This window comes from Roseovarius gaetbuli (genome assembly GCF_900172365.1).
Lineage (GTDB): Bacteria > Pseudomonadota > Alphaproteobacteria > Rhodobacterales > Rhodobacteraceae > Roseovarius > Roseovarius gaetbuli.
In genome coordinates this window covers 1-56271 of sequence record NZ_FWFJ01000024.1, presented here as the reverse complement: position 1 = coordinate 56271, position 56271 = coordinate 1, and the positions used below count along the sequence as shown (strand labels likewise).

The window sequence follows — 56271 nt, the reverse complement described above, 5'->3', positions numbered from 1 at the left end:
CCAAGCGCCTGTGCTGCGTCACGGGCCTGCGCCTTTTTCCATTCGTTCCAGGCCGCGCCGCCGACCAGCAGAAGGATCGCCAGAACGGCGATCCAGCCATAGCGGCGCATGTACCCGAACAGACGGTCGCGGCGGACCTCTTCTGTGACTTCTTCAATGAAACTGTCGCTGTCGCTCACGCCCCGGCCCCCCTGCATTTTTCCCCTCTTAACCCGAAGCCCCGGCCCTGCCAAGGGGCGGCGGGCCCTGCCGTGACAGAGCGGCTTGCGAGCGGTTGAAGAAAAGTTTAATCTGAACCGGTCAGTTTAGCGCATGACGGATGTAAGCCCCCGCATGCGCCGTTGACGTGCATAATGGTGGTCATGTGGTGCGCCGCGCCCGGTCGGAAAGTTGCAAGATGCGTATAGTCCCTATTTTGATTGCCATCCTGGTTTCGGCGCTGATCTATGCCTTTGTGTTCGAGCGCGAGCGCCTTGTCGCGCTGTTGCCCGCGCCTGCGCCCGTGGCGGATGAGACCGCAAGCGCCCCCCCCGAGACAGAGGCGCCGAGCACCGCGCCGGACAAGGTTGGCGTCGTCGCCATCCATAGCCAGGCGCGGGTGATCGACAGCGCGGTGATCCTGCGCGGGCGTACCGAGGCCGACCGGCTTGTCGAGTTGCGCGCCGAAACCTCCGGCCTCGTGATCTCGGAGCCGCTGCGCAAGGGCGCCTTTGTGGCCAAGGGCGATCTTCTGTGCCGCCTTGATCCGGCGGCGCGCAACGCCAATCTGGCCGAGGCCCGCGCCCGCCTTGCCGAAGCGATGACCCGCGTCCCCGAGGCCGAGGCCCGCGCAGCCGAGGCCCGCGCCCAGCTTGCAGAGGCCGAAATCAACGTCAACGCCGCCGAAAACCTTGAACGCGGCGGTTTCGCCTCGCAGACCCGCGTGGCCGCCACCCGCGCCGAACTCAGCTCGGCGCGCGCCTCGGTGCAATCGGCCAGTTCCGGGCTTGAGGCCGCGCGCGCAGGCATCGAATCGGCCCGCGCCACCATCAGTGCCGCCGAAAGCGAGATTGCCCGCCTTGAGATCACCGCGCCCTTCGAGGGCGTGCTGGAAACCGATACCGCCGAAATCGGCAGCCTTCTGCAACCCGGCGCGCTTTGCGCCACGGTGCTGCAACTTGATCCGGTCGCGCTTGTCGGCTTTGTGTCTGAAATGCAGGTTGCCCGCGTCGAGCGTGGCGCCATGGCCACTGCGCGGCTTGCCTCGGGTCAAACCGTCGAGGGGCGGGTGACCTTTCTGTCGCGCGCCGCCGACAATACCACCCGCACCTTTCGCGTAGAAATCGAGGTGCCCAACCCGGGCCTTACCCTGCGCGACGGTGAAACCGCCGAGATCATGATCAGCGCCGAGGGCAAGACCGCGCATCTGTTGCCGCAATCGGCGCTTACGCTTGATGATGAGGGCACGCTTGGGGTGCGGATCGTCGATGGTGAGAGCCGCGCGCTCTTCACGCCCATCACCCTCTTGCGCGACACGCCGCAGGGGGTCTGGATGACCGGCCTGCCCAACCGCGCCGACGTGATCGTGATCGGTCAGGAATATGTCACCGACGGCGTGCCCGTCCGCCCCGCCTATCAGGAGCTTGGCCAATGACCGGCATCGTCGATTGGGCCGCTGCGCGCGCGCGCATGGTGCTGGCCTTCGTCGTGCTGTCGATCCTGGCGGGCACGCTGGCCTATGTCGGCCTGCCCAAGGAGGGTGAGCCCGATATCGAGGTGCCGGCGCTCTTCGTTTCGGTCCCATTCCCCGGAATTTCTGCCGAGGACAGCGAGAAATTGCTGGTCAAGGTGATGGAAACCGAGCTGAGCGATCTGGACGGGCTCAAGACCATGACCGGCACGGCGGCGGAAAACTATGGCGGCGTGGCGCTTGAGTTCGAGTTTGGCTGGGACAAGACCAAGATTTTGGCCGATGTGCGCGACGCGATGGACACCGCCGAGGCCGAGTTTCCCGATGGCGCCGAAAAATACACCCTGCGCGAGGTGAACTTCAGCGAATTCCCGATCATCATCGTCAACCTCAGCGGCCCGGTGCCCGAACGCACCATGGCGCGGCTTGCCAAGGACCTTCAGGACACGCTTGAAGGCATGGAATCGGTGCTTGAGGCGGGCATCGCGGGGAACCGCGACGAGATGGTCGAGGTGGTGATCGACCCGCTGCGCCTTGAGGCCTATAACGTCACCGCGCTTGAGCTGATCAACGTGGTGCGCAACAACAATCAGCTTATTGCCGCAGGCGAAGTCGATAATGCGCAGGGCACGTTTTCGGTCAAGATTCCGTCGTCCTTCGAGGAAACCCGCGATATTTACCGCCTGCCGATCAAGACCAATGGCGACCGGGTGGTGCGGCTTGGCGATCTGGCGACGATCAACCTGACGTTTGAGGATCGCATCGGCACCGCGCGCTTCAACGGCGAGACCACGGTGGCCTTGCAGGTGGTCAAGCGCAAGGGCTTCAACATCATCGACACCGCCGATCTGGTGCGCGCCGAGGTCGCCCGCGCCGCCGCCCGCTGGCCCGACGAGGTGCGCGCGGCGGTGACCGTGGGCACCTCGAACGATCAGTCGCGCACCGTCGCCTCGATGGTAAGCCAGCTTGAAGGCTCGGTCCTCACGGCGATTGCGCTTGTGATGATCGTGATCCTGGCGACGCTTGGCATCCGCCCCGCCCTTTTGGTGGGCTTCGCGATCCCGACCTCGTTCTTGCTGTGCTTTGCCCTTTTGGCGATCATGGGCGTGTCGATTTCCAACATCGTGATGTTCGGCCTGATCCTTGCCGTAGGCATGCTGGTGGATGGCGCCATCGTGGTGGTCGAATATGCCGACAAGCGGATTGATGAGGGCGCCGGCCCGATGCATGCCTATGTGGCGGCCGCCAAGCGGATGTTCTGGCCGGTGGTCAGCTCGACCGCGACCACGCTTTGCGCATTCCTGCCGATGCTGTTCTGGCCGGGCATGCCGGGGCAGTTCATGGGCATGCTGCCGGTCACGCTGATCTTCGTGCTGAGTGCCTCGCTTTTGGTGGCGCTTGTCTATCTGCCGGTGCTGGGCGGCGTCACCGGGCGCACCGAGCGGTGGTTTGACACGCGGATCGGGCAGATTGCCGGGCTGTTCTGGCCCTGGCACCTTTTGTTGTTTCCGATTTCGGTCGGCGCGCTCATGCTTGCAGGCGCGGGTGCGCCGACCCTGCTGGAAAATGTCAGCGCCAGTTTCGCGGCAATGGACAGCGCCGAGATCCTTGGATCGGTGGTGCCGACCCTTGCCACGGTCTTTGCGCTTTTGCTTGGCGTGGTGGTTCTGGCCATCATCGGGATAAGCGGTGTCGTGACGCTGTTCATGGCGCTACTGGCCATCGGTCGCCGCTTTGGCAATCTGGGGCGCGCGATGATGCGTCGCGTGCTGCCCAATCGCCGCCCGCGCGTCAAAGCGGGCTATCGCCGCTCGCTCTTTGGCCGGGTGATCCATCTGATCACCGGCAATCCGGTCTCGCCGCTGCTGGCGTTTTGCGCTATCTTCGTGCTCGTCGGCTCGGTTCTGATCTATTACGTCAACAACAACAACGGCACCGAATTCTTCGTGGAATCAGAGCCGGAACAGGCCATCGTCTATGTGCGCGGGCGCGGAAACCTGTCGATTGATCAAAAGGACGATCTGGTCAAACAGGTCGAAGAGGTCGTGCTGGCGCATCCCGGCGTGCAGACCGCCTTTGCCTTTGCCGGGGATGGCGGGCTTAACAACAACACCGGCGGCGCACAGCCGCCCCGCGACACCATCGGTCAGGTCCAGCTTGAAACCATCCCCTGGGATGAGCGCCCGGTGAAGCGCGAAACCTGGTTCACCATTCCGCTCCTTGGCTATGAGGTTGGCCGTGCGGTCAAGGACGAGGCCTTTGACGGCGACACCATCATTGCAGAGCTGACCACGAAGCTTGAGAAAATCCCCGGCATCAAGATCGAGATCCTCGGCAAGGCCCGCGGCCCGGCTTCGGCCAAGCCGTTGCATCTGCGCCTCAAGAGCGATGACTGGGACGCGCTGATCGGATTTACCGAAACGGCACGCGGGCATTTCGATGAAACGACCGGTCTGCACAAGATTGAAGACACCCTGCCCCTGCCCGGCATCGACTGGCAGATTGATGTCGACGTCGAAAAGGCCGGCCGCTTTGGCGCCGATGTGGCGACCGTCGGCGCGATGGTGCAGCTTGTGACCCGCGGTATCCTGCTTGATACGATGCGGGTCGAAAGCAGCGATGAGGAGATCGAAATTCGCGTGCGCCTACCGGAAAAGGACCGGGTGCTCTCGACGCTTGATTCCCTCAAGGTGCGCACCGCGGACGGGCTTGTGCCGCTGAGCAATTTCACCACCCGCACGCCGGTGCAAAAGCTGGCCCAGATCGACCGCGTCGATCAGACCCGGTTTTTCGACATCAAGGCCGCCATTGTTGACGGGCTGAGCAAGACCACCACCGATGCGCAGGGCCATGACATCACCGTGCCGATCACCGCAAATGAGCGGATCGAAGAGCTGACCCAATGGCTTGAGAGCGGCGTCATGCCCGCCAATGTCACCTACGAATGGACCGGCGACGCCGAGGATCAAAAAGAATCCGGCGCCTTCCTGCAAAAGGCCTTCATGGGCGCTTTGGGTCTGATGTTCATCATCCTGCTGGCGCAGTTCAACAGCGTCTATAACGCGGTTCTGGTGCTTTTGGCGGTGGTGCTTTCGACCACAGGCGTTCTGATCGGGATGCTGGTGATGAACCAGCCGTTTTCGATCATCATGACCGGCACCGGCATTGTCGCGCTTGCCGGGATCGTGGTGAACAACAACATCGTGCTGATCGACACCTATCAGGAATTCAGCCGCTACATGCCCCGGATCGAGGCGATCACCCGCACCGCCGAGGCGCGCATCAGGCCGGTTTTGCTGACCACGATCACCACCATGGCGGGGCTTGCGCCGATGATGTTCGGCCTCAGCCTTGATTTCGTCGCCGGTGGTTATTCCTTCAACAGCCCGACCGCGCTCTGGTGGAAACAGCTGGCGACGGCGGTGGTGTTCGGCCTTGGCATTGCCACGGTGCTGACGTTGATCTTTACGCCGGCGATGCTGGCGATGCGGGTCTGGGCGGGCACCTATGTTCTCTGGGCGGCGCAATTGCTGGCGAAACTGTCGATGGGCCGCAGCAGCCGCGCCGCGCGCGATTGGGCGCTCAGCCGCGCCGCGCGCCGGGTGCATGCCCCCGAGCTTGTCTGGCCGGATGAGAGCGCGCCCGACATCGGCTATGTCGAAGAGGCCGACACGCCGCCCCCCGATCTGGAGGACCTCAAGCGCATTCTTCAGAGCCGCGACCCGAACAAACCCCTGCGCGCCGCCGAGTGACTCGGTCGCTCAAAGGCGGGGCCTCTGTCTGATTCTTCGACACAGCCCCCTTAACTTGATCGAAATCGGAAACAATCAAACACCCCGGCCCGTTTCGTTTCACTCAACGTGCCAGAAACGCCTCCGCCCTTGAAATGTGACCAATTCTTGGCAAATATGTGGCGGCATACAGAGCGAAAAGCATTCTGGGGAGACGGCATCATGTGGCATTGGTTCACCTATTATTACGGCGGAAGCACGAGCGGCTCCGGCGGTTCGACCACAACGGCATCTTCGGTGCCCGAAATGGATGCCGCAAGCGGCACGCTGGCGATTGCCGTGGTACTGGCCGCGCTTGTTCTGGCCTGGGAAATCAAGCGCCGCACACGGGCCTGATCAGGTCAGCGACCAGTCGCCCCGCCAAAGGGCGACACCTGCGATAACAGCATTGGCAACAGCATGGGCGGCAATGGCATCAGCCAACCGCCCTTTGCGCATGTAAAGCAGCGAAAAGACAAGCCCCGCAAGCCCGGCCTCGATCCAGCGACCATGCATCGCGGCGAAAAGCGTGGCCGAGACCAGCACCGCGATAACCCGCGAGGCCACCCCGCCCTGATCAAGGCGCGCCTGAATATAGCCGCGAAAAAACATCTCTTCGATCAGCGGCACAAGCATCACCGTGCCGAAAATCCGCAAACCCGCCCAAAGCGCCAGAGCCGCCCCGCCAAGCGGCATCAGGCCAGCATCCGGCGCAGGCGCGCTCGGCGCGCTTATCACCCAGAGCACGCCAACACTTAGCCCCGCCACAATCGCCAAGCCGCCCGGCCGGGCAAGATAGCGCATTGCGGTCGCGCGCGCCCATTAGAGCGCGCCCAGCATCATCGCCACCTGAAGCGGATAGCCAAGTGTCGGCGAGGACCAGAATGCCTGAACAACAAGTCCCGAGAGGGCGAATACGATAAAGGGCACAATCCGCCCGGCCACGTCATCCTGTGCCAGCGGGGCAGCAGGTTCTCGTTCGCGCTCCAGATCGCGCATCACAAAGCTGCTGCGGCTGACCAGAACCAGCACGCCAATCGAGAGGGTCGAGAACATTAGCCAGCCGGCAAAGCTGTGAAAGCCGTTGACCGCAAGTTCTGGCGACAGATGCGCGCCGATCAACAGAAGCGCGGTGATGCGCAGCACGTTGAACACCCAGCTTGTCAAAAGCGCCAGCGGCCAGATCACCAGCCAGAACCGCTTGAAGCGCAACTCGTCGCGAAACAACGCCGCAAACAGCGCAAGGAAGACGGTGATCAGGACAAAGCCCTCGATCCCCGAACAGCTATCGGCGACCCTGACCAGAAAATCATCCGCCCCGATCACATGCACGCTCGGGTCCGCCGTCACCCGGTCAGAGACCAGCGACAAGAGGACGACAACGGCGATAAAGGTGATGTCGGTCAGAACCTGCTGATACCAGAGCGGCCCGAGCAGAACCACGAGGCCCGGCAAGACCGCCGCAAGCCCGAACAGCGCCAGGAGCGACCGCGCCCGCCCGCGCAGCCAGTGCCGCCAAGCGCCCGGCCTTGCCAGCCAGAAAAGACCGCCAAATGCGGCCAAAGCCGCGCCAAGCACAAGCACCGGAAACACAAGGTGAAACGCCGCGTTCATATCCGCCGGGGCCACCACGCCAAGCGGCGCAAGGATCAGCGCAAAGCCAAGCCCATGCACCAGCCCGGACATCCGCCCCCCCGGTGCGGTGCGACAGATATCGGCAAAGTCTTGGCGCGCGCGCGGTCGCGCCCAAAGGTAGATGCCAAGCAGGAAACTGACGCACATGACCCCAAGCGCCAGCCCGCGCAGACCTCGGCAGGCGCCCTCAATCGCGGTCTGGCGGCATTCAATCTGGCTCAGAACCTGAAAGGCGAGGATCACCACGACCATCTCGGCCACGTATAACGCGCCGAGCCAAACCGCCCGGGAGGGCTGAAACCGGGTCTGTGTTGCCTCTGTCATGGCGTAAAGTCCTAATGCCGACAGATGATCGCAATAAGGCAGGCTTTGGGCAATTTGCGGAAGGCGGCGTTAAAGCCCGAGCTTGTCGCGCATAAAGGCAAGCGCAACGCTCAGGCCATCCGGCGCAATCCCGTGGGCGGTGCCCTTCATGATATGGGCATAGACATCCTGCCAGCCGGCCCCTTGAAGCGCCTCGGCCGCTGCGGGCAGAGATTGCACCGGCACCACGTCATCGGCGTCGCCATGCAGCAACAGGATCGGCGGGCGGCTCACGGTGTCGTCCTGCAACATCTCGGGCGACAGCAGGCGCCCGGAAAAAGCAACGATTCCCGCCACCGGGTCTTCACGGCGCGGCGCCACATAGAGTGACATCATCGTGCCCTGCGAAAAGCCGAACAGCACGACCTGTTCCGGCAAGAGATCCTCATCCACCATCAACGCATCGAGAAACGCGTTCAAATCCTCAGAGGCGGCCATCAAGCCGCGATGCGACTCTTCCTCGCTTGATCCGTCGATCCAGGGGATCGGAAACCATTGCAAGCCAAACGGCATGCCGGGAATGGATTCCGGCGCATCGGGGGCCACGAACAACGTGTCGGGAAGATGCTCGCCCAAAGGATCGGCCAGCCCCAAAAGGTCGGCGCCATTGGCCCCATAGCCGTGCAAAAACACCACAGCCGAGCGGGTTTCGCCCGAAATCGGTTCCTTGCGCTCTGCTTTCAATACACGTGTCATCTGATCCCTTCCCTGTCCTTCGCGACCCGGTAGTAGGCCCATAAAAGCCGCGCCGCAACCGATCGCCACGGGGCCCAGTCCTCGGCCATCTGCCGGAACGCACGCTCTTTCGGGCGATCGGACAGGTCATAAAGCAGGCGCGCGGCCTCTTGCAACGCAAGATCACCGGGGGCAAAGACATCGGCGCGCCCAAGGCTGAACATTGCGTAAATTTCAGCCGTCCAGACGCCGATACCGGGCACCTTGGTCAGCGTCGCGATCACCTCGGCGTCGGGCGCGCTGCGCAGCGCGGCATAGTCAATCTCGGCCTCGGCCAATGCGCGGGCATAACGCGCCTTCTGGCGGCTAAGACCCTCGGCGCGCAGGCTCTCCTCGGATGCGGCCAGAACCGCTTTCGGCTCGCTTAACCCTGCGGTCTTGAGCCGGGTCCAGATCGCATTGGCAGAGGCGACGCTGACCTGTTGGCTGACGATCGCGCTCAACAGCCGCTCAAACCCGTCCTCCGTGCGCCGGAGAGGCAGGGGGCCGGTCTGCGCATAGGCCATTCTCAAGCGCGGGCAGATGCCAGAGAGAAAGGCGGCACCCTCCTCTACATCGGCGTCGGTATCGATGATCCGCCCGGTCATAGAGCGTTGACCCAGGCCAAAGCCGCCTCGACGGTTTGCACGCGCGGCGCATCGGGTTGGGCGGGGCGGTTGATCACAACCACCCGAAGGCCAAGATCGCGCGCCGCCACGAGTTTCGACATCGGCGCACTGCCACCGGCATTCTTGACCACAAGCCAGTCGATGGCGAGGCGCTTGAACAGCTCGCGCTCATGCTCTTCGCTGAACGGCGGCCGCCCAATGAGGTATTCACCGTTTTCAAACGGGAACGCCGCCTCGGGCGGGTCGATCTGACGACAGATAAGATAGCACCCGGCGAGGTTCGCAAAGCGCTCAAGCGTTTGCCGCCCGGTGGCCAGAAACACCCGCGCACCCTCGGGGATATGGGCGGCGGCGTCTTCCTCGCGGTCGATGAACACCCAATTGTCGCCGGGGCCTGCCGTCCATTCGGGGCGCAACAGCTGGCAATAGGGAATGCCCTGCGCCGCGCAGACCGCTGCACTGCGGTTCGAGATATGCGCGGCAAAGGGGTGCGTCGCGTCAAGCACCGCCCGGATCCCCGCCTCTTGCAAGTAGCGCTGAAAGCCCTCTTCGCCGCCAAAGCCGCCAATCCGCATCGGCACACCAAGCGCGCGCGGCGCCCGCGTGGCCCCCGCGAGAGAGGCCACGACCGCATGCCCCTGCTCGCTCAAGGCACGGGCCAATGTTTGGGCCTCGCCGGTGCCTGCCAGCAACAGGATCGTCATGCGCCCGGCCCCGGCACACCTGCGCGCGCAAGGATAACGCCCTTACGGTCGATCACCACCGTATCAACACCGACCTCTTCGGGGAGCATCGCCCGCACCTTTTCAAGCGCGGTTTGCGCCACCCAGATGGCCATAGTTTCCCCAACCTCTTCATGGGCTTGCAAGGCAGTGTTCATGTACTTCAGGTCGGGCATGCCAAGCACGTCGGCCAAGGCGTCAAAATCCACCTGACTGCGCCCGGAATGCAGGTCGCGCGCGCCCTGCGCCAGTTTGACCATCTTGCCGATGCCGCCACCAATCGTGACATGCGGCAGCGGGTGCTTGGCCAGGTACTTCAACAATCCACCGGCAAAATCGCCCATATCCAGCATGGCATGATCCGGCAGGCCGTAAAGCTGTTGCACCACCGTCTCGCTGGTGGCCCCGGTACAACCCGCCACATGCCCCAGGTCGGCACCACGCGCCACGTCGATCCCGCGATGAATAGAGGCGATCCAGGCGGCACAGGAAAACGGCCGCACAATGCCGGTGGTGCCAAGGATCGACAGACCACCCTTGATGCCAAGGCGCGGATTCCAAGTCTGCTGCGCAAGCGCCGCGCCACCGGGCACCGAAATCGTGATCTCGATATCGGGGCGCTCGCCAAGCCGCTCGGCGGTGTCGGCAACGGTGGCCTGGATCATCTGGCGCGGTACCGGGTTGATGGCGGGTTCTCCGGGCGGGATCGGCAGGCCGGGCATGGTGACCACGCCCACGCCCTCGCCCGCGCGAAACACGACGCCCCCCTCGGAGTGCGCCACCCGTGCGATGATCATCGCGCCGTGGGTGACATCCGGGTCATCGCCCGCATCCTTGATCACCCCGGCCTCGGCCCAACCCTCGCCCTGATCGGCATGGGCGATGGCAAATTCCGGCGTTTCGCCCTTGGGAAGGGTTATCACCACCGATTTCGGGCAAGGCGCGCCCCATAGCATTTCAAGCGCCGCGCGCGTGGCAGCGGTGGCGCAGGCGCCCGTGGTCCAGCCGCGGCGCAGGGGGGTATCGGGTTTGCGTGCCATATCTAGCGCGGACTATAGGCGCGCCGCCGCACAAGGCCAATTGCCAAATCCACCGCGCCGCTCTTTCGCTACGCGCCCCTTCTTCTTGCCCTAAATATCCCCGCCGGAGGCTCCTCACCTGCCCGCATGCGGAGCGCGTGAAGTGTGAACATGTCGCTCTTCCCCCCACCTTGCGTCGCTTGCCACCTTTTCCCCCGGACAAACTCGCGGCATATAGGGGCATGACCGACTCGCATCCCTCTTTTCCCACCCGCCTTGCCGGGCATGACTGGCCCGAGCTGAAACCCGGCTGGGTCTGGCTTTGCGGCGCCGGCCCCGGTGATCCGGGGCTGTTGACGCTGCATGCGCTCAATGCGCTCAATCAGGCGGATGTGGTGATCTATGACGCCCTAGTGCAGCAGGATATTCTGGCCTGGGCGCCGCAGGCGCGCCACATCTATGCGGGCAAGCGCGGCGGCAAACCCTCGGCGAAACAGCGCGACATCTCTTTGCAACTCGTCGATCTGGCACGCGCCGGTCACAAGGTGCTGCGCCTCAAGGGCGGCGATCCGTTTGTCTTCGGGCGTGGCGGCGAAGAGGCGCAAACACTGGTGCAACATGGCGTGCCGGTGCGTATCATCCCCGGCATCAGCGCGGGCATCGGCGGGCTGGCCTATGCCGGCATCCCGGTGACGCATCGCGACGTCAACCAATCGGTAACCTTTGTCACCGGCCATGATCAATCCGGCGAAACCCCCTGTTCCCTCGACTGGCAGGCGATCGCCAAGGGCAGCCAGGTCCTTGTGATCTACATGGGCATGAAACACGCGGCCCAGATCACCGCCTCATTGCTCGCGGCGGGCCGCCCGGCGGATGAGCCTTGCGCCGTGGTATCCTCGGCCACCACCCCGGATCAAAAAGTGCTTGAAACCACCCTTGGCCAGATGGCCGCGGATATCGAGGCCAGCGGGATGGAGCCGCCGGCGATCCTCTGCGTCGGGCGGTCCGTGCTGATGCGTCAGGTGCTTGACTGGCAGGGCATGATGGCGGGCGATGCACCGCGCGATCTTGATCCGCTCGGGCGCGGCCTTCCGGCAGAGGTCTCATGCCCGGGCTGATTTTGGCCGCTCCCTCATCGGGCGCGGGCAAGACAACCGTGACGCTGGCGCTTTTGCGGCTCTTGTCGCGCGAGGGTCTCGCCGTGCGTGGTGCCAAATCCGGCCCCGATTACATCGACCCCCGTTTTCACGAAGCCGCCTGTGGCGCGCCCTGCCCCAATCTTGATGCCTGGGCGATGTCGCCTGAGCGGCTTGCCGATCTGGCATCCGGTGAGGGCCTTTTGATCATCGAGGGGGCAATGGGCCTGTTTGACGGGGCCCCGCCCGACGGGCGCGGCGCCGTGGCCGATCTTGCGCGCACGCTGGCGCTACCGGTGGTGCTTGTGGTGGATGCCGGACGCATGGCCGGTTCTGTCGCGCCGCTGGTGGCCGGTTTTGCCGGGTTTGATGCGTCGGTTCGGGTTGGCGGTGTCATTCTCAACAATGTCGGCTCCGAGCGCCACGAGGCAATGCTGCGCCGCGCGCTTGCGCCCCTCGGCCTGCCGGTTCTGGCCGCCCTGCGCCGCAACCCCGCCCTTGCACAGCCCTCGCGCCATCTTGGCCTGGTGCAGTCGTCAGAGCGCGCTGATCTAGAGACGTTCCTGAACACGGCGGCGGATGCGCTTGACACCACGCTTGATCGCGACGCGCTTTTGGCTCTGGCCAGCCCCTTGCCCGCCCCCGGAAAAGCCGCCCGCCTTGCACCACCAGCGCAGGTGATCGCCGTCGCTCAGGACCGCGCCTTTGGCTTTGCCTATCCGCATATGCTGGCCGATTGGCGCGCGGCAGGGGCAGAGGTCAGGTTGTTCTCGCCGCTCGAAGACGAGCCGGTGCCGGAGGCCGGATTCGTGTTTCTGCCCGGCGGCTATCCCGAGCTGCATGCCGGGCGGCTCAGCAACGCTCACACCTTCATGCAAAGCCTGAGACTCGCCGCGCAAAACGCTGATATTTATGGGGAATGCGGCGGATACATGACCCTGGGTGAGGGCCTGGTCGACGCGGAGGGCACGCGCCACGCCATGGCAGGCCTCTTGCCGCTTGAGACCAGTTTCGCCGCACGTAAACTGCACCTTGGCTACCGGCGGCTCACCGCCCCTGACGGGCCGTTTCGCGGCGCATGGGCCGGGCATGAATTTCATTATGCCAGCACCCTGCGCGCCGAAGGGCCGCCGCTGTTTGCCGCTGAGGACGCCGAGGGCGCCGCCCTGCCCGATATGGGATTGAAGCACAGCCGGGTCAGTGGCTCGTTCGCGCATCTGATCGACCGGCGCTAATTGCGCTTGCGGCGCCTGCGCGCGCGGTCTAGCACTTTGCCCATGACAGACACCGTCCTTATCCCCGACATCCCCGACGATAGCCGCGCCCGGCGCAATGTTGCCGTTCTGGTCGCCGCGCAGGCAGTGTTGGGCGCACAGATGCCGATGATCTTTGTCGTGGCAGGTCTCGCCGGGCAATCTCTGGCGAGCAATATCTGCTTTGCCACCCTGCCGATTTCGCTGATCGTGCTGGGCTCGATGCTTTCGGCGACGCCGGTTTCGCACCTGATGCAGACCTACGGGCGGCGCGCGGGGTTCATGCTTGGCGCAATGGCGGGCGCAGTCGGGGGCGCGATCGGGGCCTACGGGTTATATGTCGCCTCGTTTCCGCTGTTCCTTTTCGGAAGCCTGATCACCGGCACCTATATGTCGGCGCAGGGGTTTTACCGCTTTGCCGCCGCCGATACGGCCAGTGACGGCTTTCGCCCCAAGGCAATCTCTTACGTGATGGCAGGCGGTTTGCTGAGCGCCATTATCGGCCCGCAACTCGTCAAGCTCACGTCGCAGGCGATGGTGATCCCGTTTCTCGGCACCTATCTGGCGGTGATCGCGCTCAACCTTGGCGGCGCGTTTTTGTTCCTGCTGCTGGATATTCCCAAGCCGCCGGTTCCGTCGCTTGATGCGCCGCGCGGGCGGACGCGGATGGAGTTGCTGAAAACCCCGCGCATCGCGGTCGCCGTGATCTGTGCGATGGTCGCCTATGCCTTGATGAACCTGGTGATGACATCCACGCCGCTGGCGGTGGTCGGCTGTGGCTTTACCGCCAATCGCGCCGCAGATATTGTCACCGCCCATGTGCTGGCGATGTATATCCCATCGTTCTTTACCGGCCACCTGATTGCCCGGTTTGGCGTCGAGAAAATCGTGGCGACCGGCCTTTTGATCCTGGCCGCTGCGGGCGCGGTGGCTTTGCAGGGCATCGAGATCGGTAACTTCTTCGGTGCGTTGATCCTCCTTGGGTTTGGCTGGAACTTCGGCTTTATCGGCGCCACGACCATGCTCGCCGGGGCCCACGCCCCGCACGAGCGCGGCCGAATGCAGGGGCTGAACGACCTTCTGGTCTTTGGCGGCGTAACCTTCGCCTCGCTCGCCTCTGGCGGCTTGATGAACTGCTCCGGCGGCGATGCTCAGGCCGGCTGGACCGCGGTCAATCTCGCCATGGCGCCGTTCCTGGTACTGGCAGGCGGCGCGCTGATCTGGCTGATGCTGCGCCCGAAAGACGCGTGATCGCTTAGAGGTGGCTGTCGCGTTTGAGTATTTTCAGAACGGTGAAAGACATGTTGCGCTCTTTCATCGTTCCCTGAAATACTCATTTCCAAAGGGCCTGCCGCAAACGCCAACCGAATTGGGGATCACATGATTTTGGATATCTGGCAAAGCTATCGGCGCCTGCCCCTTTGGGTGCAGCTTTGGGTCGCGCTGGTCCTTGTGCCGGTGAATGCCGCCTCGCTGGTGTTTTGGGGGGCGCCGATGGGGGCCTGGCTGGCGGTCATGGCGGTTGGGGCGATGCTCTTGAATGGTGTCATCATGCTGGTGGAGCGCGGGTTTTCAAAGATGATGGCGCTGCCGCATGTGGTGATCTGGAGACCGCTTCTCGTGCTGATCCTGTGGCTTTTAATGCAGGGCGATCTCGCGCCGGGATATGGGCGTTATCTCATGATCCTGCTTGCGGTTGATCTGTTTTCACTGGCGCTGGATTATGCCGATACGGTGAAATGGCTGAGGGGCGAGCGCCACATTGCGTGACGCTGGCCCTAGGCGAGGCCGCCCAACCGGGCTGAAGAGCGGCCCCAATTTTTGTATCAGCCCAATTTGTTCAGGCGTTTGAACAGGCTTGAGGTATCCCAACGCCCGCCGCCCATGTTCTGCACATCCTTGTAGAACTGATCGACCAGCGCCGTGACCGGCAGGCTCGCGCCGGTTTCATCTGCCGTGCTCAGGCAGATACCCAGATCCTTACGCATCCAATCCACCGCAAATCCATGCTCGAACTTGTCGTCAAGCATCGTCTCATAGCGGTTTGACATTTGCCAGCTGCCGGCGGCGCCCTGGCTGATCACCTCGACCACGGCACGCCCGTCAAGACCGGCCTTGTCGGCAAAATGCAGCGCTTCGCTGAGCCCCTGCACCAGACCGGCAATGGCAATCTGATTGCACATCTTGGTCATCTGGCCGGCGCCACTCTCACCGATCCGACGGCAGAGCTTGGCATAGGTGTTCATCACCGGCTCGGAAGCGTCATAGGCGCCCTGATCGCCGCCACACATGATCGAGAGCTGGCCGTTTTCGGCCCCCGCCTGACCACCTGAAATCGGCGCATCGACAAAGTTCAGCCCCGCCGCCTTGGCCGCGGCGTAAAGCTCGGCCGTGACCTTGGCCGACACCGTGGTGTGATCGACGAATGTGGCCCCGGCCTTCATGCCCGCAAAGGCCCCGTCCGGCCCAAGGCAGACGCCGCGCAGATCGTCGTCATTGCCGACGCAGGCCATAACGAAATCCGCGCCCTCAGCCGCCTCACGCGGGGTGGCCGCATGCGTGCCGCCATGCTCACCCGCCCATTTTTCGGCCTTTGCCGCGGTGCGGTTATAGACACAGACATCATGGCCAGCCGCCTGCAAATGCCCAGCCATCGGATAGCCCATCACGCCGAGCCCAAGAAACGCCAGTTTTGTCATTGTCTTTCCTCTCCCATTGTCTCGCCCAGGATTTCTGACTATCCCCAAGGCCTGATGCAAGTGGAAAATAGGGCGGGCGACAGGCATGTCACAGGTTATGAAGTGGTTATTGCGCCTTGCAGGCGGGGCCGTTCTTCTTGCGGTTCTGGTTTTGAGCGGGGCCTATTTCCTGTTGTCGCGCTCACTGCCGGACTATGATGCGCGCCTGAGCGTGAGCGGGCTAAACGCCCCGGTCGAAATCGTGCGCAACAATGCCAATGTGCCACATATCTTCGGCACCACCGACCCGGACACGTTTTTCGGCCTCGGCTATGCCCATGCTCAGGATCGACTCTGGCAGATGATGATGATGCGCCGCACGGTTCAGGGCCGCCTGTCCGAAGTCTTCGGCGCGCGCACCCTTAACATCGACAAGGTGCTGCGCCGCTTTGATCTCTATACCTTGGCGCGCCAGTCGGTCGAGGTTCAGGACGAGGCCACCCTTGCCGCGCTCAGGGCCTATTCTGCGGGCGTCAATGCGCGGCTGGCCGAAATCAACGCCTCCGCCCTTGGACGCGGCGCGCCGGAACAGTTCCTGTTCAACGCGCCGATCGCCCCCTGGCAACCGGCCGATTCCATCGCCCTGGTCAAACTCATGGCCGTGCAACTGTCGTCGCATCTTGAAAACGAGGTGCTCTTCGCACGCTCCTCGCTGGCGCTTGAAGACGCGGCGCGGCTTGACGATATCATGCCGCTCGCCCCCGGAAGCGGGATCGCCGCCCTGCCCGGTTATGCCTCGCTTTTCCCGACCGAGAGCTGGCGACGCGTGGCGCGCGCCGAACCCGCGCCCAAAGACCCGCTGTCGCCGTTTCACAAACGCGCCTTTGCCGGGGCCTCGAACGCCTTTGCCGCCGCGCCTGCGCGTTCGGCCTCGGGGGGCACCTTGATGGCCAATGATCCGCATCTGGGGTTTTCCGCGCCGGGCATCTGGTATCTGGCCCGGCTTGAACTGCGCTCCGGTGGCGTGATCGGCGGCACCATTCCGGGCATTCCGGTGGTTCTGACCGGACGCAGCGCGCGCTTGGGCTGGGGCGTGACCTCGTCCTACATGGATGATCAGGACCTGTTCATCGAAGAGCTGAACCCGGCCAACCCGTCGGAATATCGCACCCCCGATGGGTTCAAGCCGTTCCGCACCTCGCGCTCGATCATCCAGATCAAGGACGAGGCCCCGGTCACACTCACCCTGCGCTGGTCCGACAACGGCCCGATCCTGCCCGGCACCCATTATGACCTCGCCGAGGTCACCCCCGCCGGTCATGTCGCCGCCCTGAGCTGGACCGCGCTGAGCGCGCAGGACACGACGATGACAGGCGCAATGGCGCTGATGCGGGCGCAATCGGTGGATCAGGGGATTGAGGCCGGGCGGCTTTTCGTGGCGCCCTCGCAGAACCTGACGCTTGTTGATCAAGAGGTGATCGCTCTTAAGACCATCGGCGCAATGCCGCGCCGCGATGCCCGCCACGAAAGCCAGGGCCGCATGCCAAGCCGTGGCTGGCTGCCGGAAAACCGCTGGCAGGGGATGCTGGCCTATGCCGCCAACCCCGAATTCATCGCGCCTCAGGGCGGTATCCTCGGCAATACCAACAACAAGGTCGTCGACCGCCCCTTCCCGCTTCACATGAGCTTTCTGTGGGGCGACACACAGCGCGTGCACCGCTGGCGCCGCCTGATGCAGAACCGCGAAGTCCACACCCGCGACAGCTTTATCGAGGCCCAGCTTGACACCGTAAGCTTTACCGCCCGCTCGCTTTTACCCCTGATCGGCGCCGATCTGTGGTTCACCGGCGAGGCGGCGACCGAGGACACGCCTGAGCGCCTGCGCCAACGCGCGCTCACGCTTTTGGCCGAGTGGAACGGCGAGATGAACGAACACCTGCCAGAGCCGCTGATTTACGCCGCATGGATGCGCGCACTTCAGGATCGCTTGATCCGTGATGATCTCGGGCCGCTGGCGCATGAGTTTGACCACCCCGACCCGGTCTTTATCGAACGCGTGTTCCGCGATGCCGATGGCGCTTCGGCCTGGTGCGATGTCAAGCAATCCTCGCCGATTGAAACCTGCACCGATATCGCGCGCATGGCGCTTGACGATGCCCTCATCTGGATATCAGAGCGCTATGGCACCTCGCTGGAAAGCCTGCGTTGGGGCGACGCCCATCAGGCCACCCATGACCATCAGGTCCTCGGCGAAGTGCCACTCCTGCGCTATTTCGTGAACATCCGCCAATCCACCTCGGGGGGCGACAACACCCTGCTGCGCGGGCGCACGCGCGGCGGCGACGGGCCCGATGCGTTCCAGAACGTGCACGGGGCCGGCTACCGTGGGGTCTATGACTTCGCCGATCCCGACAGCAGCGTGTTCGTCATCGCCACCGGCCAATCGGGCCATTTCCTCAGCCGCCATTACGATGACCTCTCGCAACTCTGGCGGCGCGGCGAATATATCCCGATGTCGCTCGACGAGGGCCTGGCGCGCGCCGCTGCCGTGGGCATCACCACGCTGACCCCGGCAGCCCCCTGACCCCCCTTCTTCTTGGCACAAATACTCCCGCCGGAGGCGTCCCGCAGCCAGCCAAGGGCGCGCCGTTGAGCATAAAAAATGGCAGGCCCGCAAAGGCCCGCCATTCCAATCACTTCACAGGACGCTCAGGATCAGTGCGCAGCCGCCACCGCGCGCCGGGTCATCACCGCCACAAGATGGGCGCGGTAATCGCCCGATCCGTGCAGATCGCTGATCATGCCCGATCCGTCAACGCTTAGCCCCTCAATCGCCTCGGGGGCGAAATTGGCGCTCAGCGCGGCCTCGGCTTCGCTCCAGCGGAACACGCCGCCCTCGGACGCCCCGGTCACCGCGACGCGCACGCCATCGGGGTATTTTGCGACAAACACCCCGACAAGCGCGAAACGCGAGGCGGGTTGCTCGAACTTCTGATAGCTGGCCTTTTCGGGCACAGGAAAGCGGACCTCGGTGATGATTTCGCCATCCTCAAGCGCCGTGGTGAACATGCCATCAAAGAAATCATCCGCCGCGATCTCGCGATTGCTGGTGATGACCGTCGCGCCAGAGCCAAGAACCGCCGACGGATAACAGGCCGAGGGGTCGTTATTGGCGAGGCTCCCGCCGATGGTGCCGCGGTTGCGCACCGCCGGATCGCCGATGTGACCGGCAAGATCGGCAAGTGCGGGATAGGCGCCCGCCCCGGCTGCGACATCGGCGTGGCATGTACCGCCGCCGATGCAAAGCTTGCCGTCATCGGCCGTGCAGATCCCCTTCATCTCGGAAATCCCGGTCAGGCTGACAAGTTTGGCCGGTGCCGCAAGGCGCTGTTTCAGCGTCGGGATAAGAGTCTGCCCGCCGCCAAGCGCCTGCGCCTCTTCATGGCCGAGGGCGCTCACCGCATCGCCGATGGTGGTCGGACGTTCGATATCAAATGCATACATGCTGTCTCTCCTTACCCTTGCATCGCTGCCCAGACCCGCGAGGGGCTGAGGGGCATGTCGATATGGGTTACGTTTTTACCACCAGATTGCAGCGCGTCGATCACCGCGTTGACCACCGCTGGCGGGCTGCCGATGGCACCCGCCTCGCCACAGCCCTTCACACCCAACGGATTGTGGGTACAGGGCGTCTGACAGGAATGATCGACCGTATAGAACGGCACATCATCGGCACGCGGCATCGCGTAATCCATGTAGGACCCGGTTTGCAGCTGGCCGTTCTCGTCATAGGCGCAGGCCTCAAGCAGGGCCTGTCCGATGCCCTGCCCGATGCCGCCATGCACCTGGCCGGACACGATCATCGGGTTGACGATATTGCCAAAATCATCGGCGGCGGCAAAGCGTTCGATGGTGACCTTGCCGGTCTCGGGATCAACCTCGACCTCGCAGGCATAGGCGCCCGAGGGGTAGGTAAAGTTCGACGGATCGTAAAACGCGGTTTCCTCAAGGCCCGGCTCGATATCCTCAAGCGGATAGTTATGCGGCACATAGGCCGCCAGCGTGACATCGCCCCAGGCCACGGATTTATCCGTGCCCGCAACGCTGAACGCGCCGTCCTTAAGCTCGATATCGGCCTCAGAGGCCTCCATCAAATGCGCCGCGATCTTCTTGGCCTTGTTGATGATCTTCTCGGTGGCCCGCACCATCGCGCTTCCGCCAACCGCCAGCGAGCGAGAGCCATAGGTGCCCATGCCCATCGGCCCGTTGTTGGTGTCGCCATGGATAATCTCGACCATGCTGGCATCAATCCCGATCATCTCGGCGATCACCTGCGGAAAAGCGGTTTCATGGCCCTGTCCGTGGCTGTGGCTTCCGGTCATCACCACAAGACCGCCGGTGGCATTCACCCGCACCGTGGCGGATTCATAAAGACCCGCGCGCGCCCCCAACTGGCCGACAAGGTTGCTGGGCGCAATGCCGCAGGCCTCGATGTAGCAGTTGATGCCAAGACCGCGCAGCTTTCCTTTGGCCTCGCTCGCCTTGCGGCGCGCCTCGAAACCGCTGACATCACCGATCTCTTGCAGCTTGTCCATAGTGGCATGGTAATCGCCGGTGTCATATTCCACCGCCACGGGCGTGGCATAGGGGAACTCGGTGATAAAGTTCTGACGCCGCAGGGCAATCGGGTCAACGCCCAACTCGCGCGCCGCCTTGTCGATCACGCGCTCAAGCTGATAGGTCGCCTCGGGGCGCCCGGCCCCGCGATAGGCATCGACCGGCACGGTGTTGGTAAACACCGCCTTGACGTTCACATAGATCAGCGGCGTCTTGTAATTGCCCGCCATCAGAGTGCCATGCAGCCATGTCGGAACCGAGGGCGCGAAGGTCGAAAGATAGGCGCCCATATTGGCATAGGTGTCGGTGCGCAGCGCGGTAAAGTTGTTGTCCTTGTCCAGCGCCAGCTCGATCTTGGTGACGTGATCGCGACCGTGCGCGTCGGACATGAACGCCTCGGAGCGCGTGCTTGTCCATTTCACCGGACGGTTGAGCGCCTTGGCGGCAAAGGTACAGAACGCCTCTTCGGCATAGTGAAAGATCTTGGTGCCAAAGCCGCCGCCCACATCGGGCGAGACCACGCGCAGCTTGTGTTCGGCAATGCCAAGCACAAAGGCGCCCATCAAGAGGCGGATCACATGCGGGTTCTGGCTGGTGGTATAGAGCGTGTGATCGCCGGTCGAGCGGTTGAAATCGCCCACCGCCACGCGCGGCTCCATCGGGTTGGCGATCAGCCGGTTGTTGACCAGTTCAAGCGTGGTGACATGCGCGGCCTTCTCGAAGGCCTCGTTCACCGCGGCCTTGTTCTCTTCGACAAAGCCCCAGTCATAGCAAAGGTTGCTTGTCAGATCGTCATGCACTTTCGGCGCGCCCTCCTTGAGGGCGTCCTTCATGTTCACGACGGCGGGCAATTCGTCGATGTCATATTCGATGGCTTCGGCCGCGTCGCGGGCCTGCATGTAGGTCTCGGCAACGATCGCGGCGATCGGATCGCCCACATGGCGCACCTTGCCCTGGGCCAGAACCGGATGGGCCGGCTCCTGCATCACTTCGCCGAAGCGGTCGGTGACCTGCCAGCCGCAGGGAATGCTGCCGACACCTTCAAAATCCGCGCCGGTAAAGATACGCAGCACGCCGGGCATGGCCGAGGCCGCCTCGGTGTCGACCTTGTTGATTAGCCCGTGCGCCACGTCCGAGCGCAGGAAATGCACATAGGCCTGACCGCGCAGGTTGATGTCATCGGTGTAATTGCCGTTTCCGGTCAGAAACCGGACGTCCTCGCGGCGCTTCGTGCTGGCGCCAATGCCTCCGTCTTTGGGCATGTCTTAATCCTCCCTTGGGGTCCGCTTAATGCAGGCAGCGTGGGTTTCACCCACCCTACGCATCATTCGGCAGCGATTGCGCTGACGTCCTGGCCGGATGCGGCCAGGATCGCCTTGACGATGTTGTGATAGCCGGTGCAGCGGCAGATATTGCCCTCAAGGTAATCACGCACCTCGGCCTCGGTCGGCTTGGGGTTCTCCTTGAGAAGGGCCGCCGCAGACATCACCATGCCCGGCGTACAAAACCCGCATTGCAATCCGTGATGATCCTGAAACGCCTGCTGAATGGTGTTCAGCGTGCCATCGGGGGCGGCCATGCTCTCGATTGTAAGAACCTCGGCGCCCTCGGCCTCGGCGGCGAACATGGTGCAGGCCTTGACCGCCTTGCCATCCACATGCACCACGCAGGCGCCACACTGGCTTGTGTCACAGCCGACATGCGTGCCGGTCAATCCAAGGGTTTCTCGCAGAAATTCGACAAGCAGCGTACGGCCTTCAATCTGGCCCGACGCGGACTTGCCATTCACGGTCATGTTGACCTGTGGCATTGGCACCTCCCGTTGGTATTTATCATTGGTCCAGATCAGACCTTAGTAGGATCGGCCTGACTGTCCAGTCCGACTAAAGCATGCCCCCCGCACCTTGAGAACCCAAATTCTTGAAATTCAGTCGCGCCCGGCACGCCGCGGTTGCGGACGGGTCGGGATTTCCTTGAGAAGCCCCCCCACCCCCATCGCCGCCATTTCCGCCGATCCCACCGGCAGGCCGCAGGCGACCCGCGACAGCACCCAATCGGCGCCATGCAACACCGAGCTGCGCGCGCTTCCCGGCAGGCCGATCACCGGCGTGCCGCGCAATTCGCCGAGGAAAAGCAGGTTTCCGGGATCGACCGGCATGCCAAAGCGCGTCACCTCTCCGCCCGCAAGTCGCAGCGCCTGCGGCGCGGTATCAAACGGATCAGAGGTGGCCGAGGCGGTCAGAATAAGCACGATATCGCCCGTGGCGGCGGTGATTTCCTGCGCCAGCGTTTCGGCGTCATGGGCGCAAGTCCGGGTCGCGATCAGCTCCATGCCAAGGCCGGTCACCCGCGCGGCAATCGCCTCGGCGCCCTTGGTGCCCGGGCCGCCGGGAATATCGGTGATGATCAGGCTGGCGGTTTTATGCTTGGCCTGCACCAAGCGCACCGCACCCCGCGCAAGATCAGCGGCGCGCGCCAGGGCACTCCCTGGCACCCCGTAAGCGATGATCTTGACCGTGGCGATCATGCCGCCGGTGCGGATTTGATGAAAGTCCGGCACGGTGGCGACTGTGATCATCGGGTCCACCGCATTGGCGGCGTTGATCTTGTCGGCGTCAAGGCGCACCACGCCGGGCCGCTCGGCACTAAGGTTCACGCGGCCGGTAAAGGGCGCGCTGAGGTGGATACCACGGCCCTGCCCCAGAAGCGCGCGCGCCAGCTCTGCGGCGGCGGCGTCTTCGTGCAGATCGCCCGGCTCAAGGCGCGCCACGGTGACCTCGTCAAACCCCGCCGCGCGCAGGGCTTTGACGTGATCGCCGTCAAGTACCACTCCCTTGCGCAACCGCCCCTCCGGCAATTGCTCGGAATGGGCAAGGATCGCGCCCTCTGCCTGATCAATTGGCAGGGCCCCGAACTTCACGCGCCAAGCCTTAAAACGCGGGTGATTTCCGCCAGCACCGCCACGGCGATCTCGGCCGGACCCGCCGCGCCGATATCAAGGCCGATGGGGCCATGAATGCGCGCGATTTCATGCTTGGAAAACCCGGCCTGTGCAAGCCGTTCCACCCGCTTGGCATGAGTGCGGGTCGAGCCAAGCGCGCCGATGTAGAACACATCCGAGCGCAGCGCCTCGGCAAGGGCCGGATCGTCAAGCTTGGGGTCATGGGTCAGCAAAACAAGGGCTGTGCGGCTATCAAGCCCATAGGCCTGCACCGCCTCGTCGGGCCAGTCATGCAGGATGGTTTCACCGGGAAAGCGCGCCTCCGAGGCAAAGCTTTCGCGCGGGTCGATCAACAGCGGATCATAGCCCGCAATCCGCGCCATCGGCACAAGGGCCTGGGCGATATGCACGGCGCCGACGATGATCAGGCGCAGCGGCGGGTTGTGAATGGCCACGAAGGTTTCGCCATCTTCCTCAAAGCCCGAGCGATCCATGCGAAAGCGTTCGCTGTGGCCCTCGCGCTCAAGCCTGCGGGTTGCGGTCATCCCGGTGACATAGGCCACCGGCACGCGCGCCTCGCGGGCGAGAACAAGATCGGCCAAAAGCGCTTCGGGCAGTGCCGAACCGATGGGTTCGACCAGCACCCGGATGGTGCCGCCACAGGCAAGTCCAACCGCAAAGGCGTCCCCATCCGAGACGCCATATTCAAGCATCACCGGCTTGCCCGCCTCAATCGCGTCCAGCGCCTCGGCGACGACTGCGCCCTCGACACAGCCGCCCGAGACCGAGCCTGCAATCTCGCCCGCACCGGAAATCGCAAGCTGGCTCCCGACACGGCGCGGGGCGCTGCCCCAGGTGTCAACCAAGGTTGCCAAGGCCGCGCCCTTGCCGGCGCGGTGCCAGGCAAGCGCGGTTTCGGGAATGTCGTCAAATCTGGTCATCGTCTTCTCCCTCAAGGGGCTATATTTAGCATAAACCTTGCTCCCATCCCCAAGATTTTTCGGCGAAAAATCTTGACCCTAGACCTCAAGCGCGGCCATCAGACGCGCCTTTTCGCCAGTATCATCGCGGCGCGAAATTGCCAGCGCCAGATCTTCCAGCGTTGCGATGGAATGGCCCGCCCGGAAGGCATCCACATGCGGCAGCATGGCACGTATGCCTTGCGCCTTGGGCGCGAAGCCTTCCCAACGCAACAACGGATTGAGCCAGATCAGCCGCCGCGACGACAGATGCAGGCGCTCCATCTCATGGCCCAGCGCCTCGGGTGCATCGCGATCAAGCCCATCGGTGATCAACAGCACCACCGCGCCCTGCCCCATCACCCGGCGCGACCAGTCCCGGTTGAATTCATGCAGGCAGGCGCCGATCTTGGTGCCTCCCTCCCAATCTTGCGCCTGTCGCCCGGCGGCGGCAAGTGCGGCATCGACGTCGCGCGTCGCCAGTTGCCGGGTGATATTTGTCAGCCGCGTGCCAAAGGTAAAGGCATGCACCTTGGCCCAGCCCGCGCCTTTCTGATTGGCGACCGCATGCAGGAAATGCAGGACCATACGGCTATATTGGCTCATCGAGCCGGAGATATCGCAAATCACCACCAGATTGGGCCAGCGTTCGCGCGACTTCTTGCGATGGATGCGCCGCATCTCGCCGCCGTGGCGCAGAGCGGCGCGCAGGGTGCGGCGGGCGTCGATCTGGCGGCCCTGCGGGCTGGCTTCGCCGCGCCGCGAGGCAAAGGGCGCCACCGGCAGGGTCAGCCGCGCCAGCATACGCTTGGCCGCGGTCATCTCTGCGTTGCTCATCTGCTCAAAATCGAGTTGGCGCAGGCGTTCTTCGCCCGACATGGTGGCGCTGGCGTCGATCTCGATTTGCACCTCGTCGCTTTCGTGCTCTTCTATCTCGGGGGCATCCCGACTGATCCCGTCAAGCAAGGCCTCGGCGGCGCGCTTTTCGGCTGCCTGCGCGCTACGGTCTTCCTGCACGCCACGAATGGCGGGCAGCATCATTGCCATCATGTGTTCGACATAACGCGGATCGCGCCAATAGAGACGGAAAACCTGGGCAAAGACCACCAGATGTTCGGGCCGCGTCACCAGACAGGCGCGCAGGGTATAGAAAAAGTCGGTCCGGCTTGTGAAGCCCGCCATTGCCACCGCGCGTATGGCGTCAATCACCCGGCCTGTGCCAATCGGCAGGCCGGCGGCACGCAGCGCGCGGGCAAAATGGGTGATGTTATGGGTGAGCTTGGGATTATCCGGCAGATCAAGCCGGGCATATTCGCTCATGGTGCACGGTGGGGGGCTGTCTGCCCCCCACACCCCCCGAGAGTATTTGTGCCAAGAAGAAGCATCAATGCGGCTCCAGGCTTGCCTTGACCTCATCAAGGATGCGTTTGGCCTCGGAGCCCTGAAGTTTCTGGATGTCGTCCTGATATTTGAGGATCGCGCCCAATGTGTCAGCGATCACTTCGGGGCTCAGGCTTATGACATCGAGAGCCAGCAGGCATTTTGCCCAGTCGATGGTTTCCGCCACTCCGGGTTTCTTGAACAGATCCTCGGTACGCAGGGCCTGAACGAAGGCGACCACCTCTCGCGAGAGCTGACTGGCGACCTCGGGGGCGCGGGCTTGTAATATCTCGATCTCGCGATCAAAGGTCGGGTAATCGACCCAATGATAGAGGCAGCGCCGTTTGAGAGCGTCATGCACCTCGCGGGTACGGTTAGAGGTCAGGATCACGATCGGCGGTTCGGACGCATGGATCGTGCCAAGTTCGGGGATCGTCACTTGGAAATCGGACAGGGCTTCGAGCAGAAAGGCTTCGAACGGCTCGTCGGTGCGGTCGATTTCGTCGATCAAAAGGACCGGTGCACCGCCCGCCTGGGGGCGCATCGCCTGCAAGAGAGGGCGCTCGACGAGGTATTCCTCGGTAAAGAGCTCATCCTTGAGGTGGCCGCGATTCACGCCACCTGCGGCCTCGGCGGTGCGGATGGCTATCATCTGTTCGGCAAAGTTCCATTCGTAGACCGCGCTTGAGACATCAAGCCCCTCATAGCACTGCAACCGGATCAGACGGCGGCCCAGCGCGGCGGCGATGGCCTTGGCAATCTCGGTCTTGCCGGTGCCTGCCTCACCCTCAAGAAACAGTGGGCGCCCGAGGGTGAGCGCCAGGAACGTAACCGTCCCGAGACCCCGCCCGCAGATATAGTTCTGCTCCGCCAGGATTTCCTGCACGGCGTCGATCGATGTGGGGTTTTGCACTTTGGCTCTCCGCTTGGGTCCGCTATATGCCCAGAACTGCATGGCGGCGCGCAATGGTCAAGGGCGCGTCCCTGAGACAATCGTGGTAAATGCCCCCGGAATGCACACGGATTTACCAAAGTTTTGCCCAAGTTCTCACGCATGCTGATGGCAACAAAGCCGCATTCAAGCGGTCAGGCACATGCAAGGTACGAGCAGATATGCAAGATAGCGCCCAGATGTTTGACGCCGATCTATCCGGTCTGGACTGGGCGGATTGGTGTGAGCGCGCCAATGACCTGGCGGGCGATGACGGCTATTGCCAACCGCTTGGGGCCCGCCACGCCGCCGTGCTTGTGGAGCGCAAGCCGATCCTGCTTGTGACCTTTGAAACCCTCCAAAGGCTGACCGAACTTTCGCCACAGGCACAGCCGTTTGGCTGGAGCATGGTAAAGGCGCTTGGCTGGTCACACCTTTGCGTTGTCAGCGATGGCAACACATGGTTTCGCGATGGTCGGGTCTATGGATTTTTCGACCAGCTCATTGACGACGGTTTTTTTGACGACTTCGAGCAGGTTATCTTTTACGGAGCCGGGCCCTGCGGCTATGCGGCGGCGGCCTTTTCGGTTGCGGCCCCCGGTGCAAGGGTCCTCATGCTCTCGCCTCAGGCCACGCTTGATCCGCGTGTTGCCGAGTGGGATGACCGCTATGTCAAAATGCGCCGCCTCAGTTTTTCTGATCGCTATGGCTATGCCCCCGATATGCTGGATGCTGCCGATAAGGCGGTTTTGCTCTACGATCCCGAGATCGAGCTTGACGCCATGCATGCGGCTTTGTTCACGCGCCCCAATGTCCTGCGTTTTCGCACTCGCTATCTTGGCTACCGGATCGAGAGCAGTCTGATGCGCATGGGGGTGATCCCGCGTGCACTGGCGCAACTGAGTACGAATAAGCTTGACCGGCTAAGCCTTGCGCGGCGGTTTAGGGCGCGGCGCGACGATACGCCTTACCTGTTCAGCCTGCTACAGCGGCTCATGGCCGATCAGCGCGACAGGCTCACGGTCATGCATTGCCGTCGTGCCCTTGACCGCAAGGTCGGCGGCCCACGCTTCCGCAGGGCGCTCTATCTGGCCGAAACCCGGCTTGACGAGCTTGAGGGCGGCCCTGAAATCTAACGGCACACAATCTCTGGCCTTGACGCTCACGATTGTGTAAGCCCTGCGCCATGAGCCAAACCCTGACACTCCGCCGTCCCGACGACTGGCACCTGCATCTGCGCGATGGCGCGATGTTGCGCGCCGTCCTGCCTGAAACCACGCGCCATTTTGGCCGGGCGATCATCATGCCCAACCTGGTGCCGCCGGTGGTGAGTGCTTGCGATGCCCTCGCTTACCGCGACCGGATCATCGCCGCGCGCCCCGAGGGGGTGGATTTCACACCGCTGATGACGCTCTACCTCACCGAGCAGACAGACCCGGCGGATGTTGCGGCGGCCCATGCAAGCGGCCTTGTCTCGGCGGTCAAACTCTACCCCGCAGGGGCCACGACCAATTCCGCCAGCGGCGTGCGCGATTTCGACAAGGTGCGCGGCGTGCTGGAGAAGATGGCCGAGATCGGCCTGCCGCTTTGCGTGCACGGCGAGGTGACTGACGCCGAGGTTGATATCTTTGACCGCGAGGCGGTGTTCATCGACCGCGTGCTTGATCCGGTGCGGCGCGCCACGCCGGGCCTGCGGGTGGTGATGGAACATATCACCACTGCCAACGGGGTCGACTATGTCAAAGCCAGTGACCGCGATCTTGGCGCCACGATCACAACACATCACTTGATCATCAACCGCAACCACATCCTCGTGGGCGGGATCAAACCGCATTACTATTGCCTGCCGGTCGCCAAGCGCGAATCCCATCGCCTTGCGCTCCGTGCGGCTGCCACCTCGGGCGATGCGCGGTTTTTCCTCGGCACCGATAGTGCGCCCCATACCGATGCTCTCAAGGAAAGCGCCTGCGGCTGTGCGGGCTGCTTCACGGCCACCAACACCCTGTCGATCCTCGCGCATGCGTTTGAGGAAGACGGCGCTTTGGACCGGCTCGAAGGCTTCACCTCTCTCAACGGCCCGGCCTTTTACGGGCTCGCGCCGAATGAGGTGAGACTGACCCTGACCAAGCACGACACCCCGGTCACCTACCCGGACAAGATTGACACCGATGACGGCCCGGTCACCGTCTTTGACCCCGGCTTTCCGCTTTTCTGGCGGGTTAGCTGATCTTCTTCTTGCTCTAAATATCCTCGCCGAAGGCATGAAAACTCTTTGGGGCCAACCCCGCGAAAAAGGACACCGCGCATGATTCCCTCCTCCTACCCCTCGCCCCAGGACATGGCCCGCCTGAGCGCGCGCATGCTGTTGGAAATCAAGGCCGTGCATTTCAACGCGGATGAGCCGTTCACTCTCGCCTCGGGCCTGCCTTCACCGACCTATATCGACTGTCGCAAGCTGATCAGCTATCCGCGCATCCGCTCGACGCTGATGGATTTCCTGACCGTCACCGTGATGCGAAACGCGGGCTTTGAGGCGTTTGACAATATCGCCGGCGGTGAGACGGCCGGCATTCCCTTTGCTGCCCTCGTGGCCGAGCGGATGGCGCTGCCGATGACCTACGTGCGCAAGAAGCCCAAGGGCTATGGCCGCAATGCCCGCATCGAGGGCGCCATGTCCGAGGGCGAGCGTGTGCTTCTGGTCGAGGATCTGACCACCGATGGCGGCTCGAAACTCAGCTTCGTTGATGCGATCCGCGAGACTGGCGCCACCTGCGCGCATACGGCGGTGATCTTCTATTACGGCATCTTCCCGGAAACCGAGAAAACCCTCGGCGATCACGGGGTTGCTCTGCACCATCTTTGCACCTGGTGGGATGTGCTGGCCGAGGCCCGCGCACAGGGCGCGTTTGATACCGCCACTCTGGATGGCGTCGAATCCTTTCTCAACGACCCGCGCGCCTGGCAGGCTGCCCGCCGCTGAGTCGCCACGTCTGGACCTGTGCGATGGCAGGGGAAATTAAATGACATTGCGTCATCCTTGCCACGCGCGCCGGGCTAAGGCACCGAACAAGCACCACATATTGACGAATTTAAAAAACATGAGGCAATATGTACCCCCGTGTGATATCCACAGGGTATCCACAGACATATACAATTTGCGCGCCAGCGCGTGAAATTTGTAATACATCACCCCAAGGCAGGCAGGGGATTAGCATGAACGAAATCGCAGGATTCAACGCCACCGGAGCCGAGGTTCAGGCGGCCGACACCATGCCCCATTCGATCGAGGCCGAGCAACAGCTCTTGGGCGCGATCCTGACCAACAACGACGTCTATGACCGCATTGCCCAGATCATTGGCGCACAGCATTTCTATGACCCGGTGCATGCGCGCATCTACGAGGTGGCGGCGGCGCGGATTGCCAAGAACAACCTTGCCTCGCCGGTGACCCTGCGTGCCTTTCTTGAGGATGACGAGGGCCTGAAAGAGCTTGGCGGCCCGGCCTATCTTGCGCGCCTTGCAGGTGCGGCGATCTCGACCTTTGCGGTGCGTGATTACGCGCGGATGATCTATGACCTCGCGATCCGGCGCGAGCTGATCGCGCTTGGCCACAATATCGCCGGCAAGGCCGCGCGCGTGGATGTCGACAGCGAACCGAAAGAACAGATCGTCGAGGCCGAACAGGCGCTTTACCAGCTCGCCGAACAGGGCCAGACCGAATCGGGCTTTCAATCCTTCCTCAAGGCGGTCACCGATGCGGTGAACGTGGCCAATGCCGCCTATCAGCGTGAAGGCGGGCTTGCGGGCATTTCGACCGACCTGGTGGATATGGATAAAATGCTGGGCGGGCTGCACAAGTCTGACCTTCTGATCCTCGCCGGGCGCCCCTCGATGGGGAAAACCTCGCTTGCGACCAACATCGCCTTCAACGTCGCCAAGGCCTATAAACGCGGCCCCCTGCCCGACGGCACCGAAGGCGCGGTGGATGGCGGCGTGGTCGGCTTTTTCAGCCTCGAGATGAGCGCCGAACAGCTTGCGGCGCGGGTTCTGGCCGAGGCTTCGGAAATCTCGTCGCACAAGATCCGCCAGGGCGACATGGACGAGACCGAGTTTCGCCGCTTTGTCGAGGCGGCCAAGACGCTTGAATCCTGTCCGCTGTTCATCGACGACACCGCCGCCATTCCGATTTCGCAACTTGCCGCGCGGGCGCGCCGCCTCAAGCGGACGCATGGTCTTGATCTGTTGATCGTAGATTACCTCCAGCTGGTGCGCGGCACCTCGGACAACCGCGTGCAGGAGATTGGCGAGATTTCGATGGGTCTCAAGGCGATCGCGAAAGAGCTCAACATCCCGGTGATCGCCCTCTCGCAGCTGTCGCGTCAGGTGGAATCGCGCGAAGACAAGCGCCCGCAGCTTAGCGATCTGCGTGAATCCGGCTCGATCGAGCAAGATGCCGACGTGGTCATGTTCGTGTTCCGCGAAGAATACTACAAAGAGCGCGAAAAGCCCGGCGATCACGAGCTTGAGAAAACCGCCGAGTGGCAAGAGGCCATGGCGCGTCTGCATGGCAAGGCCGAGGTGATCATCGGCAAACAGCGTCACGGCCCCATCGGCACGGTCGAGCTTAGCTTTGAGGCGCAGTTCACCCGTTTCGGCAATCTGGTCAAACCCTGGCAGCAGAACGCCGGGCAGGAGTTTTAAGCCACCGCCAATACCGCCTTTTCTGCGGTCGCGTTTTCATTTATGCGCAGGCTCATGCCCAGATACGCCCTTAAAGTAGAATATAACGGTGCCCCCTTCGTCGGCTGGCAACGCCAACCCAATCACCCGTCGGTGCAGGGTGCTATCGAGGCTGCCATCGCTAAAATCGAGCCCGGCAGCCACACCATCGCCGCCGCCGGGCGCACCGATGCGGGCGTGCATGCCTATGCGCAGGTGGCCCATTGCGACCTTGTGCGCGACTGGAGCACGTTTCGCCTGATGGAGGCGGTGAATTTCCATCTCAAGCCGCTGCCGATTGCGATTGTCGGATGCGAAAAGGTTGCTGAAGACTGGCATGCCCGGTTTTCCGCCAGCGAGCGGCGCTATGTGTTTCGCGTGCTGGTGCGCCGCCCGCCCGTCACCCACGAGCGCAGTCTGGTCTGGCAGGTGCTGCGCCCGCTTGACCTTGAGGCGATGCGCGCGGGCGCGGCCCATCTCATTGGCCTGCATGATTTCACCACCTTCCGCTCGACCATTTGCCAGTCGGCCAGCCCGGTCAAAACCCTGAACGCCATCGAGATCGAGGAAATCCCGCTCTCGCTTGGCTCTGAGGTGCGGTTTCACCTGCGCGCGCGCTCGTTTCTGCACAACCAGGTGCGCAGCGTCGTGGGCACGCTGGAACGGGTCGGCGCGGGCTCGTGGACGCCCGACAAGGTGCGCGACGCGCTGCTTGAACGCGACCGCGCCGCCTGTGGCCCGGTGGCGCCACCGCACGGGCTCTACCTCGCCGGGGTCGAGTATGACGACAACCCCTTCGCCTGAGCCGCGCCGCGAGATGCGTTTTCGCTTTGATCTTGGCGCAGGGCCACGCTAGAAGCCAGTTCAGCGGTCCCGTAGCTCAACTGGATAGAGCACCTGACTTCTAATCAGGATGTTGGGGGTTCGAGTCCTCCCGGGATCGCCAGTCAAATTCACGACAAACGTCGCCGCGCGCGGTGGTCCGCTTGAAGCGCGGGGTGTGTCACACCTCGCCCTTTCAAATCGTGATGCGCCAAATGCCCTTAAGGGTTTGACTTTTCCGCCCACCCCTTGTCACAAATGGTCAACCGATCCAGAGGGAGACGGATATGCAGCCCCTTGTGCTTGCCGCCCTGGCATCAGCCCTGCTCATGGCGGGTGGGTCTTTTGCCGGGGCCGACCCGACCGGCACCTTTCGTCATGCCCATAATGTGGGGTTTGGCGCTCATTCAAGCCTTGATCCGGCCTCCAAAGGGCGGGTGCTTCAGATCATCGAGAAAATCCAGAGCCGCCTTGTGCGCCCCGGACGCGGCGGCAAGCCCGCGCCCGATCTTGCCATGCGGTGGGAGCCGGACGCGACCGGCACCATATGGACCTTTCATTTGCGCGACAACGTGCGCTTTCACGACGGCAGCGCGTTCGATGCGGACGATGTGGTCTATTCCCTCAAGCGCGTGATCGACCCCGATCAGGGCAGCCCGGCGCGCGCCGCCGTCAAGATGATCGAAACCGTCGAGGCGCTTGATCCGCTGACCGTGCGGATGACGCTGGCCTCGACCTTTGCCGATCTGCCGCTGCAACTGATGGATCCGCGCCTGCGCATCATTCCCGAGGGCTCGGGCGAGAGCGTCGCGCAGAGCGGCATTGGCACCGGCCCGTTCCGGGTTGAAAAGTTCGACCCTGACGGCATCACCATCCTGACCGCCAACGAGGAGTATTGGGAAGGCCCCCCCGCCCTTGCGCGGATCGAGGTGATCGGTGTGCCCGATGCCCAGGCCCGGCTTCAGGCATTCCTGAGCGGACAGCTTGACATGGAACGCGGGATCGTGCCGATTTTGCGCCGTGCGCTTGATAGATCCCTGCGCTATCAATTGCTTGAAATCCCGACCGGCAACTGGATGGGGCTCATCTTTCGCACCGATGTGCCGCCGTTTGACGATCCCCGCGTGCGCCTTGCGATGCGGCTAAGCGTGGATCGCAACGAGATGCTCAAGCTCGCACTTGATGGCGGTGGGGTGGTGTCTTGTGACACGCCGGTGGCCCCGAATGACCAGTACCGCGCCGATATGACCTGTCGGCGCGATGTTGAACGCGCCCGCGCCCTTTTGGCCGAGGCCGGTTATCCCGATGGGGTCGATATTGAGGTCAATGTCTCGTCGCTGGATCAATCCTGGCCGCTGATGGGCGTCACCTTTCAGGATCAGGCCGCCGATGCCGGTATTCGCGTCAAACTGGTGAATGCGGCCGCCGATGGCTATTGGTCGAACGTCTGGATGAAAAAGGATGCCTTCACCACAAGCTGGGGCGAGCGCCCTGCCGATCAGGCGCTGAACGAGGCGTTTCATTCAACCGCCAAATGGAACGAAAGCCACTATCACAACGCCGAATTCGACGCGCTTTTGGCCAAGGCCCGCGCCGAGCTTGATTTCACCAAACGCCGCGCGCTCTACGTGGCCGCACAAGAAAAGCTGCGCGAAACCTCGGGCTCGCTTATCCCGTTTCATGTGACCCAGCTTGTGGTGCTCTCGAACCGGGTGACCCATTTTGATCCGGTGCCCAATGACGCCCTGCGGTGGCATCTTGTGAGCGTCGTGGATTAGGCGGCGCGCCCAGAGTATGTCGCGTTCACTCAAAATTCACGCAACATGCTCTGACTTATTGATGTCGCATGTTCGAGAAGCTCTAATACGTCCCCGCCACATATTTCGCAATCGCCCCGCCACGCGAATTCACGTCAAGCTTTTGATAGATCGCCTTGAGGTAATATTTGATCGTATTCTCCGACAGGCCAAGCCGCGCGGAAATCTGAAAGTTCGTGAGACCATCCACCAAAAGCCCGAGAATCTCATGCTCTCGCCGGGTAAGGGCGTCGGTCTGCTCGCCGCTCAGCCGCTTGAGAACCTCGATCGGCAGGATGCTGTGCCCTTCGATCAGGTGGCCAAGGATTCGCGGCAGGTTGGTCAGGATCTGATCCATCATGCAAATGCCATGCGCGCCCGCCTTGATCGCACTGCGGATAAAGGCAAACTCGCTTTCCTCGGCGACCACCACCACCATCGCACGCGCATAATCACGCCGAAGCATATCAAGAGCGCGCGCAAGATCGGCGTCGGCAAGGCGCACCCCAAGCACCACGATCACCGGACCGGGGCGCTCTGACAGGGCCTTGCGCAGGCTGGCCATATCGGTGGCAAAGGGCCCAAGCCGCACCTCGGGAATCTGCGCCACGAGCGAGCCAAGCCCCTGACAGACAATCAATTGTCGGTCGGCGACGATCACGTCAGGCGGGGTTTTATCGGTCTCTGTCATGGGCTCATTATTCACAATCCGGCGTCTGTCAAACTTGAGAATTACGACACAAAGACACCGGAACCCGATGAAATCAAACAAAAATTCGGCATGCAACCGCATGCCGGAGGGGCCACGCGCGGGTAGTACGCCCTACCCGGAAGGGGCCAAATCCCCCCGCGCAGTCACGCATTTCCATGCGCGCGGGGATTACCAGGTGGCACCTGCCGCGGCGATACTGGGTGAAATCAGAGGAGGACACACCATGAACGGCAACCCGCATCTTTTCATCCCCGGCCCCACCAATGTACCCGACGTCATCCGTCGCGCCATGAACATCCCGATGGAGGATATGCGCGCCCCGGATTTCGCCGATTTCGTGACCCCGCTCCTGAGCGATCTCAAGCAGGTGTTCCGTCAGACCGGCGGGCGCGTCTTCATCTATCCGACCTCGGGCACCGGGGCCTGGGAGGCGGCAATCACCAACACGCTCAACACCGGCGACCGGGTCTTGATGTCGCGCTTCGGCCAGTTCTCGATGCTTTGGGTCGATATGGCCGAGCGGCTTGGGCTTGAGGTCGATCTTTGCGAGGTTGACTGGGGCAAGGGTGTGCCACTTGAGGATTATGCCGCGCGGCTTGCCGCCGACAAGGATCACAAGATCAAGGCGGTCTTTGCCACCCAGAATGAAACCGCCACCGGCGTGACCTCGGACGTGGCGGGCATTCGTGCGGCCCTTGACGCCACCGGCCACCCTGCCCTGTTGTTCGTCGATGGCGTAAGCTCGATCGCCTCGATCGAGTTCGAAATGGAGAAATGGGGCGTCGACCTTGCGGTGGCCGGCTCGCAGAAGGGCTTTATGCTGCCGGCCGGTCTTGGCATTCTGGCGGTCAGTGACAAGGCGCTTGCCGCCCATGAAGACGCCCGCATGGCGCGCTGTTACTTCAGCTTTTCGGACATGATCAAGCTCAACGATACCGGCTATTTCCCCTATACCCCCGCGACCCAGCTTTTGCGCGGCCTTCGGGTGTCGGTCGACATGCTGCTTGAGGCGGGCATGGAAAGCGTCTGGGAGCGTCATAACCGCCTTGCCGCCGGCGTGCGCCGCGCGGTCGAGCAATGGCAGGGCTGTCGCCTTGTGGCGCATGGCCCCGAGTGGCACTCGGATACCGTGTCGGCGATCTATACCCCCGAGGGCGTGGATGCGCGCCACGTGATCGAAACCGCCTATCACAAATACCAGACCTCGCTTGGCTCGGGTCTTGCGCAATTGGCCGGTCGGGCGTTTCGGATCGGGCATCTTGGCTCGCTCAACCCGGTGATGCTCTGCGGGGCGCTGTCGGCGGCGGAAATGGCGCTTGTCGATGCCGGGGTCGCGATCGAACCCGGCGCCGGGGTTGCCGCCGCGCAGGAACATTTCCGCGCCACCACCCCGCCGGTTCAGAAATCCATCGCCAAGGCCCGCGCAGCGTAAGCGCCCCAAAAGGACAGATAAAATGAGCTACACCCTGCACCCGCTGAAAAAGCAACGCCTGCAACGCTCGGAACTGGCCGTGCCCGGCTCGAATCCGACGATGATCGAAAAGGCCGCCGAGTCGGATGTCGATTACATCTTTCTCGACCTCGAAGATGCGGTCGCGCCGCCCGACAAGGTTCAGGCGCGCTCGAACATCATTCAGGCGCTCAACGATATCGACTGGAAGGCCAAGGGCAAGACCATGTCGATCCGTATCAACGGCCTCGATACGCATTACATGTATCGCGACGTGGTCGAGATTGTTGAACAGGCCGGCCAGCACCTTGATACGATCCTTGTGCCCAAGGTCGGCGTGCCCGGCGATCTCTACGCGGTCGAAACCATGGTCAGCCAGATCGAGACCGCCATGGGCTTTTCCCACCAGATCGGGCTTGAGGCGCTGATCGAAACCGCGCTTGGCATGGCCAATGTCGAGGCGATTGCCGCCACGCCCGGCCGCCTTGAGGCGCTGCACTTTGGCGTCGCCGATTACGCCGCCTCGAACCGGGCGCGCACCGTGGTGATTGGCGGGCTCAACCCCGATTATCCCGGCGATCAGTGGCATTTTGCCCTGAGCCGGATGACAGTGGCCTGTCGTGCCTTTGGCCTGCGCGCCATTGACGGCCCGTTCGGCGATTTCAACGATCCCGATGGCTATATCCTGTCGGCCAAGCGCGCCGCCGCCCTTGGGATCGAGGGCAAATGGGCGATCCACCCAAGCCAGATCGCCCTTGCCAACGAGGTTTTCTCGCCCCCCGAGGCCGAGGTGACCCGCGCGCATCGCATCATCGAAGAGCTGAAAAAGGCCGAGGCCGAGGGCCGTGGCGCCGCAAGCCTTGACGGCAAGATGATCGACGCCGCCAGCGAACGCATGGCCCGCAACGTGCTTACGGTGGCCGAGGCCATCGCCGCCCAAGGCTAAGGAGGACAGACAATGGACATTCACGAATTTCAGGCCAAGGAACTTCTCAAGCGGTTTGGCGTCAACGTGCCGCGCGGCGGCATCGCCTATAGCCCCGAACAGGCGGTTTACCGCGCCAGCGAACTTTCCGGCGACAAATGGGTGGTCAAGGCCCAGATCCATTCCGGCGCACGCGGCAAGGCAGGCGGCGTGCGGATCTGTTCGGATGAACGCGAGATCAGCGAGGCCGCGCAATGGATGCTTGGCCGGATGCTTGTCACCCATCAGACCGGCCCGCAGGGCAAACTTGTGAGCCGCCTTTACATCGAAGAAGCCACCAAGATCGCCCAGGAAATCTATCTTGCCTTTGTTCTGGACCGCAAAGAGGAACGCGTCGTCGTCGTCGCCTCGGCGCAGGGCGGTATGGAGATCGAGGATATCTCGGCCAACGAACCCGATTCGATCATCCGCTCGGTGGTTGATCCGGCCGTCGGCATGCAGGCCTTTCAGGCCCGCGAGATCGCCTTTTCGCTCGGGCTTGACCCGGCGCTTATTCCGCAGGCGGTCAAGACCATCACCGGGTGCTATCGCGCCATGGCCGAGCTTGACGCCAACATGGTCGAGATCAACCCGCTTGTCGTGACCCAGAGCGGCGAGATCATGGCACTTGATGCCAAGATGTCGTTTGACGACAACGCGCTTTATCGCCGCCCGGAAATCTCTGAACTGCGCGACAAAAGCCAGGAAGACAGCCGCGAAACCTATGCCGAGGATCGTGGATTGGCCTATATCGGGCTGGACGGCGAAATCGGCTGTATCGTCAATGGCGCGGGGCTTGCGATGGCGACGCTCGACATGATCAAGATGGCCGGTGGCGAGCCTGCCAACTTTCTGGATGTGGGCGGCGGCGCCTCGCCGGAACGCGTGTTGATGTCGTTCAAGGCGGTGCTGAATGATCGCAACGTCGAGGCGATCCTGGTCAATATCTTTGCCGGTATCAACCGCTGTGACTGGATCGCCGAAGGGGTCATCCGTGCCTACCGCGAACTTGACCTCAAGATGCCGCTGGTAGTCCGCCTCTCGGGCACCAATGTCGAGCAGGGCCGCAGGATCATCAAGGACAGCGGCCTTCCGATCATCACCGCCGAGACCCTCGTTGATGCCGCAAATCTGGTGGTAAACGCATGGAAAGACACGAAACCTGCGCAAAAAGGGGCTGCATGATGGCCATTCTCATTGATAAATCGACCCGAGTGTTGGTGACCGGCCTGACCGGGCGCATCGGCAGCTTTCACACCCAGGACATGATCGCCCATGGCACCAATGTGGTGGGCGGCGTGACCCCGGGCAAGGGCGGAACCAAGCATAACGGTCTTCCGGTGTTCAACACCGTCAAGGGCGCGGTGGCCGAGACCGGCGCCGATCTTGTGATCTGTTTCGTGCCGCCCCCCTTTGCCGCCGACTCGATCATGGAGGCCGCCGATGCGGGCATCAAGACCTGCGTCTGTATCGCCGACGGCATCCCCGCGCAGGACATGATCCGCGTCAAACGTTACATGCGCCGCTACAAGGCCGAAAAGCGGATGCGCCTGATCGGGCCGAACTGTGCCGGGATCATCACCCCCGGTCAGGCTTTTGCCGGGCTGATGCCGCCCTCGATCTACATTCCGGGGCGGATCGGGATTGTCGGGCGCTCGGGCACGCTTGGCTATGAGGCCGCAAGCCAGATGAAAGAGCGCGGCATCGGGGTTTCGACCTCGGTAGGGATTGGCGGCGATCCGATCAACGGGTCAAGCTTTCGCGACGTGCTTGAGTTGTTTGAAAACGATCCCGACACCGACGCCGTGGTCATGGTCGGCGAAATCGGCGGCCCGCAAGAGGCCGAGGCCGCCGCCTATATCCGCGATCACATGACCAAGCCGGTGGCCGCCTATGTGGCCGGTCTTTCGGCGCCCAAGGGGCGGCGCATGGGGCATGCGGGCGCGATCGTGTCGGCCTTTGGCGAATCAGCCCAGGAAAAGGTCGAGATCCTGTCAGAGGCCGGGGTGACCATCGTGCCGACGCCCTCTTCCTTTGGCGGTGTCGTCGAAAAAATGGTCGCCTGAGAGGCGCGATTTCCCCTGCGCGCGCAGCCCCGGTTGCGCGCACAGGGACCGGCGCCGCCACAGTTCTGCCACATTTGCGCCGCACCGGCGCCGCGAAATTGTGGTCCCCTGATGGGTATACCAAGCGCAGGCCCGGCGCGCCCGGACCTTGCCAGCATAATAAAAGCAAGCCCAGGAGCAGACCGATGGCACAGGCAAAACCGCCCGAATCAGAGGCGAAACCACCCAATCAAAAACCCGCATCCCCGCAGGATCTGCGCCCTGAACCGGCGCCGGTTTTCGACGACTTCGCCAGCATATAGGCCCCCCTGAAAAACGAAAAAACCGCACCCTATTAATAGGATGCGGCTTGAACTTAAAGTCTTGCGTTAGGTCTTAGCCGACCAGTTCGAGACCCGAGAAGAAATACGCGATTTCCTGAGCGGCGGTATCGGCGGCGTCAGAGCCGTGAACCGAGTTTTCGCCAACCGATTCGGCAAAGTCGGCGCGCACGGTGCCGGGGGCCGCATCGGCGGGGTTGGTGGCGCCCATGACTTCGCGGTTTTTCGCGATTGCGCCTTCGCCTTCAAGGACCTGAACCACAACCGGGCCGGATGCCATGAAATCACACAGCTCGCCATAGAACGGGCGCTCTTTGTGGACTTCGTAGAAAACGCCGGCCTGTGCCGGAGTCAGTTGGATGCGCTTTTGTGCAACGATGCGCAGGCCGGCATCTTCGAACTTGGCATTGATCTTGCCGGTCAGGTTGCGTTTGGTTGCGTCGGGTTTGATGATGCTCAGCGTGCGTTCAACAGCCATTTCAGCCTCTTTTCAGTTAAAATCATCGGTCAGGCCCCTTGCCCGACCGCTTTTGATCGCGGCCCCAATACCACCCGAACCGCGTCTTGAAAAGCCGCGATTGACGCGGGCGCGCGCATGCGGCATGCGGGGGCCATGTTGCGCATAAATGAAATATCCTATTCCGTCGCCGGCCGGGTGCTGATTGATCACGCCTCGGTCACCATTCCTGATGGCCATAAGGTGGGCATTGTCGGTCGCAATGGCACCGGCAAGACCACCCTCTTTCGTCTGATCCGCGGCGAGCTTGCGCTTGAGGGCGGCGAGATCAGCCTGCCGTCGCGCGCGCGCATCGGCGGCGTCGCACAGGAGGTGCCGGGAAACGAGGTGTCGCTGATCGACACGGTTCTGGCGGCCGATACGGAACGTGCTGAATTGCTTGCAGAATCCGAGACCGCAACAGCCGCTGGCCGGATTTCGGACATTCAGACCCGGCTTGCCGATATCGACGCCTGGTCGGCCGAGGGGCGGGCCTCGAACATCCTCAAGGGGCTTGGGTTTACCGATGCCGAGCAACGCATGCCCTGCTCTGCCTTTTCGGGCGGCTGGCGGATGCGGGTGGCGCTTGCCGGGGTGCTGTTTGCTCAGCCTGACCTGTTGCTGCTCGACGAGCCGACCAACTATCTTGACCTTGAAGGCGCGCTCTGGCTTGAAAGCTATCTGGCGCGCTATCCCCATACGGTGTTGATCGTAAGCCACGATCGAGAGCTTTTGAACCGCGCCGTCGGCTCGATTCTGCATCTCGAAGACAAGAAGCTGACGCTCTATCAGGGCGGCTATGAAACCTTCGCCGAGACCCGCGCCGCGCGTCTTGCAGCGGCTGAATCTGAGGCCCGCAAACAGGACGCCCGCCGCGCCCATCTGCAAAGCTTTGTTGATCGCTTTCGCGCCAAGGCGAGCAAGGCCGTGCAGGCGCAATCGCGTCTCAAGATGATTGCCAAGCTCAAGCCGATCACCACGCCGCAAGAGGCCGCGCTCAAACGCTTTACCTTCCCCGAACCCGAGGAACTGTCGCCGCCCATTATCCGGGTTGAAAACGGCGTTGTCGGCTATGATGGCAAGCCGGTTCTGTCCCGCCTTGACCTGCGCATCGACCAGGATGACCGGATCGCCCTTTTGGGCCGTAACGGCGAGGGAAAATCCACACTTTCCAAGCTCTTGTCGGGCAGACTTGAACTGATGCAGGGGCGGATCACCAAGGCCTCGAAACTGCGCGTTGGCTTTTTCGCCCAGCATCAGGTCGACGAGCTTCACATTGATGAAACCCCGATTGATCACATCCGCCGCCTGCGCCCCACCGAGACCCCGGCACGGCTGCGCGCGCGCCTTGGCGGCTTTGGCATTGGCGCCGAACAGGCCGAAACCCTTGTCGGGCGTCTCTCGGGCGGGCAAAAGGCGCGGCTGTCGCTGATGCTGGCGACGATTGATGCGCCGCATATGCTTATCCTCGACGAGCCGACCAACCACCTTGATATCGAATCCCGCGAGGCGCTTGTCGAGGCGCTGACCACCTATACCGGCGCCGTCATTCTGGTGAGCCACGACATGCACCTGCTGTCGCTCGTGGCCGATCGGCTCTGGCTTGTGAAGGACGGCAATGTCGCGCCCTACGAGGGCGATCTTGAAAGCTATCGCGCCATGCTCTTGAGCAGCGACAAGCCCGCCAAAGCCGCCAAGACGGCGGAAAGCTCCAAGCCCGCCAAGGTGAAAAAGCCCTCGCGCGACGCCGTTCTGGCGTTAAAGAAAGACGCGAAGAATTGCGAGCAACGCATTGAAAAACTCTCAGAAATGAAAACCCGCGTTGCGGCCAAGCTGGCCGATCCGGCGATTTATGACGACATTCACGGCCTCAAGGAATGGCAAAAGAAGTTTGCCGAGATCGAGCGGGCCCTGACCCTTGCCGAGACCCTCTGGATGGAAGCGTTAGAGCGGTTGGAAACAGCCGAAAGCTAAACCGACAAACCGCAGGGTGCGCCCTGCGCCAAATCACGTTAAGGTCGCCCGATGGATACCGCCTTTCTGATCACCGCCTTTGTCACGCTGTTCGTGATCATCGACCCGATTGGCATGACGCCGCTCTTCGTGGCGCTGACCCAAGGCATGAGCCCGCAAAAACGCCGCGCAATTGCGGTGCGCGCCTGTGTCACCTCGGCGCTGTTGCTGGTGATGTTCGCCTCTTTTGGCGAGGCCGTGCTAGGGTTCATCGGCATTTCGATGCCCGCCTTTCGCATCGCGGGCGGCATTCTGCTTTTCCTCACCGCGCTTGAGATGCTGTTTGAAAAACGCACCAAGCGGCGCGCCGATCAGGCCGAAGAGGCGGAAGAAGACGATAGCGACGACCCCTCGATCTTTCCCATCGCCATCCCGCTGATTGCCGGGCCGGGCTCGATTGCGACGGTGATCCTACTGGCCGGGCAAAAACCGGGCATCGAGGGGCTGGCCTGGGTCATCGGGGTCATGCTCTCGGTGATCTTGCTGGTGTTTTTGATGTTCCTGATGTCGGGCCTTTTGGAACGCGCGCTTGGCCGGGTCGGGACCAATGTGGTGACCCGGCTTTTGGGCATGCTGCTGGCGGCATTGGCGGTGCAATTCGTGCTGGATGGCTTGCGCGGCTTCGGGCTGGCGGGTTGATCTTTCAAATCCGCGGGCCGCGACCTATATCACATGTATGGAAAATTTTGGTGAAAACTTCGATTACGCACGGCTGACCTATCTCGTGATTCTCGCGGCGGCGGTGCTGTTCTGGTTCGTGGCCCAGAACCGCGCGTCGCTTGGCAAACTGGTACAACAGGCGCTGATCTGGGGGCTGATCTTTCTTGGCGCGATTGCTGTCGTCGGCCTTTGGGATGACATCCGCCAGACCGTGCGCCCGATGCAGACCACCATCGCGGATGGCCGGATCGAATTGCCGCGCGCGCCGGACGGGCATTATTACCTGACCGCCGATATCAACGGCGCTCCGGTGCGCTTTGTGGTCGATACCGGCGCTTCGCAGGTGGTGCTAAGCCATGCGGATGCAGAAAAAGTCGGGATTGACACCACCAAACTTGCCTATCTCGGGCGCGCCTATACCGCCAATGGCATGGTGCGCACGGCGCCGGTGCGCCTTGGTACGGTCGCGGTCGGGGGGGTGCGCCACGAGGATGTGCGCGCCGTGGTCAATGAGGGCGAGATGGATCAATCGCTCTTGGGGATGAGCTATCTTCAGCTTTATTCAAGCATCGAAATCACCAACGGCGCGATGGTTCTGACGCGTTAGGGTTTGTCGCCTTTTCTAACCCGCCTCAGAGCCGCCCGGCATATGCCGCGCAAGGGCGCAAAATTGCTCAAGACCCACGGTTTCGGCGCGGTCGGTCGGTTTGATCCCCGCCGCGATAAGGCGATCCTCAAGGTCGGGCGCACTGCCCTTGAGGGCGGCGCGCAGCATCTTGCGGCGTTGATTGAACGCGCGCGCCACCACCCATTCAAGGATCTTGGGATCGGCCGGAAAGCGCGGCTCTGGCAGGGCCTCGAAATGCACCACCGCGCTTGAGACTTTCGGCGGCGGGGTAAAGGCCTCGGGTGGCAGGCCAAGCACGATGCGCGGGTTTGCGCGCCATTGCGACAGAAGGGCAAGGCGGCCATAGGCCTTGCTGCCCGGCGTGGCGGTGATCCGCTCGGCCACCTCGCGCTGAAACATCAGGGTCAGGCTCTGCCAGAACGGCGGCCAGTCCTTCGGCGTCAGCCAGCGAATCAAAAGCTCGGTGCCGACATTATAGGGCAGATTGGCCACCACCCGGATCGGCGCGCTCAGGTATTGCAGCGGGTCAAGCTCAAGCGCGTCGGCATTGATCACCTGCAACCGCCCCGGCAGCGCGTCGGAGATTTCCTGCAAGGCGGGCATGCAGCGCGGGTCTTTTTCAATCGCCAGCACCCGGCGTGCGCCCTCCGCCAAAAGCCCACGGGTCAAGCCGCCGGGGCCGGGGCCGATTTCAAGCACATCGCATTCGCTAAGGTCCCCCGCCAGCCGCGCGATCCGCGCCGTCAGGTTGAGATCAAGGATAAAGTTCTGCCCCAGCGATTTGCGCGCCGCGAGGCCATGCGTGGCAATCACCTCTGACAGAGGCGGAAGGCTGTCAATCCTGCTCATCTGCGGCGCGCGGCCCCCATATTGTGGGCCATCTTGAGGGCCTCGATCAAAGAGGTGGGGTTGGCGGCGCCCTGCCCTGCGATATCAAGCGCAGTGCCGTGATCGGGCGAGGTGCGCACGAATGGCAGGCCAAGCGTGACATTGACGCCGCGATCAAAATCCAGCGTCTTGATCGGGATCAGCGCCTGATCGTGATACATCGCGATGGCGGCGTCATAGCCCGCGCGCGCGGCGGCGTGAAACATCGTATCCGCCGACATCGGCCCGCGCAGATCAAAGCCCTCGCCGCGCAGGCACTCAAGCACCGGGGTGATCACGGTGATCTCTTCCCGGCCCATCTTGCCGCCCTCGCCCGCATGCGGGTTAAGCCCGGCAATGGCAAGACGCGGGCGCGCGACGCCAAAGTCGCGGACAAGCGCGGCGTGGGTGATGCGGATCGTGTCCTCCAACAGGGCGGGCGTCAACGCGCCGGGCACCTCTGACAGGGGGATGTGAATGGTGGTCGGCACCACCCGAAGCGCATCCGAGGCCAGCATCATCACGACCTTCGCCCCCCCAGCCAGAGCGGCGAGATATTCGGTATGGCCGGGATAGGCAAAGCCCGCCCCGTCCTGAAGCGCCTGTTTGTGGATCGGCGCGGTGCAAAGCGCAAGCGCCTGCCCCGATTGCACAAGATCAACCGCGCGCGCGATCACCTCGATCACGCCCTTGGCATGGGCCGGGTTTGGCGTACCGGGGGTCAGGGGCCCGTTAAACGCGTGGCGCAGCACCGGCAGGCCCCTCACAGCCGCCGCGCAAGCCTCTGACGGATCGCCGATCTCGATCACCGGCGTGCCCGCCGGAAGATGGGCCGGGTCACCAATCAGGAAGAATGGCAGATCCGCGCCAAGCAGGCCCCAGGCCTTGGCCGCGATTTCGGCGCCGACACCTGCCGGTTCGCCACAGCTCAGGGCGACGGCAAGGGTCATTTTTCGCTGATCCGGGCCTCGGCGCGGAGCTGTTCCAGATAGCTGTTGGCGAAGGATTCAATCCGGCGGTTGCGGATGAAGTTGCTGAGGTCATCGACCGAGGGCTGTTCGCCGTCAAGTTTCGGCGAGCGCCCGCAGAGCATCAGGAACACCAGCGTCTGGCCATTGGCCCGCGTCAGGTTGGTCGAAACTTCGCCGGGGTCAAGCTGGGCCAGTTCCACGGCGATATCGGCCGGGATTTCATCGGGTGCGCGGCTGCCGCGTTCAAGAACCTCGGGCGGCTGGCCCTGGGCCACACCGTAAAGATCGTCACAGACATCCACCTCGGCGCGCGCGCGGGCGGCCTGGGCCAGGGCCTGTTCGCTACGCCCGCCGGGAATGTAATAGGCGGCGTATTCGATGGCCGAATAGTCCGGCGTGGCGACGGATGTTTCTTCGATGTCGCGCAGCAGGAACAGCGCGACCGCCCCCTGAATCGGCAGCGGATCGGACACATCACCGGGCGCGAGGCCAAGGATCACCTGCCGAAGCCCCTCCGGCAGAGCGGACAGTTCGACCCAGTCCATGCGCCCGCCGCGCCCGGCAGTGGCCGCCGCGGAATGGCGGCGCGCCTGGCTGGCAAAGGCGGCTTCGCCCTCGGATTGGGCGATGCGCGCGGCAAGCGCCTGCACGCTTTCGGCCTGCGCCGGGTTGGCCACCGGCAGGATGATCTCGGACATAAGCACCCGAACGCTTGATCCGCCGGTCAGCGCCAGGGTGGCGCGCTCGATGTCCTCTTCGCTGACCGACACCCGGCTTGCAAAGCGCGCGCGCGTCAATTCGCGCCAGGTGACCCCGGCGCGCACAAAGGCGCGGAACGAGGATTCTGATACCCCGGCCCCGTCGAGCGCGCGGATGAACTGTTCGGGCTCCATATTGGCGCGTCCGGCAAATTCCGCCATGCCGACAGTGACCGCTTCCTCGTCCAGAATCACGCCGCTGGTGCGTGCCGCATCAAGCTTGATGCGTTCCTCGATCAGTTGTTCGCGTGCCAGCTTGGCCGGATCGCCCGGTGCGCGAAACAGTGTCATCATACGCGCGCGCTGTTGCAGCTCATAACGCGTGATCGCCTGATCGTTGACATGGATCATCGGCTCGAACAGGTTTTGCGCCTGCACGGGCGCGCCCCCAAGCCCCCCCGTCACAGCTACAAGAGCGGGAATGGCCAGGGCGGCAAGAGTCCGGCGGAATTTCGATATCATACTGCTTATTTCCTGCATGTCCGTGTAAAGCTTTGATCGCGCGTCGCGGCCGAAAAGCCCCGTAGACCCACGGTAAAGCTGAAGTTGGTTTCGGGTTCAAGGATAGTCGATGAGGTAAAGCGGCGCGAGACCGAAAGCGCAACATCCACACATTCGTTGGAATAGGTCACCCCGGCGCCTGCACGCACGTTGCGATCCGTGGCCGCGTCATAGCGCCACTCGGCGCTGCCGGTCCAATGGCGGGCAAAGCGGTAACTACCATCAAAGGCCCATTCCGACACGGTCGCATTGCGGTTCTCGCCCGGATCATCGGCCAGCCAGATATAGGTCGCCCCGAAATCGGTCTTGTCGTTTTGCCAGCTTGCGCGCGCCTCGGCCTTGGTGGCGTCAAAGACGTTGTCAAACAGGCTTCGCGCCGTCACCGTCAGGCCGTTGCCATTCTGGAACTGCCCCGCGATCAACAGATCAGAGGTCCGGTCCCGCAGCCCCGAGGACTTGGTGAAAGACGGCGTCACCCCATTTGCCTCAAGCAACCGCTCGTCGCGCACCACCTGCCCCAGGGCAAGCGAGCCCTGCCAGCCGGTCGGGTCGATCCGGGTCCAGGTTGCGCCATAGGCCGCGCTATAACCGCGCTCGCGCCGATCGGGCGCATTAAAGCGCGACACGTTGAAAAGGTTGCCCTCGTCAAATTCAACCGCCGTGCTTTCTTCCAGCGGGATATTGGGGTTCGAGCCGCCGGACCATGCCAGTTGCACCATCGGTTCAATCACATGGGTCGCGCCGCGCCGGTTTGATTTGATCAGCGGCCACCTCAGGTGCACCGCCGCCGTCGGCGTCAGTTCGGTCGCGTCCGACACGCTTGTCGTTCCGGCCTGACCGATTTGAAAGTGATCCATCGCAAGGCCGGTCTGAACCGTGGCAAGCACCCCCATGGGCATGATCCAGTTGCGCTGCCAGTCAAGCGCCGTGGTCAGGCGCATCACGTCACGACCATCGGAAAACCGGTCGAAATCGGCCCCGTCGGTGGTCAGGTCAGACGAGCGGTAAGAGCTTTGCGCCGCAGCCGAAAACCGAAGCTCGCCGCCAAGGCGTCTGGGGAAAAACCGCCGCTCGTAATCGCCATTGCCGATGATCGACGGCAGGGTCGAATTGTTTTCATTCACCCGCAGGGTACGAAAGTGGCTGATCGCGGCCCGGATGTATTCGTCGCGGCGTGCGCGCTCGACCGAGAGCTGACTTTGAAGCCGGTCCTTGTCGGAAAACCCGTGATCCAACAGGAAGGTATCATCGCTGGACACCTCGATATTGAAGCGCAGCACGAAGTCGCGATCAAGATCGAAGCGGCCTTCGCCAAACAGATACCCCCGGCTTGAGCGCGGATTGAAATCGTCATCCGACACCGCGCCGTTGAATTCGATGTCGCCCCGGCGAAACGCCTGACGATAGCGCAAGTCAAGACGGCGCGAATTGGTGGCCCAGAACGGCGCCACGGTCAGATCGCGATGATCGCCGAGCACGAAGAAATAGGGCACCCTGACACCGGTGCCAAACAGCGACGAGTTGTGAACAGACGGCGTCAGAAACCCCGAGGAGCGGGTCAGCGTCGGATCGGGCAGACGCAGGCGCGGCAAGTAAAACACCGGGGTATCAAGCACCCGGAACTGGGCGTTCTGAAAATAGAGCTGTTGTGCCTCGACATCGTGGATCATCCGCTCTGCGCGGATTTGCCAGAGCGGCGGGCGCCCGGTTTCGCAGACCCGGCAAGAGGTGACGGCCGCCTTGTAAAGCTGGGTCACGCGGCCATCAACACGGCGCATTTCGTTGGCCGCAAGCTGAAGCTGATCCTCCATCACGATGCGCGCCCCAAGCAAAAGGCCGTTTTGCATGTCGCGATCAAGTTCGGCGCTATCGGCCAGAATGACGGTATTGCCCGCCTCGGTCAGGGTCAGCGGGCCAGTGATCAAAAGGCGGTCGGTGGCGCGGTCATAGGTGATCTCGCGCGCCTTGAGGCGGCGCCCCTGATACATCGCCTCGACATTGCCGGTGGCCACCAATTTGTCATCCGCCGTAACGCGCACATCATCGGCCACAAGCATGGCAGGCAGCGGCGCCTCTTGCGCCGCAAGCGCCGTCACGAACAGGGCCGCAACAAGGCCGAGAAAGCTAAAAAGTCGCGCGATACGTGTCATCCGTCCTCCAGATGCAGAAGGATACCCGTGGCCAGAAGAAGCGAGGCCACAGGCGGCGCCCAGGCGGCCAGCAGGATCGGCAACTGGCCGTTTTCACCAAGGATCATGGCAAAGTTGCGAATGTAATGCAGGCCAAATCCCAACAGCACCGCCGTCAGCACCGAAAGCCCGGTATTGCGCCCGCGCGCATGGCCCATGGTGAAGGCCGCCGAAATCAGCACCAGCGCCACAAGGAACACCGGGCTGGCCAATTGGGTCTGATACCAGATCGCATAGCGGCGCGCCGAAAAACCGGCTCTTTCCAGTTGGGCGATGAATTTGGGCAGGTCCCAGATCTGCACATACATCGGCTTGCCAAAGCTGTCGACAATCCGGTCTCGGGTCAGCTCGGAGGGAATCGACAGGCTGGCAAGCTGTTTCGCCGTGGCCTCGGAATTCACGCCTTTCGAGAGATCCCAGATCTTGACCTCGCTCAGGTTCCATTCGCCGGTGCCAAGGCGCGCGGCTGTCGCGCTGATGCGGCGCAGCGGTTTGCCGTCCGGGGCGAAATCCACGAAATTCGGCTCGTACAGAACTTCAAGATCAGAGCTGGCGCGCGCGGCATAAATCACCGTCTGGCCGTCTGCCCCGCCCTGGCGAAGCCAAAGCCCCTCGCTCGCGATGGCCAGCACGGAAGAGCCGCGACCGTCGAGCGTGTTGACCAGATCGTGATACCGCTTGGCCGTGGCCGCGACGATCGGATTGCCCATGGCAAGCCCCAAAAGGCCGATCCCAAGTGCCACCGCCACCGGCGCCGCCAGCCCGCGCATCGCCGAACGCCCCGAGGCGCGCAGCACCACAAGCTCCGAACTGCGCGACAGCCGCAGAAACAGGGCGACCGAGGCCAGAATCATCACCAGCGGCAGAACTTCGTAATTCGCCTCGGGCATCTTCAAAGCGACCACCCCAAGCACCTTGATGAACGGCAGGTCGGGATAGTCGTTCAGCTCGTCCACCAGATCAATCAGCGCCATGAGGACGGCCAGGACGATGGCCACCCCAAGAAAGCTCCATAAAAAGCGGCGTGCAAGATAGTAATGCAGGATCATGCCGCCACCTCTGCGCGCGGTCTGCGCGAAAACATCCGCCGGAAAAAGCCCGGTCGCGAGGCGATAAAGACCAGCGCCAAGGAGATCAGCGCGCCCAACAGGGTTGGCAGATAGAGGATCGGCCAGAGCGCGCCATTGGCCAGAACCGGCCCCACAACCATGCCTTCGACCACCTTCACCATGACCAAAAGTGCAAAGGCCAGCAGGATCTGGCGCCAGACGCCGAACCGGCTGAAACCGCCGACAAGCAGCGCCGAAAAGCCCATCATCGCCGCGATCAGGCTTAGCAAGGCGCGGGTAAAGCGGCCATGAAGTTCTGACATCACGATGCCATAGCTGGTGTTGGTGCGCTCGGCCACGTCCTTTGGGGTCATCAGCAGGGTCGGCGTGGTGATATAGGACACCCGATTGAGGTTGAGCGCGCCACTGCCCATCAGCGCGCTGATATCATAGGTGAAATCATCATAATGCGTGGTAAACAGTCGGCTGCCCGGCTGGCGCAGGCTCTGGGCAAGCCCGTCCACCATCACAAGCTGCACCCCGCCGTCCTCTTGCACAAGGTAGGCCTTGGTCGAGGTATAGGTGACCGGATTTTCCGGGCGGCGGCGATCCGACAGGAACACGTTCTGAAGCTCGCCCTCGGGGGTGATGTCGCGGATATAAAGCGTGACACCCGGCGCCGGATGCAGAAATTCGCCCTCGGTCAAAAGCTTCGCCGATATGTTGCGCGAGACCTCATGCTGGCGCATGCGCAGCTGGGTCAGGCTTGTGGGGATCAGAAAATGCGACAGCAAGGACATCATCAGCGTGATGATCAGCCCGAACAGGATCGCCGGGCGCAACAGGCGCAACGGCGAATATCCCGTGGCCTGCATCACGGTCAGCTCGCTTTCGGTGCTCATGCGGTTGACCACGTACACCGCCGCCGCAAAGGCCGCGATCGGCAGCACGACACCAATCACCCCCGGCAGGGTCAGTGCCGTGAATTCCAGGAAAACCCAGGCGGGCTGGCCATCCGCGATCAGCCGGTCAAACATCCGCACCGCCTTGTTGATCCAGAAGATCGACACCAGGACAAGCGCGAAGAAACCGAACAACACCATGAATTGCGACAGCATATATCTGTCGAATCTGGTCACACTACCCCCTCAGTACAGCAGACTTCTGCGGCAACTTATCGGAATTGAGTGCGGGGGAAAACTGCTAACTGGTCATCGCGGCAAAGGCACGCTAGGTCTTGGGGAACCGACATGAAGGAGCCTGTTGATGACTACGCCCGTTTCCGTTGCCTTTGAAGAGACTGATCTTGATGCCATTGCCACCGCCGAGGGCCGCGTTGCGGTCTTTGTCACCCCCGATGGCAAGCTTGACCTCGCCGCGCGACGGGTCAACCGGCTGACCAAGGGCGTGCTGGCGCGGATGGTTGAAAAAGGCGCCTTCGAGAAGAAAAAGCCCGGCGATGTGATCAGCCTTGGCTGGCCTGCGGGGCTTGCGGCGGAGGCGCTTGACGTGGTCTGCCTGCCGCGCAACGCCAGCATCACCGAGACCCGCCGCGCCGGGGCCGCGCTTGGCCGGGCCAAGGGCGACAAGGCGGTTCTGGTGCTCGGCGGCTCGCTGCGCCGCCCCGCCGAGCTTGTGCTTGGCATGGTGCTTCGGGCCTATGAGTTCGTTACCCACAAGACCGCCGAGGCCAAACCGGTCGGCGGTGTCACGCTGATGGTGGGCAAGCCCGACGAGGTAAAGGCCGAGGCCAGCACCGTTCAGGCCCTCGCCGAGGGCGTGTTCTTTACCCGCGATCTGGTGTCTGATCCGGCCAACCACCTGACCACCACCGAATTTGCCAAACGGATCGAGGCGCTCAAGGATCTGGGGCTCAAGATCAGCGTTCTGGACGAAGCCGAGATGGAAAAGCTGGGCATGGGCGCCCTGCTCTGCGTTGGCCACGGCAGTGCGACGCCGTCGAAAATTGCCGTGATGGAATGGATGGGCGGCCCCAAGGGCGAGGCACCGCTGGCGCTTGTCGGCAAGGGCGTGGTGTTTGATACCGGCGGTATCAGCCTCAAGCCCGCCGCCGGCATGGAAGACATGACCATGGATATGGGCGGCGCCGCCGTCGTGGCGGGCACGATGCGCACGCTGGCCCTGCGCAAGGCAAAGGCCAATGTGGTCGGTCTTGTCGGCTTGGTGGAAAACATGCCCTCGGATCGCGCCACCCGCCCCGGCGATGTGGTGACCTCGATGAAGGGCGACACCATCGAGGTGATCAACACCGATGCCGAGGGGCGCCTCGTGCTGGCCGATGTGATCTGGTACGCGCAGGAACATTACAAACCGCGCGGCGTGATCGACCTTGCCACCCTGACCGGCGCGATCATCGTCGGGCTTGGCAATGAAAACGCCGGCGTGTTTTCCAACGATGACGATCTGTGCAAGGCCTTCCTCAAGGCCGCCGAGGCCGAGGGCGAAGGCGCCTGGCGGATGCCGATGGGGCAGGCCTATGACGACAAGCTCAAAAGCCAGATCGCCGATGTGAAGAACGTCGGCGGGCGCGAGGCCGGCTCGATCACGGCGGCGCAGTTCATCAAGCGCTTCGTCAAGGACGACATGCCGTGGATTCACCTCGATATCGCCGGCGTGGCCAGCGTGAAGGCCGAAACCGCCTATGCGCCCCGCGGCGCGACTGGCTGGGGCGTGATGTCGCTCAACCGGATGATCGCGGACATGCTTGAGCAAGAGTGATGGGTGCGGCCTTTTTCTATCACCTGACCCGCACCCCGCTTGAAGTGACCTTGCCCATGCTTTTGGGCAAGGCGCAGGGCGCGGGCTGGCGTGTCATGGTGCGCGGGCGCGACCGGGCCCGGATGGAATGGCTTGACGAAAAGCTCTGGCAGGGCCCCGAGGACGGGTTCCTGCCACACGGTCTTGCCGGGGCCGAGCATGAGGCGGATCAGCCGATCCTGCTTGGCACCGCGCCCGAGCGGCCCAATGGCGCGGTTTGCGTGATGAGCATCGACGGCGCCGAGGTCCCCCCCGAGGAGGTGCAAGCGCTGGAGCGGGTCTGTATCCTGTTTGACGGCAATGACGACGCCGCGCTTAACGCGGCGCGCGGCCAGTGGAAGGCGCTCACCGGCGCGGGCTGTTCTGCGCAATATTGGTCCGAAGATTCGGGCCGCTGGGAGAAGAAGGCCGAGGCCTGAGCGCGCGCGTCAGTCGCGCATAGGCGGGCCGCCTCGCAGTCTTGTCCCGGCACCGCGTACCAAAACACCACTTAAATCGGGCAAGGATGTGAGACGGCCCTGCGAACCCTGCCCTAAAAGGACATGATCCGCGTCTTGTCGGCCAGCAAACGCGCGGCCACCGTCGGCGGTTTAGCCGCGCTCACACCCTCAAGCAAGGCTGAGGCCTCAATCCCCTTGTTGGGCAGATAAATAGCACACACCTCTACAGTTGCCCCGCCCGCCATGATGTTCTGCATCAGGGCCTGCGGGCTCATGCCCTTGGGTTTTTGCGGGGCGGTGGCGGCGGCAGGGGCCTCCTTGAGTGCCAGATCGCCCGCCGGGCCGCAAAGCAGCACATAGGCCTCGGCCCCCTGCTGCATGGATTGCATGGTCAGCACCATCCCCATCAACTGGGTCTGGGCGTCGGGGCTGGTGAGGATGGTCACCAGCTTGGGGGTCTCTTCGGCCAGGGCCGGGCTGGTGCTCAGGGCAGCAAGGCCAAGCGTTGCGGCGGCAAGGGTTTTGCGCATCGGGTGGATCCTTTCGGGGGCAGGTAAAGATGAACCTTGAATGACTGTTCCCCGCCCCACCCTAAGATCCACGCCCGACCACGGGCGTTGATCCAAATCAAACACATCTAATTTTGTGAATTTATCTTTACCCGTTGCCAAGACGCGCCAGAACCGCCGCGCAATCCACCCTGCCCATCGCCCCGGCCACACGCCCGCGCGCGCCCGAAAGGCGGGCGGCGACATAGGCGCCCGAGATCTCGTTGGGCGCGTTGCGGATCAGGACCGAGGCGGTGAGAAGGGTGGCAAGGCTTTCACAGTACCACCGCGCCTGTGCCTCGTCGGGCAGTTTCGGAAACTGCTGCATATGCGCCTTGAGGGCCGCATCAAAGGCGCGGCCATGCCCCGTCGCGGCGCCAAGTTCCGCGCTCAGGCTTTCCCCCGCCAGCGGTTCGCGGCGCAGGGTGCGCAGGATATCAAGGCAGATGACATTGCCCGAGCCTTCCCAGATCGAGTTGAGCGGCGCCTCGCGGTACAGCCGCGGCATGCCGGTATCCTCGACATAGCCCATGCCGCCAAGGCATTCCATCGCCTCGGAAATCACGCCGGGACAGAGCTTGTTGTTGATGAACTTGGCCAAACCCACCGCAAGGCGCGCAAAGGCGCGATCACGCGGCGTGGTGCCGTCAAAGGCGCGCGCCACATGAAGTCCAAGCGCAAGCGATCCCTCCCAATCGAGGCAAAGATCGGCCAGCACCTGCCGCATCAGCGGCTGATCAATCAGCATCGCATCCGCGACCGAGCGTTGCCCCACCCAATGGCGCGCCTGTTCAAGCGCGGCGCGCATCAATCCCGCCGGGGCCAAAGCGGTATCAAGGCGGGTATGATGCACCATTTCGATAATGGTGCTGACCCCGGCGCCCTCATCGCCCAAACGGTGGGCATAGGCGCCGTGATATTCGATTTCCGCCGAGGCATTGGCACGATTGCCCATCTTGTCCTTGAGCCGTTGCAGGTGGATCGCGTTGCGCCCCCCTTCAAGCCAGCGCGGCACCAGGAAACAGGTCAACCCGCCGGGCGCCTGCGCCAGCGTCAAAAAGCCGTCCGACATCGGCGCCGAACAGAACCATTTGTGCCCCTCAAGCCGGTAAAGGTCGCCCTCGGGCGTGGCGGTGGTGCTTGTGTGGCGCAGATCAGAGCCGCCCTGCTTTTCGGTCATCGCCATGCCAAGCGTCGCCCCGGCCTTGCGCGCCAAGGTCCTTGGCATCCCGTCATAGGCGCGCGCGGCAAGCTTGGGCACCCATTTGGCAAATAACGCCTTGTCGGCCTTGAGGGCCGGTACGGCGGCATAGGTCATGGTCATCGGACAGCACACGCCCGCCTCGACCTGAGAGGTGAGATAGACCATCGCGGCGTGGCTCGCGTGACCTCCCTGCCCGCCCTCATAGGCGATCGCGGCATAGCCCGCGCCGATGCCGACCTGCATCAGCTGATGATAGGCGGGATGAAAGCGCACCTCGTCAAGGCGGCGCCCGCCGGTGTCAAACAGCACCAGCTCGGGCGCATGGCGGTTGGCCTCTTCGCCGAGACGGCGCATCTCGGCGGTGCCGATCCGCGCGCCGTAAGAGGCCAGATGCCCCACGTCCGCCCCCGCCGCCACCGCATGGGTTTGAAGCGCCGGATCGCTGGCCCAAAGATCAAGGTCACCGCGCAGGGCGGGCTGATTGAGCGCGTCATGCCATTGGGGGGCAACAGGCGGTGGTGTGTCTTGCATTGAACTCTCCTTTAGGGCGCACCGTAAAGCGCTGTGAAATCCTGTGAAAGGGGATTCACAAACAGCACGCTCTGTGGCATGGTGGCCAGACAGCCCGTCAGAAGCGGATAAAGAGGCAGAACACGCGTATGAACACCCGCAACAGGCCTTGGGGCATGCTTATCTTTTTCACGGTGGCGTTCTTTTTGGGCGCGTATTTCACCTTTGCCGCCGTGCAGGGGGATTACGGCCTGTTCCGCCGCGCTGAAATCGACGCGCAAAGCACGCTGTTGCAGGCCCAGCTTGATCAGCTCAACTCCCAGGTGGCGCGGATGGAAAACCTGACGCACCGGCTGTCGGATACCTATCTTGACCTTGATCTTCTGGATCAGCAGGCGCGCGATGTGTTGGGCCTGTTGCGCAGCGACGAGATTGTCATCCGCTGACCTCGCACAAAGAGAATCGCTTGCCGGATCGTCCGGCGGCGGCCTACCCTTGCCGTATTCCCCCCTTTGGGACTGATCAGCAAAGGATCATGAGCGATGAGCGAGCGCCAGACAGTCAGCTTTACCCAGATGAAGGATGGCACCAAGGAGGATTACGACCTTCTTGAACGCCTCGAAAAACCCTATCTTTCGCTGACCGCCGACCGGGTGATGGACGAGCTGCGCCGTCAGGGCGAGGTCTCGCTTGAAGGGTATCGGATCACCCGGCTTGATCACGGGCTTCAATCGGCAAGCCGCGCGCTGCGCGAAGGGGCCGATATCGACTGGGTCGTGGGCACGCTTTTGCATGATATCGGCGACGGGCTTGCGCCACAGAACCACGACCGGTTCTCGGCCGAGGTCATCCGCCCGTTCGTGCGGTGGGATGTGGCCTGGGTGGTGGAGCATCACGGGATTTTCCAGATGCTCTATTACGGCCACCACTATGGCTGGGATCGCAATGCGCGCGATCAGTTCAAGGATCATCCCTGCTTTGAAAGCTGCGCGGCGTTCTGCGAGCGGTGGGATCAGGCGTCGTTTGATCCCGATTACGTGGCCGAGCCGCTTGCGACCTTCGAGCCGATGGTGCGCGAGGTGTTTGCGCGCACGGCCTATGACCCGGCGGTGATCCGCGAGGGCGAGGTGACGGGCTTGCCGCCGCTCTAGCAAACCGAGAGGCGCGGCGCACCCGGCGCGCGATGGTCTGGACCTCTTGCGCAGCGCCGAAACTGTGATGCGTTGAGGGGGCAGGCTTTGGTCTGGTCTTTATGCCAGCTGTGCGGGGCGGTCTCAAAGGGTCGATGCAACACAGGCATTGAAACGCTCGGCGGGTGTTTCGTAGTTGAGCGTTTTTCGGGGTCGTTCGTTGAGCTGCCTTGCGACGGCGCTGAGCTTTGCTTGACTATGTAT

48 protein-coding genes, 1 tRNA gene and 1 pseudogene (1 of these 50 only partly in view) are annotated in these 56271 nt (G+C 62.9%); 26 read left to right on the top strand and 24 right to left on the bottom strand.

Features of this window, described 5'->3' with window-relative positions; translation table 11 throughout:
- Positions 1-197, bottom strand: the 5' portion of a protein-coding gene (locus ROG8370_RS12465; RefSeq protein WP_245827361.1) for a tetratricopeptide repeat protein. The gene continues 511 nt to the left of window position 1, outside the view; 197 of the gene's 708 nt are visible here — the first part of the coding sequence; its start codon is at positions 195-197; the stop codon falls past the left edge of the window.
- A gap of 200 nt (positions 198-397) precedes the next feature.
- Between ROG8370_RS12465 and ROG8370_RS12460 the strand changes: the two genes are divergently transcribed.
- From ROG8370_RS12460 to ROG8370_RS12450, 3 genes are all read left to right on the top strand, one after another.
- The gene (locus ROG8370_RS12460; RefSeq protein ID WP_085827527.1) at positions 398-1633 is read left to right on the top strand and encodes an efflux RND transporter periplasmic adaptor subunit; all 1236 of its coding nucleotides are present in this window, start codon (positions 398-400) and stop codon (positions 1631-1633) included.
- Positions 1630-5421: an efflux RND transporter permease subunit gene (locus ROG8370_RS12455; RefSeq protein WP_085827525.1), complete on the top strand. Its 3792-nt coding sequence runs from the start codon at positions 1630-1632 to the stop codon at positions 5419-5421. Before ROG8370_RS12460 ends, ROG8370_RS12455 begins: the two co-directional genes overlap by 4 nt.
- Positions 5422-5622: 201 nt before the next feature.
- The gene (locus tag ROG8370_RS12450; protein WP_245827359.1) at positions 5623-5796 is read left to right on the top strand and encodes a VPEID-CTERM sorting domain-containing protein; all 174 of its coding nucleotides are present in this window, start codon (positions 5623-5625) and stop codon (positions 5794-5796) included.
- Here ROG8370_RS12450 and xrtE read toward each other — a convergent pair.
- The 5 genes and pseudogenes from xrtE to ROG8370_RS12425 all read right to left on the bottom strand — a co-directional run bounded on the left by xrtE (position 5797) and on the right by ROG8370_RS12425 (position 10542).
- Positions 5797-7398: pseudogene (xrtE, locus tag ROG8370_RS12445) on the bottom strand (exosortase E/protease, VPEID-CTERM system). It lies immediately after the preceding gene.
- 69 nt (positions 7399-7467) lie between these two features.
- Positions 7468-8133: an alpha/beta hydrolase gene (locus ROG8370_RS12440; RefSeq protein WP_085827523.1), complete on the bottom strand. Its 666-nt coding sequence runs from the start codon at positions 8131-8133 to the stop codon at positions 7468-7470.
- The gene (locus ROG8370_RS12435) at positions 8130-8759 is read right to left on the bottom strand and encodes a DNA-3-methyladenine glycosylase family protein (protein ID WP_085827522.1); all 630 of its coding nucleotides are present in this window, start codon (positions 8757-8759) and stop codon (positions 8130-8132) included. The genes ROG8370_RS12440 and ROG8370_RS12435 overlap by 4 nt, the downstream gene beginning before the upstream one ends.
- Positions 8756-9484 carry a cobalt-precorrin-6A reductase gene (locus ROG8370_RS12430; protein WP_085827520.1) on the bottom strand — a complete coding sequence of 243 codons (729 nt, stop codon included), beginning with the start codon at positions 9482-9484 and terminating at the stop codon, positions 8756-8758. Before ROG8370_RS12430 ends, ROG8370_RS12435 begins: the two co-directional genes overlap by 4 nt.
- Positions 9481-10542, bottom strand: coding sequence for a cobalt-precorrin-5B (C(1))-methyltransferase (locus tag ROG8370_RS12425; RefSeq protein ID WP_085827519.1), 1062 nt, complete (start codon positions 10540-10542; stop codon positions 9481-9483). The genes ROG8370_RS12430 and ROG8370_RS12425 overlap by 4 nt, the downstream gene beginning before the upstream one ends.
- Positions 10543-10763: 221 nt before the next feature.
- Here ROG8370_RS12425 and cobA point away from each other — a divergent pair, with 221 nt between their 5' ends.
- From cobA to ROG8370_RS12405, 4 genes are all read left to right on the top strand, one after another.
- Positions 10764-11639: a uroporphyrinogen-III C-methyltransferase gene (cobA, locus tag ROG8370_RS12420; protein WP_085827518.1), complete on the top strand. Its 876-nt coding sequence runs from the start codon at positions 10764-10766 to the stop codon at positions 11637-11639.
- Complete coding sequence (locus ROG8370_RS12415; RefSeq protein ID WP_085827517.1) at positions 11627-12892, top strand: cobyrinic acid a,c-diamide synthase CobB; 1266 nt, start codon at positions 11627-11629, stop codon at positions 12890-12892. The genes cobA and ROG8370_RS12415 overlap by 13 nt, the downstream gene beginning before the upstream one ends.
- Before the next feature lie 42 nt (positions 12893-12934).
- Positions 12935-14161, top strand: coding sequence for an MFS transporter (locus ROG8370_RS12410; protein ID WP_085827515.1), 1227 nt, complete (start codon positions 12935-12937; stop codon positions 14159-14161).
- Between the two features lie 129 nt (positions 14162-14290).
- On the top strand, positions 14291-14680 hold the full coding sequence (locus tag ROG8370_RS12405; protein WP_085827513.1) for a hypothetical protein: 390 nt from the start codon (positions 14291-14293) through the stop codon (positions 14678-14680).
- Between the two features lie 56 nt (positions 14681-14736).
- On the opposite strand, the gene ROG8370_RS12400 is transcribed toward ROG8370_RS12405, so the two are convergent.
- Positions 14737-15696, bottom strand: coding sequence for an NAD(P)-dependent oxidoreductase (locus ROG8370_RS12400; protein WP_281252703.1), 960 nt, complete (start codon positions 15694-15696; stop codon positions 14737-14739).
- Here ROG8370_RS12400 and ROG8370_RS12395 point away from each other — a divergent pair.
- The gene (locus ROG8370_RS12395; protein WP_085827509.1) at positions 15695-18172 is read left to right on the top strand and encodes a penicillin acylase family protein; all 2478 of its coding nucleotides are present in this window, start codon (positions 15695-15697) and stop codon (positions 18170-18172) included. The genes ROG8370_RS12400 and ROG8370_RS12395 overlap by 2 nt on opposite strands.
- A gap of 131 nt (positions 18173-18303) precedes the next feature.
- Here the strand turns inward: ROG8370_RS12395 and ROG8370_RS12390 are convergent, their stop codons facing one another.
- The 7 genes from ROG8370_RS12390 to ROG8370_RS12360 all read right to left on the bottom strand — a co-directional run bounded on the left by ROG8370_RS12390 (position 18304) and on the right by ROG8370_RS12360 (position 26398).
- The gene (locus ROG8370_RS12390) at positions 18304-19092 is read right to left on the bottom strand and encodes an FAD binding domain-containing protein (RefSeq protein WP_085827507.1); all 789 of its coding nucleotides are present in this window, start codon (positions 19090-19092) and stop codon (positions 18304-18306) included.
- An 11-nt stretch (positions 19093-19103) separates the two neighbouring features.
- Positions 19104-21467 carry a xanthine dehydrogenase family protein molybdopterin-binding subunit gene (locus ROG8370_RS12385; protein ID WP_085827505.1) on the bottom strand — a complete coding sequence of 788 codons (2364 nt, stop codon included), beginning with the start codon at positions 21465-21467 and terminating at the stop codon, positions 19104-19106.
- A gap of 62 nt (positions 21468-21529) precedes the next feature.
- On the bottom strand, positions 21530-22015 hold the full coding sequence (locus ROG8370_RS12380) for a (2Fe-2S)-binding protein (protein WP_085827503.1): 486 nt from the start codon (positions 22013-22015) through the stop codon (positions 21530-21532).
- A 117-nt stretch (positions 22016-22132) separates the two neighbouring features.
- Entirely contained in the window at positions 22133-23125 is a 993-nt protein-coding gene (locus ROG8370_RS12375) for a molybdopterin-binding protein (protein WP_085827502.1), read from the bottom strand.
- A complete protein-coding gene (locus ROG8370_RS12370) occupies positions 23122-24087 on the bottom strand; it encodes an XdhC family protein (protein WP_085827501.1) in 966 nt (321 codons plus the stop codon). Before ROG8370_RS12370 ends, ROG8370_RS12375 begins: the two co-directional genes overlap by 4 nt.
- Positions 24088-24165: 78 nt before the next feature.
- Positions 24166-25425 (bottom strand): vWA domain-containing protein, encoded by a 1260-nt coding sequence (locus ROG8370_RS12365; RefSeq protein WP_085827500.1) that lies wholly within the window; start codon positions 25423-25425, stop codon positions 24166-24168.
- A gap of 64 nt (positions 25426-25489) precedes the next feature.
- A complete protein-coding gene (locus tag ROG8370_RS12360; protein ID WP_139838129.1) occupies positions 25490-26398 on the bottom strand; it encodes an AAA family ATPase in 909 nt (302 codons plus the stop codon).
- Positions 26399-26598: 200 nt separating this feature from the next.
- Between ROG8370_RS12360 and ROG8370_RS12355 the strand changes: the two genes are divergently transcribed.
- The 7 genes from ROG8370_RS12355 (at position 26599) to ROG8370_RS12325 (ending at position 33735) form a co-directional block, all read left to right on the top strand.
- Positions 26599-27552, top strand: a complete 954-nt coding sequence (locus ROG8370_RS12355) for a phosphoadenosine phosphosulfate reductase (RefSeq protein WP_085827499.1) — start codon at positions 26599-26601, stop codon at positions 27550-27552.
- A 50-nt stretch (positions 27553-27602) separates the two neighbouring features.
- A complete protein-coding gene (gene pyrC / locus ROG8370_RS12350) occupies positions 27603-28643 on the top strand; it encodes a dihydroorotase (RefSeq protein ID WP_085827498.1) in 1041 nt (346 codons plus the stop codon).
- A gap of 78 nt (positions 28644-28721) precedes the next feature.
- A complete protein-coding gene (locus ROG8370_RS12345; protein WP_085827496.1) occupies positions 28722-29396 on the top strand; it encodes an orotate phosphoribosyltransferase in 675 nt (224 codons plus the stop codon).
- A 233-nt stretch (positions 29397-29629) separates the two neighbouring features.
- Positions 29630-31117: a replicative DNA helicase gene (locus tag ROG8370_RS12340; RefSeq protein ID WP_085827495.1), complete on the top strand. Its 1488-nt coding sequence runs from the start codon at positions 29630-29632 to the stop codon at positions 31115-31117.
- A gap of 54 nt (positions 31118-31171) precedes the next feature.
- Positions 31172-31939 carry a tRNA pseudouridine(38-40) synthase TruA gene (gene truA / locus ROG8370_RS12335; protein WP_085827493.1) on the top strand — a complete coding sequence of 256 codons (768 nt, stop codon included), beginning with the start codon at positions 31172-31174 and terminating at the stop codon, positions 31937-31939.
- 65 nt (positions 31940-32004) lie between these two features.
- A tRNA-Arg gene (locus ROG8370_RS12330) sits at positions 32005-32081 on the top strand.
- Between the two features lie 163 nt (positions 32082-32244).
- The gene (locus ROG8370_RS12325; RefSeq protein WP_085827492.1) at positions 32245-33735 is read left to right on the top strand and encodes an ABC transporter substrate-binding protein; all 1491 of its coding nucleotides are present in this window, start codon (positions 32245-32247) and stop codon (positions 33733-33735) included.
- Positions 33736-33817: 82 nt separating this feature from the next.
- Here ROG8370_RS12325 and ROG8370_RS12320 read toward each other — a convergent pair whose 3' ends face one another.
- The gene (locus tag ROG8370_RS12320; RefSeq protein WP_085827542.1) at positions 33818-34444 is read right to left on the bottom strand and encodes a helix-turn-helix transcriptional regulator; all 627 of its coding nucleotides are present in this window, start codon (positions 34442-34444) and stop codon (positions 33818-33820) included.
- Positions 34445-34688: 244 nt separating this feature from the next.
- Between ROG8370_RS12320 and ROG8370_RS12315 the strand changes: the two genes are divergently transcribed.
- Genes ROG8370_RS12315 through sucD form a run of 4 tightly spaced genes read left to right on the top strand, consistent with a single transcriptional unit; the run spans position 34689 to position 38945 of the window.
- Positions 34689-35897 (top strand): pyridoxal-phosphate-dependent aminotransferase family protein, encoded by a 1209-nt coding sequence (locus ROG8370_RS12315; protein ID WP_085827491.1) that lies wholly within the window; start codon positions 34689-34691, stop codon positions 35895-35897.
- Between the two features lie 22 nt (positions 35898-35919).
- Entirely contained in the window at positions 35920-36861 is a 942-nt protein-coding gene (locus ROG8370_RS12310; RefSeq protein ID WP_085827490.1) for an HpcH/HpaI aldolase/citrate lyase family protein, read from the top strand.
- A 12-nt stretch (positions 36862-36873) separates the two neighbouring features.
- Positions 36874-38064 (top strand): malate--CoA ligase subunit beta, encoded by a 1191-nt coding sequence (locus ROG8370_RS12305; RefSeq protein WP_085827489.1) that lies wholly within the window; start codon positions 36874-36876, stop codon positions 38062-38064.
- Positions 38064-38945: a succinate--CoA ligase subunit alpha gene (gene sucD / locus ROG8370_RS12300; RefSeq protein WP_139838128.1), complete on the top strand. Its 882-nt coding sequence runs from the start codon at positions 38064-38066 to the stop codon at positions 38943-38945. The genes ROG8370_RS12305 and sucD overlap by 1 nt, the downstream gene beginning before the upstream one ends.
- Positions 38946-39320: 375 nt before the next feature.
- Here sucD and ndk read toward each other — a convergent pair whose 3' ends face one another.
- Positions 39321-39743 (bottom strand): nucleoside-diphosphate kinase, encoded by a 423-nt coding sequence (ndk, locus tag ROG8370_RS12295; RefSeq protein WP_085827485.1) that lies wholly within the window; start codon positions 39741-39743, stop codon positions 39321-39323.
- Between the two features lie 135 nt (positions 39744-39878).
- Between ndk and ROG8370_RS12290 the strand changes: the two genes are divergently transcribed.
- The 3 genes from ROG8370_RS12290 to ROG8370_RS12280 are packed head-to-tail and all read left to right on the top strand — an operon-like array spanning position 39879 to position 43041.
- Complete coding sequence (locus ROG8370_RS12290) at positions 39879-41735, top strand: ABC-F family ATP-binding cassette domain-containing protein (RefSeq protein ID WP_085827541.1); 1857 nt, start codon at positions 39879-39881, stop codon at positions 41733-41735.
- A 51-nt stretch (positions 41736-41786) separates the two neighbouring features.
- The gene (locus ROG8370_RS12285) at positions 41787-42413 is read left to right on the top strand and encodes a MarC family protein (protein WP_085827483.1); all 627 of its coding nucleotides are present in this window, start codon (positions 41787-41789) and stop codon (positions 42411-42413) included.
- A 37-nt stretch (positions 42414-42450) separates the two neighbouring features.
- Entirely contained in the window at positions 42451-43041 is a 591-nt protein-coding gene (locus tag ROG8370_RS12280; protein WP_085827539.1) for a retropepsin-like aspartic protease family protein, read from the top strand.
- A 15-nt stretch (positions 43042-43056) separates the two neighbouring features.
- Here the strand turns inward: ROG8370_RS12280 and rsmA are convergent, their stop codons facing one another.
- The 6 genes from rsmA to lptF are packed head-to-tail and all read right to left on the bottom strand — an operon-like array spanning position 43057 to position 50515.
- Positions 43057-43911, bottom strand: coding sequence for a 16S rRNA (adenine(1518)-N(6)/adenine(1519)-N(6))-dimethyltransferase RsmA (gene rsmA, locus ROG8370_RS12275; RefSeq protein WP_085827481.1), 855 nt, complete (start codon positions 43909-43911; stop codon positions 43057-43059).
- On the bottom strand, positions 43908-44879 hold the full coding sequence (gene pdxA, locus ROG8370_RS12270; RefSeq protein ID WP_085827479.1) for a 4-hydroxythreonine-4-phosphate dehydrogenase PdxA: 972 nt from the start codon (positions 44877-44879) through the stop codon (positions 43908-43910). The genes rsmA and pdxA overlap by 4 nt, the downstream gene beginning before the upstream one ends.
- Positions 44876-46120: a peptidylprolyl isomerase gene (locus ROG8370_RS12265; protein ID WP_085827478.1), complete on the bottom strand. Its 1245-nt coding sequence runs from the start codon at positions 46118-46120 to the stop codon at positions 44876-44878. The genes pdxA and ROG8370_RS12265 overlap by 4 nt, the downstream gene beginning before the upstream one ends.
- A gap of 5 nt (positions 46121-46125) precedes the next feature.
- Positions 46126-48309: an LPS-assembly protein LptD gene (locus ROG8370_RS12260; RefSeq protein WP_085827476.1), complete on the bottom strand. Its 2184-nt coding sequence runs from the start codon at positions 48307-48309 to the stop codon at positions 46126-46128.
- A complete protein-coding gene (lptG, locus tag ROG8370_RS12255; RefSeq protein WP_085827475.1) occupies positions 48306-49397 on the bottom strand; it encodes an LPS export ABC transporter permease LptG in 1092 nt (363 codons plus the stop codon). The genes ROG8370_RS12260 and lptG overlap by 4 nt, the downstream gene beginning before the upstream one ends.
- A complete protein-coding gene (gene lptF, locus ROG8370_RS12250) occupies positions 49394-50515 on the bottom strand; it encodes an LPS export ABC transporter permease LptF (RefSeq protein WP_085827473.1) in 1122 nt (373 codons plus the stop codon). Before lptF ends, lptG begins: the two co-directional genes overlap by 4 nt.
- A gap of 148 nt (positions 50516-50663) precedes the next feature.
- Between lptF and ROG8370_RS12245 the strand changes: the two genes are divergently transcribed.
- On the top strand, positions 50664-52136 hold the full coding sequence (locus tag ROG8370_RS12245) for a leucyl aminopeptidase (RefSeq protein ID WP_085827472.1): 1473 nt from the start codon (positions 50664-50666) through the stop codon (positions 52134-52136).
- The gene (locus ROG8370_RS12240; protein WP_085827471.1) at positions 52136-52594 is read left to right on the top strand and encodes a DNA polymerase III subunit chi; all 459 of its coding nucleotides are present in this window, start codon (positions 52136-52138) and stop codon (positions 52592-52594) included. The genes ROG8370_RS12245 and ROG8370_RS12240 overlap by 1 nt, the downstream gene beginning before the upstream one ends.
- 113 nt (positions 52595-52707) lie before the next feature.
- Here ROG8370_RS12240 and ROG8370_RS12235 read toward each other — a convergent pair whose 3' ends face one another.
- Positions 52708-53145, bottom strand: coding sequence for a DsrE family protein (locus tag ROG8370_RS12235; protein WP_085827470.1), 438 nt, complete (start codon positions 53143-53145; stop codon positions 52708-52710).
- 127 nt (positions 53146-53272) lie between these two features.
- Positions 53273-54898 (bottom strand): acyl-CoA dehydrogenase family protein, encoded by a 1626-nt coding sequence (locus tag ROG8370_RS12230; RefSeq protein WP_085827468.1) that lies wholly within the window; start codon positions 54896-54898, stop codon positions 53273-53275.
- A gap of 128 nt (positions 54899-55026) precedes the next feature.
- Here ROG8370_RS12230 and ROG8370_RS12225 point away from each other — a divergent pair, with 128 nt between their 5' ends.
- Complete coding sequence (locus ROG8370_RS12225) at positions 55027-55323, top strand: FtsB family cell division protein (protein WP_085827467.1); 297 nt, start codon at positions 55027-55029, stop codon at positions 55321-55323.
- A gap of 129 nt (positions 55324-55452) precedes the next feature.
- Positions 55453-56028 (top strand): HD domain-containing protein, encoded by a 576-nt coding sequence (locus tag ROG8370_RS12220; protein ID WP_085827537.1) that lies wholly within the window; start codon positions 55453-55455, stop codon positions 56026-56028.
- The last annotated feature ends 243 nt before the right edge of the window (positions 56029-56271 follow it).

What these genes read in the sequence shown, in the direction of transcription:
- ROG8370_RS12260 (WP_085827476.1), bottom strand. Translation starts at nt 48,309, where the DNA reads ATGACACGTATCGCGCGACTTTTTAGCTTTCTCGGCCTTGTTGCGGCC.
- cobA (WP_085827518.1), top strand. Translation starts at nt 10,764, where the DNA reads ATGACCGACTCGCATCCCTCTTTTCCCACCCGCCTTGCCGGGCATGAC.
- ROG8370_RS12220 (WP_085827537.1), top strand. Translation starts at nt 55,453, where the DNA reads ATGAAGGATGGCACCAAGGAGGATTACGACCTTCTTGAACGCCTCGAA.
- ROG8370_RS12240 (WP_085827471.1), top strand. Translation starts at nt 52,136, where the DNA reads ATGGGTGCGGCCTTTTTCTATCACCTGACCCGCACCCCGCTTGAAGTG.
- ROG8370_RS12430 (WP_085827520.1), bottom strand. Translation starts at nt 9,484, where the DNA reads ATGACGATCCTGTTGCTGGCAGGCACCGGCGAGGCCCAAACATTGGCC.
- truA (WP_085827493.1), top strand. Translation starts at nt 31,172, where the DNA reads ATGCCCAGATACGCCCTTAAAGTAGAATATAACGGTGCCCCCTTCGTC.
- ROG8370_RS12325 (WP_085827492.1), top strand. Translation starts at nt 32,245, where the DNA reads ATGCAGCCCCTTGTGCTTGCCGCCCTGGCATCAGCCCTGCTCATGGCG.
- ROG8370_RS12370 (WP_085827501.1), bottom strand. Translation starts at nt 24,087, where the DNA reads ATGACCAGATTTGACGACATTCCCGAAACCGCGCTTGCCTGGCACCGC.
- ROG8370_RS12235 (WP_085827470.1), bottom strand. Translation starts at nt 53,145, where the DNA reads ATGCGCAAAACCCTTGCCGCCGCAACGCTTGGCCTTGCTGCCCTGAGC.
- lptF (WP_085827473.1), bottom strand. Translation starts at nt 50,515, where the DNA reads ATGCTGTCGCAATTCATGGTGTTGTTCGGTTTCTTCGCGCTTGTCCTG.
- ROG8370_RS12385 (WP_085827505.1), bottom strand. Translation starts at nt 21,467, where the DNA reads ATGCCCAAAGACGGAGGCATTGGCGCCAGCACGAAGCGCCGCGAGGAC.
- ROG8370_RS12340 (WP_085827495.1), top strand. Translation starts at nt 29,630, where the DNA reads ATGAACGAAATCGCAGGATTCAACGCCACCGGAGCCGAGGTTCAGGCG.
- ROG8370_RS12290 (WP_085827541.1), top strand. Translation starts at nt 39,879, where the DNA reads ATGTTGCGCATAAATGAAATATCCTATTCCGTCGCCGGCCGGGTGCTG.
- ROG8370_RS12265 (WP_085827478.1), bottom strand. Translation starts at nt 46,120, where the DNA reads ATGATATCGAAATTCCGCCGGACTCTTGCCGCCCTGGCCATTCCCGCT.
- ROG8370_RS12355 (WP_085827499.1), top strand. Translation starts at nt 26,599, where the DNA reads ATGCAAGATAGCGCCCAGATGTTTGACGCCGATCTATCCGGTCTGGAC.
- ROG8370_RS12225 (WP_085827467.1), top strand. Translation starts at nt 55,027, where the DNA reads ATGAACACCCGCAACAGGCCTTGGGGCATGCTTATCTTTTTCACGGTG.
- ROG8370_RS12320 (WP_085827542.1), bottom strand. Translation starts at nt 34,444, where the DNA reads ATGACAGAGACCGATAAAACCCCGCCTGACGTGATCGTCGCCGACCGA.
- ROG8370_RS12455 (WP_085827525.1), top strand. Translation starts at nt 1,630, where the DNA reads ATGACCGGCATCGTCGATTGGGCCGCTGCGCGCGCGCGCATGGTGCTG.
- ROG8370_RS12390 (WP_085827507.1), bottom strand. Translation starts at nt 19,092, where the DNA reads ATGTATGCATTTGATATCGAACGTCCGACCACCATCGGCGATGCGGTG.
- ROG8370_RS12425 (WP_085827519.1), bottom strand. Translation starts at nt 10,542, where the DNA reads ATGGCACGCAAACCCGATACCCCCCTGCGCCGCGGCTGGACCACGGGC.
- ROG8370_RS12440 (WP_085827523.1), bottom strand. Translation starts at nt 8,133, where the DNA reads ATGACACGTGTATTGAAAGCAGAGCGCAAGGAACCGATTTCGGGCGAA.
- ROG8370_RS12310 (WP_085827490.1), top strand. Translation starts at nt 35,920, where the DNA reads ATGAGCTACACCCTGCACCCGCTGAAAAAGCAACGCCTGCAACGCTCG.
- ROG8370_RS12305 (WP_085827489.1), top strand. Translation starts at nt 36,874, where the DNA reads ATGGACATTCACGAATTTCAGGCCAAGGAACTTCTCAAGCGGTTTGGC.
- ROG8370_RS12400 (WP_281252703.1), bottom strand. Translation starts at nt 15,696, where the DNA reads ATGCCTGTCGCCCGCCCTATTTTCCACTTGCATCAGGCCTTGGGGATA.
- ROG8370_RS12460 (WP_085827527.1), top strand. Translation starts at nt 398, where the DNA reads ATGCGTATAGTCCCTATTTTGATTGCCATCCTGGTTTCGGCGCTGATC.
- ROG8370_RS12245 (WP_085827472.1), top strand. Translation starts at nt 50,664, where the DNA reads ATGACTACGCCCGTTTCCGTTGCCTTTGAAGAGACTGATCTTGATGCC.
- ndk (WP_085827485.1), bottom strand. Translation starts at nt 39,743, where the DNA reads ATGGCTGTTGAACGCACGCTGAGCATCATCAAACCCGACGCAACCAAA.
- pyrC (WP_085827498.1), top strand. Translation starts at nt 27,603, where the DNA reads ATGAGCCAAACCCTGACACTCCGCCGTCCCGACGACTGGCACCTGCAT.
- ROG8370_RS12365 (WP_085827500.1), bottom strand. Translation starts at nt 25,425, where the DNA reads ATGAGCGAATATGCCCGGCTTGATCTGCCGGATAATCCCAAGCTCACC.
- ROG8370_RS12315 (WP_085827491.1), top strand. Translation starts at nt 34,689, where the DNA reads ATGAACGGCAACCCGCATCTTTTCATCCCCGGCCCCACCAATGTACCC.
- ROG8370_RS12280 (WP_085827539.1), top strand. Translation starts at nt 42,451, where the DNA reads ATGGAAAATTTTGGTGAAAACTTCGATTACGCACGGCTGACCTATCTC.
- ROG8370_RS12415 (WP_085827517.1), top strand. Translation starts at nt 11,627, where the DNA reads ATGCCCGGGCTGATTTTGGCCGCTCCCTCATCGGGCGCGGGCAAGACA.
- ROG8370_RS12435 (WP_085827522.1), bottom strand. Translation starts at nt 8,759, where the DNA reads ATGACCGGGCGGATCATCGATACCGACGCCGATGTAGAGGAGGGTGCC.
- ROG8370_RS12410 (WP_085827515.1), top strand. Translation starts at nt 12,935, where the DNA reads ATGACAGACACCGTCCTTATCCCCGACATCCCCGACGATAGCCGCGCC.
- ROG8370_RS12405 (WP_085827513.1), top strand. Translation starts at nt 14,291, where the DNA reads ATGATTTTGGATATCTGGCAAAGCTATCGGCGCCTGCCCCTTTGGGTG.
- rsmA (WP_085827481.1), bottom strand. Translation starts at nt 43,911, where the DNA reads ATGAGCAGGATTGACAGCCTTCCGCCTCTGTCAGAGGTGATTGCCACG.
- ROG8370_RS12380 (WP_085827503.1), bottom strand. Translation starts at nt 22,015, where the DNA reads ATGCCACAGGTCAACATGACCGTGAATGGCAAGTCCGCGTCGGGCCAG.
- ROG8370_RS12285 (WP_085827483.1), top strand. Translation starts at nt 41,787, where the DNA reads ATGGATACCGCCTTTCTGATCACCGCCTTTGTCACGCTGTTCGTGATC.
- ROG8370_RS12230 (WP_085827468.1), bottom strand. Translation starts at nt 54,898, where the DNA reads ATGCAAGACACACCACCGCCTGTTGCCCCCCAATGGCATGACGCGCTC.
- lptG (WP_085827475.1), bottom strand. Translation starts at nt 49,397, where the DNA reads ATGATCCTGCATTACTATCTTGCACGCCGCTTTTTATGGAGCTTTCTT.
- ROG8370_RS12450 (WP_245827359.1), top strand. Translation starts at nt 5,623, where the DNA reads ATGTGGCATTGGTTCACCTATTATTACGGCGGAAGCACGAGCGGCTCC.
- sucD (WP_139838128.1), top strand. Translation starts at nt 38,064, where the DNA reads ATGGCCATTCTCATTGATAAATCGACCCGAGTGTTGGTGACCGGCCTG.
- ROG8370_RS12345 (WP_085827496.1), top strand. Translation starts at nt 28,722, where the DNA reads ATGATTCCCTCCTCCTACCCCTCGCCCCAGGACATGGCCCGCCTGAGC.
- pdxA (WP_085827479.1), bottom strand. Translation starts at nt 44,879, where the DNA reads ATGACCCTTGCCGTCGCCCTGAGCTGTGGCGAACCGGCAGGTGTCGGC.
- ROG8370_RS12395 (WP_085827509.1), top strand. Translation starts at nt 15,695, where the DNA reads ATGTCACAGGTTATGAAGTGGTTATTGCGCCTTGCAGGCGGGGCCGTT.